The organism is Moryella indoligenes (assembly GCF_030812885.1).
Classification (GTDB): Bacteria; Bacillota; Clostridia; order Lachnospirales; family Lachnospiraceae; genus Moryella; species Moryella indoligenes.
In genome coordinates, this window is sequence record NZ_JAUSTO010000011.1 from 1 (window position 1) to 57,671 (window position 57,671).

A 57,671-nucleotide genomic window follows, 5' to 3' on the forward strand; every position below is an offset into this window, starting at 1 on the left:
TCAGCTGACTGTCACTAATCGGTCGAGGGTTTAACCAAAAGGTCGAGTAGGTAGAGGTAGGAAACGGAAGATGTAAGGTAGCCTGCAATAGCAGGGATTAGATTTCGGATGAATTGAGATAAATGTTCTGTGTGTGGTTTTCAGGGTGTGAATGCGATAGTGGCGTAGTTGGTAACGCGCGACCTTGCCAAGGTCGAGACCGCGGGTTCGAGCCCCGTCTATCGCTCTCATGTAAAACCTCGGAGATACGTTGTTTCTTCAGTAAACAAGCGGTCTCCGGGGTTTTTAGTTTCCGAAAAACGGAACGCGGAAACCGGAAAAAGGTACACGGAAACGGTACATTTGTCACACGTGTGACTTTGGTGTCTGTGTGATCTTTTCAAAGTGTCCGTTGATAACATCGGTCTGCTTTCTCTTTTCAATTCCGATCACATCCCGGTAATGATTATTCTGTTGATAGAAAACTTGTGAACAGTAAAGAATATCATGATAAGTTTGAAAATTTAACAAGTCACAAGTCAACAAATGAATCTGTATATCAGGAAGCAATGAAGATGTTGGAACACAGAGATGGAACAGATTTAGAAGATATTGTGATTTTGGATGCAAGAACAGGAAATGTAATTGTTAAAAATACATTGTCTGTTAGGTCAGGTCAAACTGGTTTGACACATGAACAATATGAAATCTATCAACAAGCAAGTGGAAAGAAAGTTTTACTTCACAACCATCCAAATGGTGGAAGGTTATCATTTACAGATTTGAAGACACCATTTGTGAATGATGAAATTGAAGCATCAATTGCTGTTGGTCATAATGGAATAGTTCATATTGTGTCAAATTCTAACAGAAAAATTGATACTGAAAAATTATATGAATCACTATATAATGAGTATAAGGAAATCTATGCTAATTCTGAATTGTCAAGAATTTATGCATTAGATGATTTATATGATTTGAAAATATTTGATTATGAAAGTAGGTGATGTTTTATGGCTGAAAAACTTTATATACAAACTGATGATAGGGTGAAGATTGGTGATAAGCCAATGAAACACACTGATTCAAAAGGACAGGAATTGCATGACAGACATGTAAAAAACAGAAAAGAGTTATTGAAACAATATAAAAAATAAAAGCATCCTGAAAAGGGTGCTTTTTTCATGCGGTGAAACATCAGACCTATTGGAAAATCTATGAAGAAGAAAATGTGCAGAGGTGACACAGAAGTAGCTCAATGATGGCGATTATTGCTTTTACTAATGAGCTATGACACCATAGGAAGACTACATATGCATACTTATATATATCTTCCTTAACATACCTATCGCTTTTTAAATTGTATCCGGATATCATTCCCTACGCAGTCAAGCATTCCGTATGCGCCGATGATGAGGGGCATGGAGGGCGGGAGGTGTCCGAGATCCGCGTCCATGATGATCGGCAGCTTATATGTGCCGAGGATATTGGTGACAGCGTTGTACTGGTTCAGTCCCATCAGCTCCTCTCCAAAGTGAAGCGGACGTCCGATGAGAAAGCCGCGCGCGTTTCGGAACCAGCCGCAGTGCGCAAGCTTCCAGAGCGCGCGCTGGATATCAAAGGGGTTCAGGTCACAGGCCTCCAGAAACCAGAGTATGCCGTCGGCACTATAGCGCTCTGTGAAGGCCGGAACCCGGTCATATTCAGTGCCCGCCAGCACGGAGAGTACGTCCAGACAGCCGCCGAGAAGCCGTCCCTCCATGTGAATGCGAGAGGCATTTTCCGGGAGCTTTTTTAATATTGTCTCTTTTGTGGTATGATAGGGGGCATAAGGGTGTTCCTCGTCCTTTCCGCCCTCCAGCTGCCAGTGTCCATAGCTCTCTATGCAGTCCGTGAGGCCGGAGAGCAGCGCCAGAGAGTCATGTACGACGGGGTGCCAGGGCTCCATGCCGAAGACAGGGGCGCAGGGACCATAGATTGCAGCGGTGTCACAGAGTGTCGGCAGCAGAAAGCTGAGATTTGTGTTATCGGAGAAGCCCATGAACCATTTGGGCACTTTCTCCCGAAGGGCGTCAAAATTGACATAATCCAGTATGGTGCACATCAGCTCACCGCCGCCGCAGGAGATAATGGCGTCGAGATCGGGGCGGGAGAAGAAATCATTGACCTCTTCGCCGCAGGCGTCCGCTGTGTTGCTGATGCCGACGCCCTCGGAGAGGAGCGCATTCGGACCGGTGACCGTGCGATAGCCGCGCGAGCGGAGCACATCGAGTCCGCGAAGAAAAGCGGAGTGATAGGGCTCAATGGCACAGCCAAAGGACGGAGCGATGAAGCCGAGGCATCCGTGTTCAGGGAGTGAATGGGGGTAGCGCATAGCAGGGCCTCCTGACATTTTGTGAGAAGCGAGTGCGGCAGAAGCGGTGCCGCTCGGTAATAAGCTGTGTTATATTGTAGCACATAGCGGGGGTGGGGGTTTAGCTTGGAAAAGAAAAAAACAGAATCAGGACAAATTGAGATTGCGGGACTGCCATTGAAGCTGTATCTTCCGATCCTGGTGCTCACTCTGCTTGGAATGTATACAGACGCTGTTCCGGGTGGTATGGTGGGAGGCGTTCTGGTCCTGATGGTGCTTGGCGAGGGGCTCAACACGCTGGGAAGAACAGTGCCGGGAATTCGTACCTATCTGGGCGGTTCTGTGATCTGCATTCTGGGAGGAGCAGTTATCGCATCCGCAGGACTGGTGCCCGCCGGAACCTCTTTGCTGCTGGATGAGTTTGTGAATGAAGGGGGCTTTCTGGTCTTCTATATCGCTGCGCTGATCACAGGAAGCCTTTTCAACATTGACCGCGATCTGCTCTTAAGGGCGACGCTGAAGCTGCTGCCGACAGCCGTGCTCTCGATTGCGGCGGGCACACTGGTGGTCGGATTGTTTGGTCTTTTGATGGGGCAGAGCTTTCTGGAGGCAGTGCTCTACATCGGAATTCCAATGACAAGCGGAGGTATGACGGCAGGGGCAGTGCCGCTCTCGTCAATGTACGCAGAGGCGCTTCACAAAGATGCCGGAGAGATACTCACAAGAATCGCGCCGGCAACGGTGCTTGGGAATATTGTGTCCATCATTTATGCTGCGCTTGCAAACCGTCTGGGAAAATGCAGACCGGAGCTGAGCGGTGATGGCAGATTGGTGAATGACGGGATTCCCGTGCCGGAGCGTCCGCCGATGCAGCCGGGCTTTGCAAATCTCTGCACAGGGCTGGTGCTGGCGCTCGCCTTCTACCAGCTGGGGGCGATCTGCAATCACTTTGTGCCGCTGCTTCCGACCTATGCCTGGATGATCGCGCTGGTGGTGCTGGTGAAGGGGAGCAGATTGCTCTCAGAGGAGATGGAGGACGCTGCGCGGGAGTGGGGGCAGTTCGCAATTCACAGCTGGACTGCGGCTGCGCTCACGGGGATCGGTATGACCTTGATTGATCTCGCTACCATACTGAGGGGACTCACACCGCTCTATCTGATGGCTGTGATCTGCAGTGTGACAGCAATTACCTTTACTGCGGCGTGGATCGGGCGGCGCTTTATGGGCTTTTATCCGCTGGAATCTGCGATTGCGGCGGGGATGTGCACGACCAATATGGGGGGATCGGGAAATGTTGCCGTGCTTAGCAGTGCAGAGCGGATGGAGCTTCTGCCCTTTGCACAGATTGTGACGCGCTCCTGCGGGGCGTTGATGCTGACGCTCGGAGGCATGCTGGTACAGTTGATAAGCGGAAGCCCTTAGGGAGCTGCCGGGGAGAGGCATATGCGTGAGAAGAGAGCGAAGACCATACTGTCGACGCAGAATGGGATGAATATTTACCGGGGCGGTACACAGGGGATACTCTCCTGCGATACGAGAAGCCTCGGAGACAGGCGCGGTGCAGCCGCGGGAGAGACAGAGGTCAAGATAAATGCGCCGGAGCTTCTGGAGCTTGCGCTGCGGAGAAAGCGCCGTAAGTGCATGATTGTGACGGGAGCTATGGGAGATCCCTATCAGAGCTGTGAGCGGGATTATAAACTGATGAGGGACTGCCTTTCGATGATTGACCGCTATGGCTTTGGGATTGTGATACAGACGAAGTCAGAGCTGATTCTGCGTGATCTTGATTTTCTTCAGAGCATCAACCGCAAGACGCGCTGCATTGTGCAGATGCCGCTGACGGCTGCGGACGATGCGCTCTCAAAGAAGCTTGAGCCGGGGGCCTGCACAAGCAGGGAGCGGGGAGAAGTGCTGAAGGAGCTGAACCGGGCGGGAATACAGACAGTTGCCTGGATTGCACCGGTGCTTCCGCTGGTAAATGATAGCCGGGAAAATTTGGAGTCTCTGCTGGAGCTCTGTGTGGAGGCCCGGGTATATGGAGTGCTCACCTATGGCTTTGGCATGACGATACGCCCCGGCGACCGGGAGTATTTTTATGAGCAGCTGGAGGCCCTCGTGCCGGGGCTTGCGGCACGTTACCGGGAACGCTATGGAGAGAGCTGCGATTTTACTTCAGACAGGGCCGGGGAGCTGGAGCAGTGCCTGCACGGTATCTGTACAGATTATCATATTGAGGACAGCCCGGAGCGGCTCTTCACCTGGCTCCACGCCTTTTTGGATCGCAGTGCCGGCGAGCAGCTGAGCCTGTTCGATGTTTTTTCATGAGACAGCTCTCCTGACAGGAGCTGCTTCTGTCAGAGGAGCTGCTTCTGTAACACTAGGCGGAACATGTCGGCGGCTCACAGTTGCCAGCCACCGGAGAGGGTGATGATCTGTCCCGTGAGGTAGGAGGAGCTCTCCGCAAGAGTGAGGGCGAGCTCGGCGACCTCCTCCGGGGTGCCAAAGCGCCCTGCCGGAATTTCCTCCTCCAGCGCCGCGCGGTCTTCGGAGGAGAGCCACTGATTCATCTCTGTGTCGATTACGCCGGGAGCGATGGCGTTGACCTGAATATTGGAGGGGGCGAGCTCCTTGGCGAGAGCCTTTGTGAAGCTGTTTACGCCTCCCTTTGCCGCGGAGTAGGAGACTTCGCAGGAGGCGCCGGCATGCCCCCAGACTGAGGAGAGATTGATTATTTTTCCCTGTCCGGCAGAGAGCATCATGGGAATTGCGAGGCGCGAGAGATAGAAGACGGAGCTTAAGTCGCTCTGTATCATTCTGTCCCACTCCTCGACGCTCATATCCTGGAGCAGGCCGAGATGAGAGATGCCGGCGTTGCAGACCAGTACGTCGAGCCGGGCAAAGCTTTGAGTAATTTCATGAAAGAGTGCTGCACAGTTCTCCGCCCGTCCGAGATCTCCGGTATAGCAGAGGCAGCGCGCGCCGTGTGCGGCGGCGTCTCTGGCAGTCTGCTCCAGCTGTGCGCTGTTTTTTTCACAGCTGAGAGCGAGATCATAGCCCTTCTCTGCGAATTTTAATGCAATGGCGCGACCGATTCCGCGGGAAGCGCCGGTGATGCAGGCGGTTTTTTTCATGTGCTGCTCCTGTTCTGCGTTCGTACGGGCAGTTGCTCCGCCCGTGAGAAAGACAAGTGATTTTCGCTGTGCGGCTACTCCCGAACCGATGAGAGGAGTCCGCAGTAGTTATTCTACCACAGCAGGGAAAATACAGCCACGGGCAGTGTGACTCGGTCATGGTTTGTGTTATATTGTGCTGGTAAACTGAATACAGATCAAGGGAAGACGCATCCCGGATCTCCGGGAAGCTCAGAAAGGAGGAGGACAGTTCGCTCTGTCCGATAAATAATGGATAAAATTCTTGATATGGTTGTGATAGGCTCAGGACCGGCAGGTCTCACTGCCGGAATCTACGGGGTGCGGGCAAAGCTGGATCTCGTTGTGATCGAGAAGGAAATGATGAGTGGCGGGCAGATCCTGAATACTTATGACGTGGATAATTTCCCCGGCTTTCTGGGAATCGGAGGCTTTGAGCTCGGACAGAAGTTTCGGGAGCATGCGGACGGTCTCGGTGTGAATTTTGTGACGGACAATGTCCGGGAGATCCGGGTGGATGCGGACGGAATCAAGACTGTGGTCTGTGCGGAGGGAAGCTATCGCGCGAGAACAGTTGTGATCGCAAGCGGTGCGCACCACAGTCTTCTGGGAGCGCCGGGCGAGAAGGAATTCACCGGTATGGGAGTCTCCTACTGTGCAACCTGTGACGGAGCGCTCTACCGCAACCGTGTGACTGCGGTCGTGGGCGGCGGCGATGTGGCGCTCGGCGACGCGCTGGTGCTGTCCCGGCTCTGCGAGAAGGTCTATCTGATACACCGAAGGGATGCCTTCCGCGGTGCAAGGAGTCTTCAGGAGAAGGTGCTCGCGACGGAGAATATCATTCCAGTGATGGACAGCGTGGTGACCGAGGTTCTCGGAACAGACAGAGTGGACCGGATTCAGGTCAAAAATGTGAAGAGCGGAGAGCTTCAGGAGCTTCCGGTGAGTGCTCTCTTTGTCGCGGTCGGTATTGTGCCGGAGTCAGATGCCTTCGCATTGGTCGAGCGGGATGCGCGCGGCTATATCCGGGCGGGCGAGGACTGCTGTACCAGCATTCCGGGCATTTATGCCGCGGGTGATGTGCGCGGCAAGCAGCTGCGCCAGGTGATCACTGCGGCAGCGGACGGCGCGAACGCAGTGGAGAGCGCAGTGCGATATCTGAACGAAAACTGAGAAAATATAAATTATGTAAACTAAAATCAGTTCCACTATATCTTGTGGAGCTGATTTTTTTCGTTATGTAAACTATTTTGATCATTTTGGGAGAAAAAAGGCGAGATATAGTATCAGTACAGCGGGGACATACAAAATCTATTGAGATTTGTTAAAAATGCTGTATAATTAAATAGACATTATATTGATTACAGCTCCAGAAGCGCTGATCCCACACAAGTCTGCTTATATGGAGACAGGAATTCAGTGGGAAGCCTTGACACAGAAATTCGGGGGTTAGAATGTACAGACGCAGGAGAGAGAAGCGGAGAAAGCTGATTCAGAGCTTTACCTTGTGGCATCCCATGATTTTACTGTTCCTGATGTTTGTACTGGGCGCGTGCACACACAGCAAGGCAGAGCCAGTGCCGATGCCGACATCAGCCGCGATTGTAAGCGAAGCGGCGGAGAGTTCCTCTGTGCCGCAGGCTCCCAAAGCCGCTGCGCAGGACAGCCCTTCCATTCAGGAAGGTGTTGCAGAGCTGCCGCAGGAAAGCTTACAGGAGCTTCCCGAGGCGGAGGCGGCACAGGAGGCCTATCAGCAGGCGCTTGCAGAGAAAGAGACAACTGCTGCCAGGCTCACGGTCAATGAGGCGGGCAATTATACCTCGCGGGACGAGGTGGCGCTGTATCTGCACATCTATGACAAGCTGCCCTCCAATTACATCACAAAAAAGAAGGCGGAATCGCTGGGCTGGGACTCAAAGAAGGGAAATCTGGAGGAGATACTTCCGGGTATGAGTATAGGCGGAAGCACCTTCGGAAATTATGAGGGGCTGCTTCCCGCAAAGAGCGGGCGGAAGTACTATGAATGTGATATTGACTACGCGGGCGGCTACCGCAATGCGAAGCGGATTATTTACTCAAATGACGGACTGATTTTTTATACGGAGGATCATTACAAGAGCTTTGAGCAGCTGTACTGAGTGCCCGGGCTCACAGGGGAGACTGGAGTTGATGAAGAACACACAGTGGATGATCTATACGAAACGAGCCGACTTCAATGCACTGGCGGCTCGTTTTTCTGTCTCGCCAATACTTGCGAGAATTATGATAAACAGAGGAGTTCTTCCGGAGGAATTCGGTGACTATCTCGGGGGAAGCCTTGCAGAGCTTCCGGATGCGCGGCTGCTGCGGGATATTGACCGGGCTGCGGACATACTGCTTGAAAAGCGGGATGGGGGCAGGAGGGTCCGCATCATCGGGGACTATGATATTGACGGCGTCTGTTCGACCTACATTCTGTATACAGGACTGCGCGCGCTCGGCATGCGTGTGGACTACGATATCCCTGACCGCATCCGGGATGGTTACGGTCTGAATATAAAGCTGATCGAGCGGGCAGCAGAGGAGCAGGTCGACACGATACTGACCTGTGACAATGGCATCGCTGCGGTGGAGGAGATTGAGAGAGCGAAGGCCTGCGGTCTCACGGTGATTGTCACAGATCACCATGAGCCGGGGCATTATGCGGACGGCAGTGAGAAGCTGCCGCCTGCGGACGCGGTGGTGGATCCAAAGCGGGAGGGGAGCCGCTATCCCTTTCATGCGATCTGCGGAGCTGTGGTTGCGTGGAAGCTCATCGGTCTGCTCTTTGTGCGCTGTGGAACAGAGCTGCGGGAGTGGGAAGCTCTGCTTCCCTTTGCGGCTATCGCGACGGTCGGAGATGTGATGCCGCTGAAAAAGGAGAACCGCGTCATTGTGCGGGAGGGACTGCGCGCGGTGCCAGGCTGCGGGAATCCGGGTCTTCGGGCGCTGCTGGAGCTCTGCGGTCTGGATCAGCGTCGTCTCACAGCCTATCACATCGGCTATGTGATAGGCCCCTGTCTGAATGCGGGCGGAAGGCTGGAGAGCGCGAAGGTCGGTCTGCGGATGCTGCTTGAGAAGGACCCTTCAGAGGCGCATCGTCTTGCGGAGCACTTGAAGGAACTGAATGATGAGCGGAAGCAGGTGACGATGGACGGCCTTAGGGAGGCGGAGGCGCAGCTGGATGGCGGGAAAGAAGGAGTGCTGGTGGTCTACCTTCCGGACTGCCATGAGTCTGTCGCAGGGATTATCGCGGGGAAGCTTAAGGAGCGCTGCTACCGCCCGAGCATCGTGCTGACGAACTGCTCGGATCCGGAGCTCGTGAAGGGTTCCGGGCGTTCCATCGAGGGCTACCACATGTTTCAGGCTCTGGAGGCAGTGTCGGACTTGCTTGTGAAGTTCGGCGGGCATCCCATGGCGGCAGGACTCACGCTTCGCCGGGAGGATATCGGAGCGCTGCGGCAGAGACTGAATCAGAATGCAGCGCTCACGGAGGAGCAGCTCACGGAAAAGCTCTGGATAGACCTTGCGCTTCCGTTTTCCCACACGAGCGAGGCACTGGTGGAGGAGCTCGCGCGGCTGGAGCCTTTCGGGCAGGGGAATGAAAAGCCGGTCTTTGCACAGAAGAATGTGCGCATTCTGAGTTTGCGCGTCTTCGGAAAGAACCGGAATGTGATAAAGCTCCGGCTCTGCGGAGAGGAGGGGACGCAGCGGGATGCGCTGCTCTTTGCGGATGGAGACACATTTTTGCAGGAAAAGGGCGAGAGGGAGTGCTTTGATATCCTGTATTATCCGGAAATTGACAGCTATATGGGCAGAAATACGCTTCAGCTTGTGCTGAAGGGATGGAAATTCCGGAACTGAGCTGTTATATTGAGAGCCGGGGAGTTTTTCTATAGAAGGGCGTGCAGGGCACTCCCGGTGAGAGAAAGCTGAAAATGAGGAGGAGATTTTTATGAAGACAGTTGCGGATTATGTTCGCACGATCCCGGACTTTCCGGAGAGGGGAGTGATGTTTCGGGATATTACGACAATATTGCAGGATGCGGACGGTCTGCAGCTCGCGGTGGCCGGTCTGCGTGAGGAGCTGAAGGGGCTTGATTATGATGTGGTGGTCGGCCCGGAGTCGCGCGGATTCATATTTGGCGTTCCGGTGGCATATGCGGAGCACAAGGCCTTTGTGCCGATACGGAAGAAGGGCAAGCTTCCGGCGGAAACGATTTCCGAGGAGTATGCGCTGGAGTACGGCACAGCGACCATTGAAATCCACAGGGATGCCATACGCCCGGGCCAGAAGGTCGTGATTATAGACGACCTCATTGCGACAGGTGGAACGACAGAGGCGATGATACGATTGGTGGAGCGTCTCGGCGGAGAAGTGGTGAAGATACTCTTTGTGCTGGAGCTGAAGGGACTTGAGGGCAGAAAGAGGCTTCAGGGCTATCAGATTTCCTCTCTGGTGAGCTACGAGGGAAAGTGAGCGCTGCACGCCGGTCAGAGCCGGAACGATGCGGCCTGTAAACAGCCGGAGGCAGCGCAGACGGAAAAAAGAACAGCGGAGAGAGGGCGCAGCGGGCGTCTCAGGGATATACTGCGAACAGAGCTGAGAGCTCGCGGAACCGGAGAGCCTGTCGCGCTTTTTTGTTATAGGGGAGATTCAGAGAAATTGTCAGGAGAAAGAGGAACAGAATGAAGGGACTGATTCACTGCTATACAGGGGATGGAAAGGGAAAGACCAGTGCTGCGCTGGGACTCACGCTCCGCGCTGCGGGGAGTGGAAAGCGCGTGCTGTTCGCTCAATTCCTGAAGGATGGAAGCTCCTCAGAGCTCAGGGAGCTCTCACATCTTAAGATGGTTTCCTGTCTCTCCATGAAGGAGCACTTCGGTTTCTACTGGACGCTCACAGAGGAGGAGAAGCGCGCGGAGCAGGTGGCCGTGCGGAACTACTTCTCACTGCTCACGGAGAGGGCTGAAACGGAGCGCTTCGATATGCTGGTATTGGATGAATTTATGGCGGCCTATCGTCTGGAACTGTTGGACAGAGCGGAGGCGCTGCGCTGGATTCAGCATAAGCCTGAGACGCTGGAGCTCGTTCTGACCGGACGGGATGCCCCGGAAGAAATCCGCGCGCTGAGCGACTATGTGACCGAGTGCAGAAAAGAGAAGCATCCCTTTGACCGCGGGATTGCTGCGCGTCAGGGAATCGAGTACTGACGGTATGGGAGAGACGGAGAGTATGTCCCGGGTGCCGAGGCAGGAGGGAACGATGAAGGAAAAGCGCGGGAGCTCCCCGGAGCTCTTAAAGGCACTGCGTCCGTTTGCGGCGTGGGAGGACGGAAAGCTGCTCCGGGCGGGGTATACGACGGGGAGCTGTGCCGCGGCTGCTGCGAGGGCAGCGGTGGAGATGCTGGTCACGGGGAGGCGGGTGGAGCTGGTGTCTGTGAAGACGCCTGCAGGTGCAGAGCTGAGACTCGCAGTGGAGGAGATTCAGCTTCCCACAGCACAGCGGCGGGCTGCCTCCTGTGCGGTACAAAAGGATGCGGGCGATGATCCGGATGTGACGGACGGCATACTCATCTATGCGGAGGCGGAGGCGCTGGAGCTCGCGGAGGGAGAGGGAGAGAGCGAGCTTCTGCTTTTCGGCGGAAGGGGTGTGGGAACTGTGACCCGCCCGGGGCTAGACCAGCCAATCGGAGAGGCCGCCATCAACCGCGTCCCCAGAGAGATGATCGCGCACGGCGTGAGAGAGGCGCTCTCCTCCCACGGTATGCACGGGCGCATAGCTGTCACGATTTCTGCTCCGGGGGGAGAGCGTCTCGCGGAAAAAACCTTTAATCCGCGGCTTGGCATTCAGGGCGGGATCTCCATACTCGGAACGGAGGGAATCGTCCGTCCGATGAGCCGGAGCGCGCTGGTGGATACGATACGGACGGATGTTCGCATGCACGCAGAATGCGGGGGGACGGTGCTGGCGGTGCCGGGCAACTACGGCCTGCATTTTCTCGCGGAGCACTACGGCGTGGCGGAGGCAGATCCTGTTATTATGAGTAATTTTGTCGGAGAGACCATTGACGCGGCCTGTGAATTCGGTGTCCGTCGCCTGCTGCTGGCAGGGCATATCGGCAAGTTTGTGAAGCTGGCAGGGGGCATTATGAACACACACTCGCGGGAGGCAGACTGCCGGGCAGAGCTCATCGCGGCGCATGCGCTGCGATGCGGCTGCGATGCCGCGCTGGCCCGGGCTGTGCTGGATACGGCGGTGACACAGGAGGCGGTGAGTCTGTTAAAGGAAGCGGGGCTTCTTAGAGAGGTCTCTGCATCTCTGCTCCGGGCAATGGAGATGGCAGTCGCCCGAAGAGCAGGCGGAAGGACAGAGACTGCGCTGCTCTTCTACACGCTGGAGGATGGAGTGCTGGCGGAGAGCAAAAGCGCAGCTGAGATGATAGAGGAGAGTGTGAGGCGATGCGTGAGGTACTGATCTTTGGAGGAACCACAGAGGGAAGAGAGCTCGCGGAGTTCTGCGAGAGGCAGGGCATTCCCGCGGCGGTTTCCGTTGCGACAGAGTACGGCACAGAGCTGCTGGGCAGTCTTCACAGTGTGCGTGTGCTGGAAGGAAGGCGCACGGAGGAGGAGATGCGCGCACTGCTGAAGGAGAGAGCATGCGCGCTGGTGATCGATGCGACGCACCCCTATGCGACAGCTGTCACGGAGAGCATACAGGCGGCCTGTGCTGCGGAGGGAACGCGGCTGCTCCGCGTGCTGCGGCAGAGCGCGGGAGATGCAGAGACGGCTCTCTGCTTTGCCTCGGCTGAGGAAGCCGCGGAGTTTCTTCAGGGAACAGAGGGGAATATCCTGCTGACGACGGGGAGTAAGGAGCTCTCCGCCTTTTCGCTGCTCTCGCGGGAGCGGCTCTACGTGCGCGTGCTGCCGGGAGAGGAGTCTCTTCGGCTCTGCCGGGAGGCGGCGCTTCCGTCCGCACATATCGCCGCGATCCAGGGGCCATTTTCTGTTGAGATGAATGTGGCGCTCCTCGCGCACTTTCACTGCCGCTATCTCGTGACCAAGGAATCCGGGAACAGGGGGGGCTTTCTGGAAAAGCTCGCGGCCTGCCGCGCCGCGGGAGCACAGGCAGTTGTGATCGGACGACCGATGAAGGAGGAGGGCATCAGTACAGCACAGGCGGAGCAGCTGCTTCTGGGGCTGTACTGCACAGATGTGAGAGCTGCTTCAGAGGCGCAGGGCAGGGCCAAAAAAGAGCGTGAGCCGGCACAGAATCCTGCGTTCCGGGAGCAGGTGAAGAAGAGACAGAGCCGGACAGAGCAGGATGGGCTTTTTCAAAAGAGGGGTGAGCTGCCGGTGGGAAGGCAGGGACAGGCGGAATGGCCCGAAGTGCATCTCTGCGGCTTGGGGCCGGGAGGGGACTCTCTCATAACGGAGGAGCTCCGGGAGCTGCTGCCCTCTGCGAGCCTTCTCATAGGGGCGGAGCGTGTGCTGCTTAAGGGAGAGTGGTTCCGGGAGCAGAGCGGCCAGAGCCCCGCGAAGCGTCTCGCAAGCTGGCGCGCGGAGGAAATCGCCGAGGCCGTACTGCATGCGGAGGCCGGTGAGAAGATTGTGGTGCTTCTCAGCGGGGACAGTGGCTTCTACAGCGGAGCCGTGGGTGTCCTGGAGGCGCTCAGGCGGAGAGCTTTTCCGGAGGAGTCTGTTCAGGTACATCCGGGCATTTCCTCTCTCTCCTGCCTTGCGGCCAGAGCCCGCATTCCCTGGGAACAGGTACCCTGTCTCTCTCTGCACGGCAGAAGGCAGAACTGGCTTGCAGAGCTCAGAAGATGCGGCGCGGTATTTCTGACGCTCGGAGGTACAGAACAGCTCTCTGAGATCACAGCACTCCTCACGGAAAATGGGCTTTCCGACTGTGAGCTGCTGCTCGGCGAGGAGTTGTCGCTGCCGGATGAGCGCCTTGTCCGCTGCACTGCGGGGGAGTGGAAGGCGCACGCGGCGGAGGCAGAGAACAGCGAGCAGCAGGGGAGAAGGCGGCGACTCGCTGCCTTGCTTCTGCGCCTTCCGGAGGGCCCGGCGGAGCCGCTCTGGCCGGGAATTCCGGACAGCTGTTTTCTCAGGGAACGGGTGCCTCTGACCAAGGCCGCAGTGCGCGCGGCAGTGATGAGCATGCTCCGTCCTCGGCGCGACAGCCTGTGCTGGGATGTCGGCAGCGGCAGCGGTGGCGTGACAGCGGAGCTCTCCATGGCCGCACCGCTCGGAGAGATCTATGCGGTGGAGTGCAGGGAGGACGCCTTTTTGCTCACAGGAAGGAATATTCAGAAACTTGGGCTCTGGAATGTGCGCCAGTGCCGCGGGGAGGCCCCGGAGATACTCTCAGAGCTGCCCGCGCCGGATTATGTCTTTGTCGGCGGCAGCGGTGGCAGACTGCGGGAAATCCTTGAGCTGATCTATGAGAAGAATCCGTCTGCGGTGACTGCGGTGACAGCTGTCTCGCTGGAGACCGCAGCGGAGCTCTTTCATCTCTTAAGTTTCTTTGAGGGGCAGGGCTTTCAGACAGAGTGCAGACAGCTTGCGGCGGCATCCGCAGAGAAGCGGGGACAGTACTCCATGCTGCTTGCGCAGAATCCGGTCTATATCGCAGTGATACGGGGAAAGAGGAAAACAAAGTGAAAAAACTGATGGTAGCGGGCATGCGCTCGGGATGCGGAAAGACTACAGTGACCCTGGGGCTTACCGCACTGCTTAAGGATATGGGGTTTTCGCTTCAGCTCTACAAGACCGGGCCGGACTACATTGACCCCATGTTTCACAGCGTGCTGAGCGGGAGACCCTGCATCAACCTGGATCCGTGGTTTCTGGACAGTGCAGGGCTTAAGAAGGCCTTTTTCGGAAACGCCTCCGGGGCGGATTTTCTTCTCGTGGAGGCGGCGATGGGACTCACGGACGGGATCAGTGGGGAAGGGGAGCGCGGCAGTGCGCTTCAAGTCGCGGAGGCCCTCTCACTCCCGGTTCTGCTTCTTGTAGACCGGGGGCAGGAGGCGGAGGCGCGGCTTTATCTTGATACGCTTCCTGCAGGCCGTGTGCGGGGCATATTGCTGAATGAAGGAGGCGCGGGCCATGCAGACCGCGCTGCCGCGGCAGATGCAGGCGGGAGAGAGTCAGAGCGCGCCGAGCTGCCGCGGGAGATCGCCGGAATACCGGTGCTCGGGCTGCTTCCGGAGATACCGGGAGCTGCGCTGAAGAGCCGGCATCTGGGACTCACTGTTCCGGAGGACGGGACAGAAATCGTCCGGAGGGCACTGCTCACGGGACGCGCGCTGCGAGGCTGTCTGGATTCCGCGGAGCTTTTGAAGCTCGCGGCGGGGGAGGAGAGCTATCGCATTGCGATTGCGCGGGATGAGGCCTTTTCTTTCTTTTATGAGGAGAATCTCCGGCTGCTGCGCGAGTGCGGCGCGGAGCCGGTGTTTTTCAGTCCGCTGCGGGACAGCTCGCTCCCCGCGGGTGTGTCCGGTCTCTGGCTTCCGGGGGGATATCCGGAGCTTTATGCAGAGGCGCTCTCCGCCAATGAAGCGATGCGGGGGGATATTCAGGACTCTGTGCGGGGAGGACTGCCTGTCGTTGCGGAGTGCGGCGGATTTATGTACCTCATGGAGGAGCTGGAGAGCGCAGGCGGAGCGTTCTGGCCCATGTGTGCCGTCCTGCCGGGCAGAGCCTTCCGCACGGAGAAGCTGCAGCGTTTTGGCTATATCGAGCTGGAGGCAAAGTGCGACACGCTGCTTCTTAAGAAGGGAGAGCGTCTTCGCTCGCATGAATTCCATTACTGGGATGCAGAGCAGCCGGGAACCTCTGTTCACGCTGAGAAGGCAAATGGCAGCCGCTCATGGGAGTGCGTGGTCGGATCCAGGTCGATGTTTGCGGGCTATCCGCATATTTATCTCGCGGCCTTTCCCGCAGCGGCGGAGCATCTCTCCGAGGCGTGCAGGGAGTTTTGCAGGCGGAGAGGCAGGGGGCGGTGATACTGATTATCGGCGGGAGCGCGAGCGGAAAGTCGGAGTGTGCGGAGCGCTGCGTCACGGCGTTGGGGGGAGCGCGGGTATATCTTGCGACTATGGAGGAAAGCGGTGGAGAGAGCCGCAGCAGGATAGAGAAACACCGCACGCAGCGCGCCGGACGGGGCTTCCGGACAGTGGAGTGCGCGCGGGGACTGGAAGCGGCGGAGATTGCACCGGAGGAGGTAGTGCTTCTGGAGTGTCTCTCGAATCTTGTGGCAAATGAGATGTTTCTTCCGGATGGAACTGTGCGGGAGGCAGCGGTCTGTGAGGCACTGCTGCTTCAGGAACTGCGGGCACTAAGGCGGCGCTGCCGTGCGCTCGTTGTCGTTGGAAATATACTCACAGAGGAGCCGGTGAGCCCTGAGCCGCTCACAGCGCAGTGGCTTCAGCTCTTTTCCGCCGTTCAGAATCAGCTTGCGGCGGAGGCGGAGGCGGTCTATCGCGTCACGGCAGGCATTCCGGAGCGGTTAAAATGAGAGCAGCAGGAGGTTCAGAGTGGATTTGATTCGTTCGCTTTCGATTGCATTTTCCATGTATTCCAGAGTGCCGGTTCCGCGTGTGCGCTGGGATGAGCACAGTGCGCGCTATGTGCTTTTTTTCTTTCCGCTGGTGGGGGCGGTGGAGGGCGTGCTGCTGCTTGGACTGTGGAGGCTGCTGACTGCGCTCGGCTGTCCGGCCCTGCTGCGCGCGGCTCTGCTGGTATGCTTTCCCTATCTCTACACGGGAGGCATCCATTTGGATGGCTTTCTGGATACGGTGGATGCACTCGGCTCGTGGCGGACGCGGGAGGAGCGGCTGCACATTCTGAAGGATGTTCACACGGGCTCCTTTGCAGTGCTCGCCTGTGTGCTGCTCTGCTTGCTCCAGCTTTCAGCCTGGTCGGCACTCGATTCCGGGCGTGCGGTGGGAGTGGTGGCGGTCTGCCTGCCGTTCAGCCGCTCCATCACTGTGCTCTCACTGCTTTTTCTGCCGAATGCGCGGGGAGAGGGCAGCGCCCATCGCTTCAGTTCCGGAGCCGCACGGCAGCTGACCGCTGTGGGAGCGGGAATTACAGCTGTTTTTTCCGCCGCCGCTGCCTTTTGGCTCATCGGGGCGGGAATAGCGGGGGGGCTGTTTCTGCTGCTGATATTTCTTTCTATAGCGTATGCCCTGCTCCGCGCGTGCAGTGCCTTCGGCGGCCTGACAGGGGATCTCGCGGGCTTCCTGCTCACGGTAACAGAGCTCAGTGCCCTGATTGTCACAGCGCTGTTTTCTCTTGAGTAGCGCTGCTTGCAAATCGGATATAAAAACTTTATAATATAAATTCATTATCTCTGTATACAAGCATTCAGAGCCCGCTGCGGAGAGAGTTTTCCCCGCACAGAGACAGAAAAATGGCGGGAAAGGAGGTCAGAGGATGGAAGAAATGCAGGAAATGCAGAAGAGTGAGCTCGCAGACAGCGGGAAGGAAGAGGCGGCGGTGCTCTGTCAGGAGACAGGGGAGCTCGACCGTCCGGCGGAATTCACCGATCCGGATGTGCTCTATGAGGAGCTGATCACCACCATACGCAGATACCATCCCTCTGACGACACCAGCCTGATTCACAGAGCCTATATGACCGCGAAGAATGCGCATATGGACCAGAAGAGAAAATCGGGTGAGCCGTACATTATCCACCCGCTCTGCGTTGCCATCATACTGGCAGGCCTGGAGCTCGACAAGGAAACCATTATGGCGGGACTTCTTCACGATGTCGTGGAGGACACCATACTCACGGGCGCACAGATCGGAAGAGTGTTCGGCGAGGATGTGGCGCTTCTTGTGGACGGTGTGACGAAGCTCACACAGATCACCTGGACCACAGACAAGCTGGATATCCAGGCTGAGAACCTGAGGAAAATGTTTCTCGCCATGGCGAAGGATATCCGCGTGATTCTGATCAAGCTTGCAGACCGCCTTCACAATATGCGCACACTGCAGCATATGCGGCCGGAGAAGCAGAAGGAAAAGGCGAGGGAGACGCTGGAGATCTATGCTCCGATTGCGGATCGACTCGGTATCAGCCGCATCAAGGTGGAGCTGGACGATCTCTCCTTAAAGTATCTGGAGCCGGAGGTGTACAGGGAGCTCAGCTGCAAGGTGAGAGAGCGGAGCGATTCCCACGAGAAATTTGTGGAGGGGATCGTGAAGGAGGTGCAGGGCATCATCGACGGGGCGGCGATCCCCGGGACGGTAAACGGCCGTCAGAAGCACTACTTCTCCATCTATCGGAAGATGGTGAACAAGCACAAGACCTTCGATCAGATCTACGACCTCTTTGCGGTGCGCATACTGGTGGAGTCCGTGAAGGACTGCTATGCGGCGCTCGGTGTGATTCATGAGCACTTCAAGCCGGTTCCCGGCCGCTTCAAGGATTACATCGCAATGCCGAAGCCGAATATGTACCAGTCTCTGCATACGACGCTGATCTACCACAACGGTCAGCCCTTTGAGATACAGATCCGTACCTATGAGATGCACCGCATCGCAGAGTTCGGTATCGCCGCACACTGGAAGTACAAGGAGGCGGGCAAGGGCGACGCCTCTGCGAGCGGCGCAGAAAATGAAAAGATGAACTGGCTCAGACAGATTCTTGAGTGGCAGCGGGAAATGCCGGACAACAAGGAGTTTCTGAACGATATCAAGAATGAGCTCAGCATCTTTTCGGACAGCGTCTACTGCTTTACGCCCTCGGGCGATGTAAAGACGCTCCCGAGCGGTTCCACACCGATTGATTTTGCCTACTCCATACATTCGGCGGTCGGAAACCGCATGGTCGGGGCCAAAGTCAACGGGAAGCTGGTCAATATTGATTATCAGATACAGAACGGCGATCGCATTGACATCCTGACCTCGCAGAATTCCAGAGGGCCGAGCCGCGACTGGCTGAAGATCATCAAGAGCACGCAGGCGAGAAATAAGATCAATCAGTGGTTTAAGAGTGAGCTGAAGGAAGAGAATATCATCCGCGGCAAGGAGCTCATTCTGAACTACTGCAAGAGCAAGGGTGTCGACTGGAGTGAGCTCAACAAGCCGGCGTATCAGGAGAAGATTCTGCGGCGCTATGCGTTCCGTGAGTGGGATTCCGTGATTGCCACCATCGGGCACGGCGGGCTGAAGGAGAGCCAGGTTGTGAACCGCATGCTGGAGGAGCGGAAGAAGGAGCTCGCGAAGAAGATCTCCGATGAGACTGTGCTGGCCAATGTCAGCGCGGGGGCCGGGGACGGCAGTCAGAAGATGGTGCCGGAGGTCGCAGTACGAAAATCCGGAAACGGGATTGTCGTGCGGGGGGTTCATGATCTGGCAGTGCGCTTCTCCATGTGCTGTGCACCGGTGCCGGGGGATGAAATTCTGGGCTATGTGACCCGCGGACGCGGCATCACGATCCACAGAACGGACTGTATCAACATCATCAATCTTCCCGAGTCCGAGCGCGTGCGTCTCATTCCGGCGGAGTGGCAGGCGCCGGAGGGCGAGGAGGCGAGGTACCGCACGGAGATCCGCATCATCGCGAGAAACCGAGTGGGGCTCTTTGTGGACATATCCAAGGTCTTTACCGAGCGTGGGCTCGATATCCTCTCGATTAATACGAGGACCAGCAAGCAGGGCGTCGCGACGATGAATCTTTCCTTTGAGATCGGCGGTGTCGAGGAGCTGCGCTCGCTCACGGAGAAGCTGCGTCAGGTCGGCGGCGTGATTGAGATCGAGAGAAGCACAGGCTGAGACAGGAGAGAGAGATGCAGATTGTCAGAAAAATACTGGGCCCGGTTCAGACCAATGTCTACTTTGTTTACGACAGCGGGACAAGGGAGGGCGTGATCATAGACCCTGCGGATCAGGCGGAGCGCATCGAAACCTGCGTGCGCGAGGAGGGTTTCACACCGCAGGCCATACTGCTGACCCACGGACATTTTGATCATGTGATGGCCGCGGAGGCTGTGCGGGAGCGCTATCATATTCCGATCTGGGCGCTGGAGCAGGAGGCTGAGACGCTTCTGGATCCAATGCTGAACGGAGATGCCCGCTTCTTAAGAAGGGGGCTTCGGATCAGGCCGGATCGCCTGCTGCACGACGGAGAGGAGCTCACGCTTCTGAACCGGCGCTGGCAGGTGCTGTGGACGCCCGGGCATACAGCGGGTTCCTGCTGTTATTATATTCCGGAGGAACGGGTTCTCTTCGCCGGAGACACGCTGTTTCAGGGCTCCTATGGGCGCTATGACTTACCGGGCGGAAATTACCGTGAGATTCAGCAATCGCTCACGGAGCGGCTGTTTCAGCTGCCGGATGATGTCGTCGTGTTTCCGGGACATATGGAGGAGACGACCATAGGCTTTGAGAAGAAATACAATCCGATTTTGGACGATTGATATGAGGAGTGCCGGGGAGGCTGTCTGCGTAGGACGGACTCCCGGTGCCCGGGAAGCAAAGGATCAGGAGATGATATCACTTATACTGAGGGACGTTCCTTTTGAGCAGGACGTCAGAGAGCTGTTCATGGCATTTTATCCGGGGGAGCGCTATACCCACGAGGCGGATGAAAATGCCATGATTTCTTTTACCGCGGAACACAGCGCAGAGGATGCGGCACGCTATGCGCTGACGCTTGCGGTGCGGGGAAAAGCGGAGAGCTGCTTCTCCTCCCCCTGCACTGCAGACCGAAGGCAGACAAAGGATGAGCTGAAGCGTGCACTCTATCGTCAGCTCTCAGAGGCGACAGGAAAGAAGCTGCCCTGGGGTACGCTCACCGGAATACGTCCCACCAAGCTCGCACTGACGGAGCTCAGAAAGGGCAAGAGCGAGGAGCAGGTGCGGCAGAAGCTTAAGGAGCAGTATTATCTGAGTGATGAGAGGAATTCGCTCTGTGTCCGTACAGCCTCGCACGAGCTGCAGGCGATGCGGGGACTGAATCTTGAGACCGGATGGAGTCTCTACATCGGCATCCCGTTCTGTCCGACGACCTGTCTCTACTGTTCCTTTACCTCCTATCCGATCGGGCGATGGAAAAAGCAGACAGAGGCTTATGTCGAGGCGCTCTGCAAGGAGCTTCAACAGGTGGCGGAGTGGATGCGCGGCAGACCGCTGGAAACCATCTATATGGGAGGCGGAACACCGACGAGCCTTGAGGCGCCGCAGCTTTGGAACATTTTATCCGTGGTCCGGGAGCGCTTTGATCTCTCCGCGCTGAAGGAGCTGACTGTCGAGGCGGGGCGTCCGGACAGCATCACGGAGGAGAAGTTTCGCACACTGAGGGAGTGTGGTGTGACCCGTATCAGCATCAACCCACAGACCATGAAGCAGGAGACGCTGGATCTCATTGGGAGACGGCACAGCGTGCAGCAGTTTGTGGACAGCTTTCATATGGCGCGTGCCCTGGGCTTCGATAATATCAATACAGATCTCATTGTCGGTCTTCCGAATGAGAGCGCGGATGATGTCCGGCGCACCATGGAGGGAATACAGGCGCTCGCTCCGGATGATGTGACGATTCACAGTCTCGCGCTGAAGCGCGCGGCGCGGCTCAACACCCGGAGGGAGGACTATGCCGGCGTGACCTACGGAAACGCCTCGGATATGGTCAGCCTCACTTCGGCGTACTGTGAGTGCATGGGTCTCAGTCCCTACTACCTCTATCGTCAGAAGAACATGGCGGGCAATCTGGAAAATGTCGGCTGGTGCCGTCCGGGCTGTGAGGGGCTCTATAATATCCTGATTATGGAGGAGCTGCACACCATTGTGGGCTGTGGCGCGGGCACCACGACCCGCGTGGTTTATCCCCATGAGGAGCGCTATGAGAGAGCGGAGAATGTTAAGGATCCGGGACTTTATATTGAGCGGCTGCCGGAGCTGCTTGAGAGAAAGCGCGCACTGCTCGCGCCCGCAGTGCCGGAAGAAATATCTGTTGCCCTGTGACATAAGCGCCTCCGACTTACAGCAAGCTGTAGTCGGATGTGCTTGCGTCACAGGGACTTATGCAATAAAATAGATGTCAAATTGCGCGGGGATATGTTTCCTGCGTCTGCCGTTACTGAAAATCTGCGCGGTAAAAGCGCACTGCATGACAGAGGAGAACACCATGGCTATGAAGAAAAAACCCGTCACCGGTATGAAGGATGTGCTTCCGGAGGAGATGCTGCTCCGGGATTATCTCATTGCTGCGATCAAGGATACCTACCGCGGCTTTGGTTTTACACCGATGGAGACGCCATGTGTGGAGCATATTGAGAATCTCACCAGCAAGCAGGGGGGAGATAATGAGAAGCTTATTTTCAAGATCCTGAAGCGCGGCGAGAAGCTGCGGATTACAGAGGCGGAGAGTGAGGAGGATCTCACTGACAGCGGCCTGCGCTACGATCTGACACTTCCGCTGACACGTTACTATGCAAACAACAGCGCTGTGCTGCCGCAGCCCTTCAAGGCACTGCAGGTCGGTTCCGTGTGGCGAGCAGACCGCCCGCAGAAGGGCAGATACCGTCAGTTTACACAGTGCGATATTGATGTGCTGGGGGATGCCTCCAATTTCTGTGAGATCGAGCTGATACTTGCGACAACCACTGCGCTGAAGCGCATCTGCCCGGATCAGGCATTTACAGTCCGTGTCAATGACCGCCGCATCCTGAGAGCTCTGGTGAGCTGGGCAGGCTTTCCGGAGGAGGCAGCAGATTCCGTACTCATTACCCTCGACAAGATGGACAAGATCGCAGAGGAGGGAGTGAGAGCGGAACTCATAGCCAATGGATATGCGGGAGAGTCCGCGGATCGCTATCTGACGCTCCTTCGCGAGCTTGGAACGGACGGAGCGGCAGTGCGCGCGCTGGGCGAGACGCTCGGAGATTTCCTCGAGGAAGGCGCGGCAGAGGGACTTGCGGAGATCATGGAGTCAGTGGCGGAAGTTTCCGGAGGCGGCTTCGGTCTGCAATTTGATCCGACTCTGGTGCGCGGCATGGGCTACTATACCGGAACGATCTTTGAGGTTTCCATGGAGGGCTTTGGCGGAAGCGTGGCAGGCGGCGGACGCTACGACAGGATGGTTGGAAAGTTTACCGGTACAGAGACACCGGCCTGTGGCTTTTCGATCGGCTTTGAGCGCATCATCACCATACTGATGGACAGCGGCTTCCGTATTCCGGATCAGAGAAGGAAAAAGGCCTTCCTGTATGAGAAGAATCTGTCTGCGGCACGTGTCACAGCGCTTCTGAAGGAGGCTGCGGCGGAGCGCGAGGCGGGAAGCGATGTGCTGGTCGTGCGCATGGCGAAGAATAAGAAGTTCCAGAAGGAGCAGCTCAGCGCACAGGGATATACGGACTTCAGCGAGTTCTATGCTGAGAAGTGATAGGGGGGAGAGAGAATAACCATGTCAGAATCAATGAAGGGTCTGAGACGTACCCATCGCTGCGCCGAGGTTGTCGGTGCCGTGGAGGGAACTGAAGTGACAGTGATGGGATGGGTGCAGAGAAGCCGCAACAAGGGCGGGCTTATCTTTACCGATCTGAGGGATCGCAGCGGAATACTCCAGCTGGTCTTTGAGGAGGCAAGCTGCGGTGCGGAGGTATTCGAGAAGGCGGGCAGCCTCCGGAGTGAGTTCTGTATCGCAGTGGTTGGAACGCTCATGAAGCGCTCCGCTCCAAATGCGCAGCTTCTCACCGGAGCATACGAGGTGCGCGCAGAGCAGCTCCGAATCCTTTCCGAGTCTGAGACTCCGCCTTTCCCGATCGAGGAGAATGCGAAGACGAGAGAGGAGCTGCGCTTAAAATACCGCTTCCTTGATCTGCGCCGTCCGGATATTCAGCGCAATATCATGACGCGCTCGCAGATTGCGACCATCACCCGCCGCTTTATGGCGGAGAATGGCTTTCTTGAGATTGAGACCCCGACGCTCATCAAGAGCACGCCCGAGGGAGCGAGAGATTATCTTGTGCCGAGCCGCGTGCATCCGGGAGAGATGTATGCGCTCCCGCAGTCTCCGCAGCTCTTAAAGCAGCTGCTGATGTGCTCCGGCTATGATCGCTATGTGCAGCTCGCGCGCTGCTATCGCGATGAGGATCTGAGAGCGGACCGGCAGCCGGAGTTCACGCAGATCGACATGGAGCTCTCCTTTGCGGATGTGGATGAGGTGATGGATGTCAATGAGCGCCTCTTAAAGACACTCTTCAAGGAGGTGCTGGATGTTGATGTTGCACTGCCGATTCAGCGCATGACCTGGCAGGAGGCCATGGACAACTACGGTTCCGACAAGCCGGATCTCCGTTTCGGCATGAAGCTTCACGATGTCACGGAGCTGGTGAGAGACTGTGGCTTTTCTGTCTTCACCGGCGCCATCGCAAGTGGCGGAACCGTGCGCGGCATCAATGCAGAGGGACAGGGGGCCATGCCGCGGAAGAAGATTGATGCGCTCGTGGAGTTTGCAAAGACCTACGGTGCGAAGGGCCTGGCGTATATCGCCATTCAGGAGGATGGAAGCTTCAAGTCCTCCTTTGCAAAGTTCATGAAGCCGGAGGAGATGGATGCTTTGACTGCAGCGCTGTCCGGAAAGCCGGGCGACCTGCTGCTTTTTGCCGCCGATCGGAATAAGGTTGTGTGGGATGTGCTGGGCGCGCTGCGTCTGGAGCTTGCGCGGCAGATGGATCTCCTCAGGAAGGACGATTTCCGCTTCCTCTGGGTCACGGAGTTCCCGCTGCTTGAGTGGTCGGAGGAGGAGAATCGCTTTAAGGCGATGCACCATCCCTTCACCATGCCGATGGAGGAGGACTGGGACAAGATCGATTCAGATCCGGGTGCAGTCCGCGCAAAGGCCTATGACATCGTGCTGAACGGCACGGAGATCGGCGGCGGCTCGGTGCGTATCCACCAGTCAGAGATACAGTCGAAGATGTTTGAGGTTCTGGGACTGTCTCAGGAGGTGGCGGAGCAGCGCTTTGGCTTCCTTCTGGAGGCATTCAGGTATGGTGTGCCGCCGCACGCAGGACTGGCCTATGGTCTGGATCGTCTTGCCATGCTCATGGTGGGAGCGGACACCATACGCGATGTGATTGCATTCCCGAAGGTGAAGGACGCATCGGATCTCATGATGAATGCACCGGATACGGTGGAGCAGAAGCAGCTGGATGAGCTCTCGATCTGCTACAGACAGGCGGAGTGAGCGGTGCCGGATTGTGATACTTCTGTGAAAAAGTAGAATTGCCCCACATGATTTGTTAAAATGACAGGGAAATGCAGAAGAGCTGCGTCTCCCTGTTCTTTTTGTTTGAAACGCCTGTGCGTATCAGCCGCAGAGAGCGCTCTGTACTCTTTGCTTTGAGAGAAGAGGGAGACTTTATGGTCGGAGGTATGAAATGGACAGCGCAAGAATACTGGTGGTAGATGATGAGCCGAGGATGCGGAAGCTTGTGCGGGACTTTCTGAGTGCGAAGGGATATACCGTGCTGGAGGCAGGTGATGGCGAGGAGGCGGTGGAGTTATTCATGGCAGACCGGAGCATCGACCTCATTCTTCTGGATGTCATGATGCCGAAGATGGATGGCTGGGAGGTGCTGAAGGAGGTGCGGCGCTACTCTCGGCTTCCGATTATCATGCTGACGGCGCGCTCGGAGGAGCGGGATGAGCTGCAGGGCTTTCAGCTCGGCGTGGATGAGTATATCTCGAAGCCCTTCAGCCCGAAGATACTGGTGGCACGCGTCGAGGCGATCCTTCGCAGGACGCAGGGAGACGGGACGGAGAGCGGCTTAAGCTGCGCCGGCATCACGATCGATAAGGCGGCACATGAGGTGAAGATTGACGGGAGGCCGATTGAGCTGAGCTACAAGGAATTTGAGCTGCTGAGCTATTTTATGGAGAACAGGGGCATTGCCCTCTCAAGAGAGAAGATACTGAACAATGTATGGAATTATGATTACTTTGGGGATGCGAGAACCATCGACACGCATGTGAAAAAGCTGCGGGCCAAGATGGGGGAGAAGGGCAGCCTCATAAAGACCATCTGGGGCATGGGCTACAAGTTCGAGCCGGAGGATGGCGGCAAGGGGGAGAAGGCGTAAGCAATGAGACATTCCATATGGGTGCGCTTCACCTGCCTGATCTTCTCAGTGCTGGCGGTGCTGGTCGGAATTGCCTTTATTCTGAACACCTGGGGGCTTGAGGGCTTTTACCGGGCACAGAAGGTGAAGGATATCGAGCGGGCATACGCGAGCATTAATACGGAAGTCATGCGGAACGGCAACAGGAGCACACGCATTTCGCAGATTCTGAACGCATATTCCGATATCTATAATATTACGATCGCGGTGATGGATTCCGCGGATTCCAGTCTGCTGCAATCCACCGAGCGGGGCAGAAGCTATCTGTTCCGCCGCGCGCAGAAGTACCTGTTCAACGGAAGCTTCCGCACACAGACCGCCGTGCTGGCGCAGACGGAGAACTACACGATCATCAGCGCCTATGACGATGAGAGCGATGCGGTCAATATCGACTGCTTTGCGTACTGTGGCGACAACCAGACCATGCTGCTCATGACGACGCCGGTCTCCAATCTGAAGGAGAGTGTGATTCTGGCCAATCGCTTCCTGGGTTACATCGGGCTGCTCATACTTCTGGTGGGTGCTCTGATGGTCTTCTTTATGACGCGGCAGATCACGCGGCCCATCCAGCGCCTTGCGGCGCTCTCGAAGAAGATGGGCGGACTGGATTTCAGCGAGCGCTACTGCGGGAAGAGCAGGGATGAGATCGGCGTGCTCGGCAGCAATATGAATGCAATGGCAGAGAAGCTTGAGGAGACCATACGAAAGCTGAAGGAGGCCAATGCAGAGCTGCAGGAGGATATCCGCCGCAAGGAGGAAATCGATGAGATGCGGAAGGCCTTTATTGCCAATGTCTCGCACGAGCTGAAGACGCCGATTGCGCTGATTCAGGGCTATGCGGAGGGCCTGGACGACGGAGTCTGCGAGGATCCGGAGAACAGAAGATATTATCTGAATGTCATCATTGATGAGGCGGGCAAGATGAACAGTCTTGTGAAGCAGCTGCTCACGCTCTCCAAGCTGGAATCCGGTGCCCCGGAGCTCTCCAGAGAGAATTTCGATCTGACGGAGCTGGTGCGCGGCGTGCTTCACGCCACAAAAATGATGGCGGAGAATCAGGGCGCTTCGGTCAGGGCTTCTTTTGTCAATGCCGTCTCAGGGGAGCAGGAGCTGCGCGTCCCGGTGCTGGTAAATGCGGATGAATTTAAGATCGAGGAGGTGCTGACAAATTATATAAGCAATGCGCTGCACCACGTAAATGAGGGCGGAAGCATAGCTGTCTCTGTGGAGCCCCGCGGGGAGCGTATCCGCCTGGCTGTATACAACACAGGCAGCAGCATCCCGGAGGAGGATCTCCCCCACCTCTGGGATAAGTTCTACAAGGTTGATAAGGCGCATTCCCGCACATATGGAGGAAGCGGGATCGGGCTCTCCATTGTAAAGGCGATCATGGAGGCGCACGGGATGCCCTATGGTGTTGAAAACTGTCCGGGAGGTGTGCGCTTCTTTGTTGAGCTGGAGGCTGTGAAGTCAGAGGCCGGCAATCACAATCCGCAGCATTGAGCCTGCGGAATTTGGTCATTATTACCCTCGTTTTCCCCTTTCCTCTGTGCTATACTGAGACCTGCCGCATACCACATATATAGTTCCACAAAAACAAACAATCACTACATATGGTAGAAACAGAGAAAAATAGCCTGGAAGTTTGTAGAAAAATGCCTATTTCTATTTTATGACAACTGCGGTATGATGAGGAAGCACAAAATATAAGGCCTCTGCAGGGAGGTATACACTATATTTAGTATCTAGAGCAGGTCGGCTTCGCTGAAGGGAGCTCCTTTGGCGCAGGACAGGGGGAGAGCAATGGAGACAAGCGTAAAAACCAATGTCATCAAGAGAAACGGTCAGGAAGTAAGCTTTGATGTGATGAAGATTGTCAATGCGATTGATGCCGCCAATAAGGAGGTGGATCGCATTCATCAGCTGAATGTCTATCAGATTCAGGCCATCGCAGACAAGATTGCGGGTGAGGTGGCAAGAACTACGCACGCGGTCAATGTCGAGGACATTCAGGAGATGGTCGAGACGGGCATCATGGAGATGCGCGGCTTTGAGGTCGCGCAGAAGTATATCCGCTATCGCTACAGGCGGAACCTCGCCAGAAAGGCGAATACGACAGATGAGGGAATACTCTCGCTGATTGATCAGGCAAATGAGGAGGTCAAGCAGGAGAATTCCAACAAGAATCCGGTCATCAATTCCACGCAGCGCGACTACATGGCGGGCGAGGTATCCAAGGACCTCACAAAGCGAATTCTGCTGCCGCAGGAGATCGTCTCCGCGCATGAGCAGGGCATCATCCACTTTCACGATTCCGACTACTATGCGCAGCGGGAGCACAACTGCGATCTCATCAATCTGGAGGATATGCTGCAGAACGGAACGGTCATCAGTGAGACTCTGATTGAGCGTCCGCACAGCTTTTTCACTGCCTGCAATGTCACCACGCAGATTGTGGCGCAGGTCGCTTCCAATCAGTACGGCGGTCAGTCCTTCACACTCTCGCATCTCGCGCCCTTTGTGGACGTGAGCCGTCAGAAGATCCGCAAGGCAGTGCTGGAGGAGCGGGAGCTCTGCGGGGAGTCCACGGATGATGCGATTATCTCGAAGATTGTGGAGCGCCGTCTCGCAGAGGAAATCCGCAGCGGAATTCAGACAATTCAGTATCAGCTCATCACGCTTATGACCTGCAACGGGCAGGCGCCCTTTGTCACAATGTTCATGTATCTTGACGAGGTGCCGGAGGGAAGAACCAGAGATGACCTTGCCGCCATCATCCGTGAGGTTCTGTTACAGAGAATGCGCGGCGTGAAGAATGAAAAGGGAGTCTGGATCACCCCGGCTTTCCCGAAGCTCATCTATGTACTGGATGAGGATAATATCACAGAGGACGCACCCTACTGGAGTCTCACGGAGCTCGCCGCGGAGTGCACCGCAAGGCGCTTGGTTCCGGACTATATCTCCGCGAAGAAGATGAAGGAATATAAAAACGGCGATGTGTATCCCTGCATGGGCTGCCGCTCCTTCCTCACCCCGGACGACAGGGGCCTCGGTGAGAACGGAGCGCACAAGTATTACGGGCGCTTCAATCAGGGTGTTGTCACCATCAACCTCGTGGACGTCGCCTGCTCCTCCTACGGAGATATGGACAAGTTCTGGAAGATACTGGACGAGCGCCTGGAGCTCTGCCACAGAGCCCTGCGCTGCCGCCATGAGCGCCTCATGGGAACTGTCTCCGATGTCGCTCCCATACTCTGGCAGCACGGCGCGCTGGCGCGCCTCAAGAAGGGTGAGACCATCGACAGGCTGCTTTTTGACAACTACTCGACGATCTCTCTCGGCTATGCGGGACTCTATGAGATGTGCATGCGCATGACCGGAAAGAGTCACACGGATCCGGAGGCGAAGCCCTTCGCGCTGGCGGTCATGAAGCGGCTGAACGACAAGTGTGCGGAGTGGAGAGCTGCGGAGCGCATCAGCTATTCTCTCTACGGGACGCCGATGGAGTCCACCACCTACAAGTTTGCAAAGTGCCTGCAGAAGCGCTTCGGCATCATCAAGAATGTCACGGATAAGAATTACATCACAAACAGCTATCACGTCCACGTCACAGAGAAGATCGACGCCTTCAAGAAGCTGAACTTTGAGGCGGAGTTCCAGAAGCTCTCTCCGGGCGGCGCGATCAGCTATGTCGAGGTTCCGAATATGCAGAACAATATTCCGGCTGTCCTCTCTGTGATGCGCTATATCTACGACAACATCATGTACGCTGAGCTGAACACAAAGAGCGATTACTGCCAGGTCTGCGGCTACGACGGGGAGATTAAGATCCGTGAGAACGAGAACGGCAAGCTGATCTGGGAGTGCCCGAACTGCGGAAACCACGATCAGGAGAAGATGTTTGTCGCGAGACGCACCTGCGGCTACATTGGGACGCAGTTCTGGAATCAGGGCAGAACGCAGGAGATCCGGGACAGAGTGCTTCATGTGTCCAGCCCGAAGCTCTCGGTCGGCTGCAAGAGTACCGCGGAATAAGAGCCTGCCCGGAGCTCTGTTTTGGATTCGGAAGGCAGAGGGAAGAGGAGGCCGCGAGAGCGGTCTCTTCTTTAATCCTATAGAAAACCTTTCCGGGATTTCTTACAGGGTTCCCAGGAAGGCAGTGAACTTTCTGCTCTGTGAGAGAATAAGGAAAAGAGGAGCAGAATATGAATTATGGTCAGGTGTTTTACGCAGATATGGCAAATGGCATCGGCTGCCGCATCTCTCTGTTTGTGAGTGGCTGCACGCATCACTGCGCGGAGTGCTTCAATCAGGAAACCTGGGACTTTCAGTATGGGCTGCCCTTTGATCGGGTGGCGGAGGATGATATCATTGAGAACCTGAAGCCCTCCTATATTGACGGGCTCTCTCTGCTCGGCGGGGAGCCCATGGAGCTCTCCAATCAGGCGGTGCTGCGGCCCTTTCTGGAGCGGGTGAAGCGGGAGAGTCCGCACTCCACGGTCTGGATCTACTCCGGCTACACCTGGGAAGAGCTGAATGACGAAACAAATCGCCGCTGTCACAGCTCGGACACGGCGGCGATACTTGAGATGACAGATATACTTGTGGATGGAGAGTTCGACAGGACAAAAAAGGATCTGAGCCTACGCTTCCGCGGCAGCAGCAACCAGCGCGTCATCGACGTACAGGAGAGTCTGAAGCAGGGGAAGCCGGTGCTCTCCGGATACGGAGAAAAGAAAAGACCCGGGGAGTGACTCCGCTCAGTTGCTGTTGATAAGATACAGACCGACCATGCAGACCAGAATACCCATGATTTTTTTCGGAGTGATTGCCTCGTGGTAGAAGAGGACGCCGATCAGAACCAGCACAACCGCGAGTATGGAGGCATACACCAGCTCGCCGGAGCTCACATTCCAGCCGACCTTGTACATATAGATGGTTCCGGCCTCCAGTCCGACCAGAGAGACGCCGAGTGCCAGGCTGGTCCAGTTCAGCGCGTGGTATTCGTGCAGGAGATCACCGCCGCGGTTCAGGCCAAAGTAGAGCAGCAGAGAGGCAGTCGCACTCACGAGATAGGTCACAATGAGCGCCGCAAGCGGATTGATATTTTCCGGTGTAGACTTGGAACAGACATGGTAGACGATATTGGAGAGAACAATCAGTGCAATCGGACCGTAGTATGTGAGCATAAGGCCTCCGCGATAGAATTAAGAAAAACAACTGCCGGGCAGCTTTGCTGTCTGCCCTGATAAGACGTGTGCAGTAAGGATGCTTATCCGGCGATTATAACACAGTGCAGATTTGCCGGTCAAATTTCAGAAATAATTTTACAATGCGCGGGATTGTGCTATACTGTGATAGAATTAACAAAGCCACTGAGACTCAGAGCCTGGAATCAGGTAAATACCGCGTGCAGACAGAGCTGCTCACGGAGAAGTTCAGCAAAGAAAGCAATGGAGGATAAGCATGAAGCATCTGGAAATCGAAAAGGTCATAGGTCGTGAAATTATTGATTCCCGCGGAAATCCCACGGTTGAGGCAGAGGTCATTCTGACGGACGGCACGGTCGGAAGAGGCGCGGCGCCGAGCGGAGCTTCCACCGGCGAGTTTGAGGCGATTGAGCTGAGAGACGGCGACAAGACAAAGTTCGGAGGAAAGGGCGTCGCTTCGGCTGTCCAGAATATTAATACCGTGATCAGTGATGCGATCAGGGGGATGGATCCGCAGAATGTCTATGCGGTTGATGCTGCCATGCTGAAGGCAGACGGCACGGACAACAAGTCGAAGCTGGGCGCAAACGCGATTCTCGCTGTATCCATCGCGAGTGCAAAGGCAGCGGCAGAGGCGCTTGGCACCCCGCTGTACCGCTTCCTCGGCGGAGCGAATGCGAATCGTCTTCCGGTTCCGATGATGAATATCTTAAACGGCGGCGCTCATGCGACCAACTCTGTTGACACGCAGGAGTTTATGATCATGCCGGTCGGCGCTCCTTCCTTCCGCGAGGGGCTGCGCTGGTGCACCGAGGTATTCCATGCGCTTCAGAAGATTCTGAAGGACGAGGGCAATACCACGGCTGTCGGTGATGAGGGTGGCTTTGCACCGAACTTAAAGGACGACGAGGACACCATCGAGCACATTCTCGCGGCGATCCGCAACGCAGGCTATAAGCCGGGCGAGGATTTTGTGCTTGCCATGGATGCGGCATCCAGTGAGTGGAAGAGCGAGAAGGGCATCGGCTTCTATCATCAGCCGAAGTCCGGCAGAGACTTCAGCTCCGACGAGCTCATTGCACACTGGAAGAAGCTGATTGAGAAGTACCCGATCTGGTCCATCGAGGATGGTCTCGATGAGGAGGACTGGGAAGGCTGGAAGAAGATGACTGCGGAGCTCGGCGACAAGGTGCAGCTCGTCGGAGACGATCTCTTTGTCACCAATACGAAGCGTCTCGCGAAGGGCATTGAGCTCGGCTGCGGAAACTCCATCCTCATCAAGCTGAACCAGATCGGCTCTGTCTCCGAGACGCTTGAGGCGATCAAGATGGCGCACAAGGCGGGCTATACCGCGATCTCCTCTCACCGCTCCGGTGAGACGGAGGACACCACAATTGCCGATCTCGCAGTTGCACTGAACACCTGCCAGATCAAGACTGGCGCGCCGAGCCGCAGCGAGAGAGTTGCGAAGTACAATCAGCTGCTCCGGATCGAGGAGGAGCTGGGCACAGCTGCGGTATATCCGGGCAAGGGTGCGTTCAACAGATAAGAGGCGGCACACAGCAGAGCTTTGACAGGAAATGAAACAGACAGAGGCAGGAACTTCACACAGGAGCTCCTGCCTTTATTTGTCATACAGGAAAACCCCCTTTTTATAAATGGAACTTGCGTTTTCCGACAGATGTGTTAATATTTGATTAGGCAGAGCTAACTCAAATCCCTTGGTTAGCTTTTTCTAATGAAAGTAAGCAAAAGAAAATAAAGAGGGGAGTAAGGTATGAAGTTAAGAAATGTTTTATCTAAGCTGCTGTGCGGCTGCCTCGCGACGTCCATGCTGAGCACGTCCGTGGTCGCGCCCGTCTTTGCAGCGGGAACGGGGGCAGGGAATCGGACTGTCTCATCAGAGGAAGCACAGGCAGAAATGCCGGATTTTGATGCGGCAGTCTCTGGTGCGGCACTGATTCCGGACGGAGAAGACGAGGCGGCAGAGGAGTCTTTTGAGATTGCCAGTGCTGCAAATGCAGAGAGCAGGCAGAGGCGAGAGAGAGGCGGCGCATTGGCTGCGGAGTCTATTAGGGGCGATGGTGATGTGACAGAGGAGGCTGCAGAGCAGGTGACGGTCAGCTTCTCTGTGAAGGGGAACGGATATCTGAAGTACAGGACAGCGGAGGGCGGCGAGGAGCAGGAATTTCGTCCGACGACTGAAAATGCAGAGCTGGAGATTAGTATTCCTTCGGGACTCAAGCTGAACAGAGCTCCGGTCAAAACTGCTACAGACGATAGCGAAAACTACTTGCTGCTCTATTGGGAGCTGTGGAGCGATACGGAGAATGAGTGGCAGAAGCTTTCAAAGCTCAAGCAGTATCCCAACACGCTGGAGCTAGTGAGCGGTATGAGACTCAGAGCTGTATTTTCTTCCATGGCGGATCAGGGATATCTCTATATCAAGCCGATTGAGAAGAAGGATGATACAGAGCTCACAGAGGAGATGCTTTTTGCAGCCGTCTCCAGCGAAAGCAAACGACAGGATATCAGGAGCTTTCGTTTTGATCAGAAGCTGGTGAAGAAAGGTCTTTTAGCGGACGGAGAGGTAGAAAAGACAGTTTCCCTTCCGGTCACGGTTGTCTATAAAGATTTTTCTACCGATGGAAAGACGGTCAAGATCCATATCACCCCCGGAGAGAAGCAGGCGGAGCCGGAGCTGCCGAAGCCGGAGCCGGGACAGGATGCGGAGGAGCTGCTGGGCTTTGAGAGCGCATTCGCCATGAGACAGACCGGAGAGGACAAAATCCTGCCGAATTTCACACTTCGCTGGCTGACACCGAAGAAGGTGGATTACTATCGCGTCACAGTCGATCGGACGGTTGAGGAGAAGTTCATTCCGACAGAGAAGGGCAGAAATTTTGAGGGTCAGAACACGATCTTTAATACCCTCTTCGACAGTGATTTCAATTTTGAGCTGAAGGACAGCGAGCAGCGCTTTCCGGTGCGCGTTGAGGCTTATCTGGGAACAGAGTGCATCGCAAAAATAGAGAAGGAACTGGTGGCGCCGGAGAAGGCCAAAATCGAGTCGATTACCGTGAATGGGGATCCCATTGAACGTGAGATGCAGTTTCATGCACCGCTGGAGGTTCAGCTGAAGCTCAATGCGGAGCTCATGAAGAAGTCGGCAGAGAACCACATCACCCTCGAGCACGGCGAAAATAAGATTCGTACAGAGCTGGAGTTCGGAGAGAAGAGCGTTACTCTGCGGCCCATAGAGGCGCTGCGGCAGGGGGAGCGATACACGCTGAAGATTGGCAGCTGGCTCCGGACCGAGGACCAGCGCTCCTTCCTCGAAAAAGAAGAGAGCTACATCCTTGAAGTAAAGAAGGAGGCGAATGCCGAGCCGCTTAAGCTGGCACAGCTTCTGGTGAATAATGACCCGGGGAAGGATCTTCTGAAAACACCGGACTATAAGCTGCAGACCGGGGACACGGGGCTCAGTCTCTACTTCAACCAGCCGGTATCCTTTGAGCATCTGGAAGAAGGAGACGTCAGCTTCCAGGGCAAGGGCATATGGCTCAGCAAGAAGGGAGCGGGTATCAATGACACAACCCGGCTCATGGGAGGAGAGCTTTTCCTCCGGGAGCTAGATGGAAAGCAGGTATCCTGTGTGAGCTTTCAGATGGCAGGCAAGGCGGCACATGTGGAATCGCAGGTGGAGCCGCTGGATGCAAACAGCTGCTACATTCTGCACATTGATGAGAAGATCGTCTCTGCGGCAGGTCAGCCGATCGAGGGCGGATTTACGAAGGAAATCTGCACCGGAGCGGTGGCGGCAAAGAGCTACACGATGGAAATCGGCAATGCAGAATTCATAGAACCCGCATCAAAAGAGCTGAAGCAGCAGATCCCCGCCGGAGCCAGAGTGCGGATCCGGGCAGCAAAGAAGGAAGGTCAGGAATTTATAGCCTGGTATCTGAGTGCTCTTCTGCAAGAGGAAGCGCCGGAGACTTATCGGGAGCTTCTTCGTCAGCAGAGCAATCCGGAGCTCAGCTTTACCATGCCGAAGACCGACCTGTATCTGTCACCGGATTACCGGAAGCCGCAGGGAGGCGGGCAGGAGACAGAGCAGAAGGAGCAGACAGAGCTGGAGAAGTTTTTGCAGGAGAAGAATGTGATCCCGGGCGCGGAGGTTCTTGAGCGAAGGGCCGCGGCTGAGGGGCTGAAGGTTCTGCTGTTGAAGAAGCGCTATCTGCTGCTTCAGAAGGCGGAGACTGTGTGCGGTCTCTCCGTCAATGCAGAGGGGATGCTCTTTGGCGTTGCGACCGTGGCAGACTGGAAGGCAGGAGAACTGAAAAGAGAGATCAGAATTCCGGTACAGCTGAAGCAGACGGAGGCCGCACTTGAGCTCAGCGATGATCTGCTGAACGGAGGAGAGGGAGATTCAGCAGTGCCGCTTCAGCTCTATGTCCCGGTGACGATACTCCGCGATGAGAACCGGAACGGCAGAGCAGATCTCTCGGAGCAGGGAGGCAAGACGAATGCGGAGCGTATTGCAGAAATCAAGGAACAGATTCAATTCCGGCAGCTCACGCTGAAGGAGAATCAGCCGGTTCCGGAGCATGAGGAGGAAGTGCTCAGCGTGCTGAAGCTTCCGCGGAATGTGGAGCTCATCGCGGCACCCGAGACCTGCGGGCTGTCTCTCTCTGCGGACGGAAACATCAGCGGTGTACCGGATGTAGTGGACTGGAATGCGGGAGAGCGCATTCGCGTGATCACGATTCCCGTTGAGCTGGAGATCATTTCAGAGAATGAGGCAGAAGCAGGACTTCCGTTCCGCTATCCTGTCACTGTTGTCATAGAGCGAGGCGAGCTGAACCGGGCAAATGTACTGATTTCCGAGGATGTGGCGAACAGGCTGGCGGTTTATGGCATCGTTATGGACGGGCAGGCAATTTTCCAACCGGAGTCCGCAGCCTGGTACGATGCAGTCTATAAGGGAAATGCAAAGGTTCAGCGACTGGTCGGAAAGGAGTGGCAGGAGCTGCCAAAATCAGAGTACAGCTTTAATCCGGCGGCAAAGACCATTACCTTTGCGGGAAGGCTGCTGAAGACCGGCGATCTGCTTCGCATTGCCGTTCAGAATTATGAGGATATCTGGATGAAGCTTGTGAATCCTGAGGATCACAGGGACAGTGAAGGTAATATTCCGCCGGTTGCACTTTATCTTCTCGATGAGAATCCACTGACAGGGCAGCAGGGAGAGAAGCCCGCGCCGAAGCCGGAGAAGAAGGAACCTGAGAAGAAGCCCGCGCCGAAGCCGGAGAAGAAGCCGGACGGTGGAAGCGCCGGAAGCTCCGGAAGCTCCGGCGGTACACACAGCAGGCACAGAAGAGGCTCAGGCGGTGGTGGCGGCGGACATGCGGCGACTGCGAACCGGAGTACTGCGGGCAGTCAGCAGAGAGCACTTCCGGATACCAGCGGGAGCTGGGTGAAAAATCCGGAGGGCGGCTGGAAGTTTACCGATCCGCTCGGTCAGGTCTACCGCAACTGGTGGATCGTATCCGGCAACCGCTGGTATTACGCCGGGAATGACGGAAATCTTCTGTATGGCTGGCAGTTTATTGGCGGGCACTGGTACTATTTCTCAAAGTATCTTCTGAACGGAAATCCGCAGGGAGCTCTGCTCACCAGCACAGTCACACCGGACGGCTATCTGGTGGATGAAAACGGGAGATGGAACTGAGAGACAGTGGTATCGTAGAATCGGCAAAATAGATAGAACTGATATAACAGAAGGACACAGAAAATGCCCATCAGCTGAGTTTCAATAGCTGATGGGCATTTCTTAGTTCTTTCCCCATCTCGCTGTCGCTCGATGGGTTTTGTCGTCAAGCCCCTCCTGCGCAAGCGCGGGGAGGTTTTCCTCTTTATTTTACCATCTCGCTGCCGCTCGATGGGTTTTCTCGTCAAAACTCCATTTGCGCAAGCGCATGGAGTCTTTCCTCGTTATTTTACCATATTCTCATAAGATGCTGCATCAGGAGGCCTACGACCGTGATTCCTGCCCAGCAGCATGCACCGAGAGAGAGAGGCTTGCCACCGGTCCTGATGAGTTTGATCAAGTTGCTGTTCAGACCGATTGCGGCCATTGCCATGACGATAAAGAACTTGCTCAGGGTTTTCAGGGGGGCGAATACGCTGGAGGGAATCCCGGCACCAAGCGCAAGCGTTGTGATGAGAGAGGCCGCGACAAAATAGAGTATGAACATGGGGAAGACCTGCCTCAGACTGACGGAAGTATTGCCCTTTTCAGAGCCTGCTCTGCGGGCACGGATGAAAGCGAGTCCCAGCGTAATGGGGATGATCGCCAGCGTGCGGGTCAGCTTTACGGTCACTGCCTTGTCGAGCGTTGCGGTGCCGAGCCCCCACATGCTGTCCCAGGTGGAGGCGGCAGCTGTGACAGAGGAGGTGTCATTGACCGCAGTGCCTGCAAAGATTCCGAAGGCCTCTCCGCTTGTCGTATCAAAGCCGATCACATTTCCCAGTATGGGAAAGAGAATTGCAGCGAGGACGTTGAAAAAGAAGATGACCGAGATCGCCTGCGCCACCTCATCATCGTCCGCATCAATGACAGGTGCGGTCGCCGCAATCGCAGAGCCGCCGCAGATGGAGGAGCCGACGCCGACCAGAGTGGAGATATTTCCCGGTATGTGCATGACCCGGTGCAGGACATAGGCGATAATCAGCGAGGTGGAGATGGTGCAGAGGATGATGGGCAGAGACTGCGCGCCGGTTTTCAGTATGACATGGAGATCGAGGCCGAAGCCGAGCAGTACGACTGCAGTCTGCAGGATGATCTTTGAGCTGAATTTGATGCCGGGAGCAGCACTGCCCTTGTTGTTCCAGAACATTGTTATGATCATACCTGCCAGAATTGCGATGACAGCGCCGCCGATGACAGGGAATTTCTTTCCGAGCAGCCATGACGGAAGCGCAATGATAAAGCATACCAGAATGCCGGGGATATGTTTCTGCAGCCAGTTCATGAATGTTTCCTCCTAAGTGAAAAACTTTTTCGAGACTCATTATAAAAGAATAGGAAAGTAAAGAAAAATTATATATAATGATATATTAATAAGAAATCATTATGGATTAGCAAACTTGGGAAGGAGGAGACAGAGCTGGATTTCAGAATCGAGACCTTTTTAGCTGCGTGTGAGCATATGAATTTTTCCAGGGCGGCAGAAGCGCTTTGCATCACGCAGCCCGCAGTGTCCCAGCACATTCAGTATCTGGAGCGGGAGTATGGCGTGAAGCTCTTTCGAAAGGAAGGAAAGCGGATCTATCTCACCGGAGAAGGGCGTATCCTTCGTGAGACGATGGCAGTGATCAAAAATGATGAGCAGATCATGCGGGAGCGAATGCGGGAGTGCGGGAGCGGAAAGAGGGAGCTCTCCTTCGGTGTAACCATGACGATAGGAGAGTATACGCTCTTGGCTCCGCTCGCAGCGTATCTGAAGGCCCATCCGGAGCGCAATGTGCGTGTTCGTTACGGAAATACCGCAAAGCTTGAGGAGGAGCTTCGAGAAGGAAGCATTGACTTTGCGCTGGTGGAGGGGTATTTTCGTAAGGAGGCATATGATTCCTTACGTTTTGATACGGAGCAATTTATTCCGGTCTGTGCCGCGGCGCATTCGTTTTTGAGAGAGCCTCATTCGCTCAGAGATCTTGTCGGTGAGCGCCTCATACTCCGGGAGCCGGGCTCCGGAACCAGAAATATCCTTGAGCGCAGTCTTGCGGTGAAGGGGCTCAGCGTGCAGGACTTTCAGCGCAGAACGGAGATTGAAAACATGCACGTAATCATCGGACTTCTGGAGAGGGACTGTGGGATTTCTTTTCTGTACCGGGTTGCTGTGCGGGATCAGCTGCTTCGCGGGACGCTCAGGGAACTGTTGCTTGAGGACTTTAAGCTGGAGCATGATTTTGCCTTTATATGGCCGAGAGGGAGTGCCTTTCGGGAGGATTACCATGCCATCAGTGAGGAACTGAGAGGATACAGAGAATTATGAACATACAGATATTCGGAACAAGGAAGAGTTTTGATACGAAAAAGGCGGAGCGCTATTTTAAGGAGCGCGGCATCCGTTTTCAGATGGTGGATCTGAAGGAGAAGGGACTCAGCCGCGGCGAGCTGCAGAGTGTGCTGCGCGCGGTTGGCGGGCTGGAGGCGCTGCTGGATCCAAAGACGAAGGCACAGGAGCAGCTGACCCTGATCCGCTACCTGTCGCCGGAGGACAGGGAGGAGAAGGCACTGGAGCATCCGGAGGTATTCCGCACGCCCATCGTGCGAAACGGGCAGAGGGCCACAGTCGGCTACTGCCCGGAGGTCTGGAAGGAGTGGGAATGAAGCAGAGCGCTCCTCTCAGAGCGCTGTGGGAGGCTTTTCCGCACACGCTTCCGATTTTTGCGGGTTTCTGGTTTCTCGGACTCGCCTATGGGGTTTACATGCATGTCTCCGGCTTCTCCTTCTGGTATCCCATGCTGATGAGCATGACGATCTTCGGAGCTGACCGTTTTCTGCTTCCATCAATGTGTCTGATACTTCTTTTACTTACATTGTTTCGGAAACCATTGTCAGAGCGGGGAGGGAAAACCCACACCTCCTTTTATTGCCTATCTCGGGAGGGCCTTGCCCTCAGCTGTTTTTGCCATGCTCGTGGTCTACTGTCTGAGGGGCGTCAGTCTCTTTTTCGGCACGCATGCAGTCCCGGAACTGATCGCCATTATAATAACAGCGGCGCTCCACCGCTGGAAGCATCAGATGCTTCTCTCAATCGCAGGTGGAACCGCTGCGTATATGCTGCTTGTGCAGCTGATATTTTAATTTGGACACATCATTTCAGAAGGGCAATCAGCGCACGGAGCTCTGTCTCCGTGGTGGCCCAGCTGGTCACAAAGCGGATGATGCTCCTGTTCTCATCTACGGGCTCCCAGGGACTGAAATTAACCGTCTCCCGGAGCCTTTCTTTTCTGTCATGATCCACGACGGCAAAGCTCTGGTTTGTGACGGAATCGAAGCGGAGCTCATAGCCGTACTCCAGAAGGGCGTGCCGCAGCCGGATGGCAGCATCGACCGCAAAGCTGCCGAGCGTCAGGTAGAGAGAGTCTGTAAAGAGCGCGTCAAACTGTACACCGAGGAGACGTCCCTTTGCGAGCAGGGCGCCGTGCTGCTTTATCATGGTAAAGAAGTGTGGGATGAGCCCGGGAGTGGGGATCACGACTGCCTCGCCAAAGAGGGCTCCGCACTTGGTGCCGCCGATATAGAAGATATCGCAGAGCTCTGCGAGCGCAGGGAGAGAGACATCATTTTCCGGGCTTGCCAGTGCGTAGGCAAGGCGGGCGCCATCCGCGTAGAGCCAGAGTCCATACTTCCGACAGATCTCATGCAGCGCGCGCAGCTCAGAGAGGGAGTAGAGCGTGCCGAGCTCGCTTGGCTGAGAGATGTAGACCATGGCCGGCATCACTGTGTGCTCACGCGTCTCATCCTGCCGGTAGCTCAGGACAGCGCGCTCCACATCCCGGGCGCAGAGCTTTCCGTTGCGGGAAGGGAGTGGAAGGACCTTATGACCGCCGTATTCGATGGCGCCCGCCTCGTGCACGGCAATGTGTCCGCTCTCCGGCGCAAGTACGCCCTGATAGGGGCGGAGCAGAGAATCGATGACTGCTGCATTGGTCTGTGTTCCGCCGACGAGAAAGTGAATCTCCGCCTCCGGGCAGGCGCAGGCGGCGCGTATCTTTTCTCTCGCCGCAGCGCAGAACTGATCCTCACCGTAGCCCGCAGCAGGGATCAGATTGCTCTCTGTGAGAGCGCGGAGCACCGCAGGATGCGCCCCCATCATGTAGTCGGAGGCAAAGGGAAGTCTTGTTTCGAATGCTGCCATATCATACACCTTCTTTCCTGACACTGGTGATCGCAGGGCCGAGCAGAGGCTCTGCGACATATTTTGTGAAAAAGCTGATGAAGGGAGAGAGTCCCAGCGCACACATCAGCGTGCCGATGCCGAGCAGTCCGCCGAGCAGAAGCGTCAGCAGCGCGCCGACGCAGTCTGTGAAGGCGCGGCACCAGAAGTAGGAGCGCCCGCTCCTCCGGCTGAGGATGATCGACAGGGAATCATAGGGGGCGATGCCCATATCCGCGGTCTGATAGATGGCGCAGGAGAGCGTGAGTATCAGTATCCCGAGCACCATGACAAGCAGCTTTGACGCAAAGTGCTCCGGAGCCAGATGAAGGTAGCGTCCCAGATGATCGCAGGCAGATGCGACCGTTCCGACCATGACCCAGTTGATGAAGGTACCGATGCCGATCAGCGAGCGGCCGAAAATGTATTCCAGAAGAAAATAGGCGCTGTTGACGAAGAGATTCAGAACGGCAAAATCGACGCCGAGCTTCGCCGCCGCAGCGATCACAAAGGCAGTGTTGGGATCATTTCCCATGAGAGAGAGCTTGAAGAGACCGATACCGACCCCCAGAAAGAAGACGCCGATCAGCATGAATACGAAGCGGCGTACATTGGATTGATTGATATGAGTGGGCATGACACCTCCGGCAGCCAGGGGCTGAGAGCAGTTTTGGTAATAGAAGAACAGCAACAGATTCACCTTAGTATAAGAAAAGGATATCCACTCTGCAAGTAAAAAAGAAAAGTTTTATGAAAGTTATTGACATATGTCAGTAAATGCCGCATGATAGCTGCAGAGCTTTCACGCGGAAACAGATTGGAGGTTGTGATGGCAAGACCCCGGAAATGCAGAAAGATATGCTGTTACCCTGACTACTGGAGCTTTGGCCCTGTGGGTGAGGGGGGGCAGCTGCCGCCTGTGGTGATGAGCCTTGATGAGTATGAGGTGCTCCGTCTTCTGGATTACTGCGGGCTGACGCAGGAGGAGTGTGCGCGCGCCATGGAGGTCGCCCGGACCACGGTGACCGGAGTGTATGATTCCGCGAGAAAGAAAATGGTTACCATGCTGGTGGAGGGCAGAGCGCTCCGGATTTCCGGAGGCAATATCAGTCTGAAGCTCTGCGAAAAATTAAGACCGGCGGAGCTGCCAGAGAAGGGAAGCGATGCTATGAGAATTGCGGTTTGCTATGAGAACGGGGAGATATTTCAGCACTTTGGGAGAACGGAGCAGTTTAAGCTCTATGATATTGAGAACGGAGCGGTGCAGTCTGCACGCGTGGTCGGCACAGAGGGCGCGGGCCATGGGGCACTCGCGGGCTTTCTGAAGGCGGTAGAGGCGGATGCTCTGATCTGCGGGGGGATCGGCGGCGGTGCCCGCATGGCTCTCTCCGAGGCGGGGATTCAGCTCTATCCGGGTGTCAGCGGGGACGCGGATGCGGCAGCAGCGGCGCTTGCAAAGGGCGAGCTGAAGTTCGACCCGGCCACGGAGTGTTTTCACCACGGGGAGCATCACGGCGAGGGTCACAGCTGTGGTCACCACGGTGAGGGACATGGCTGCGGACATCACGAGGGGTGAGAGCAGCCGGAGAGGCTGAGAGCTTTTTGTGCGATAAGAGCAATACACGGGAAGCGGCGAACAGTATAAGCAGACAATCAGGCAAATAAAATAAGAAGAGAAGAGGAACAGAAGGAGGCGAGATGCCGTCAAAAAATACGCGAGAGTAGATCAGCGAAGCTGTGTGTCCTGCGGGAGCTGTGAAAAGCTCTGTCCGCGGGATGCAATTCGGGTGTGGAAGGGATGTTATGCAAAGGTGGAGGCGGAGAGCCGCGTCGGCTGTGGCATCTGCGTGCGGGCCTGTCCCGCGGACTGCATTGAGACCGTGCCGCGGAGCTTCGCCTATACGGATGGCAGCGTCCCGGCGTGGGTGGCACAGTTCAGCTTCGGCTTCTATGGTCTTATGCTGACTTCCGCCCTCATCGGTATCATTGTGATGGCGCTCTATAAACCGAGAAGCTGGTGCACCTTCTGTCCCATGGGTACGATGACCCAGGGCATATGCAAACTGAAGGCAGAGCATTGACAGGACGCGGATCATGCAGTCCGCTGCGCCCGGTTTTCACACTATGCGGGAGCCGGGCACTTTGCTGTTATGCGCAGCCGACGCGGCGCTTTTTCCTTTGGCTGCAGGCGTAGTCACAGGCGCTCAGCCGAGCCAGTTCCAGTTCTCCTCGCGGGGGAGCACCAGCGCCAGCATGACGACCTGCTCCCCTTTTTCGAGTGATATTTCCTCCGCCTCACTGTGAGGCGGGAGGAGCGCATCGCTGTCCAGCTCGGAGAGTATATAGCTGATGCCTTCATTTCTCGCGTCATCGAGGGCATCCTCCATATCCTTTCCCTCACCATAGCAGCCGTCGAGATCGCAAAACTCCGCGCGGTAAGTGTGCGCAAGCTTTTTCAGTATCACAGGATAATATAGTGTCATCTTGTCACCTCACAATAGATTTGCTTCAATTTTTATCAGCAATCTGGTATAAATTTCAGGAGAGGCGGCGCGGAGCGTCGTCTGTGGAAAATTATAGCCGATAAGGAGTTTTTTTGCATGAGTATTCTCACTGTTGAGCATCTGTCACACGGCTTCGGAGACCGCGCAATCTTTGAGGACGTCTCCTTTCGTCTGCTGCGGGGAGAGCATATCGGCCTCGTGGGGGCAAATGGCGAGGGAAAGTCCAGCTTTATGAATATCATTACGGGGAGGCTCACGCCGGATGAGGGAAGAGTTGAGTGGGCCAGGAATGTACACGTGAGCTATCTCGACCAGCACGCGGTGCTGGAGCGCGGCATGACGATAGGTTCTGTGCTCCGCACAGCCTTTGATCCGCTGCTTATTCTGGAGCAGAGGATGAATGAGCTCTGCGACCGCATGACAACTGCGGGAGAGGAGGAGATGGAGGGGCTCATGGAGGAGCTCGGCACTGTGCAGGATATGCTCACGGCACACGACTTCTATCTCATTGATGCGAAAGTTGAGGAGGTCGCACGGGCACTGGGTCTTATGGAGCTGGGATTAAATAAGGATGTGACAGAGCTCTCGGGAGGGCAGCGCACCCGGGTTTTGCTGGGGAAACTGCTGCTTGAAAAACCGGATATTCTGCTTCTTGACGAGCCGACGAACTATCTGGATGAGGAGCACATCAGCTGGCTCCGGCGCTACCTAGAGGAGTATGAGAATGCGTTTATACTGATCTCGCATGACATTCCCTTTTTAAACAGCGTGATCAATGTCATCTACCATGTGGAGGGCTGTCAGCTGACCCGCTACGCAGGGGATTATCATAAATTTGAGGAGGTCTATGCGGTAAAGAAGGCGCAGCTTCAGGCGGCCTACGACAGACAGCAGCAGGAGATCGCGGAATTAAAGGATTTCGTCGCGCGGAACAAGGCGCGGGTTGCCACCAGAAATATGGCGATGTCCCGTCAGAAGAAGCTCGACAATATGGAGAGGATAGAGCTGGCTGCGGAAAAGCCGAAGCCGGAGTTTCATTTTCAGATGGCGCGCACGCCGGGAAAGTATCTCTTTACGACTGAGGAGCTCGTGATTGGTTACGACGAGCCGCTCTCCTCCCCGCTGAATCTTAAGATGGAGCGCGGCGCGAGAATCACCATGACGGGTGCCAACGGCATCGGAAAAACGACGCTCTTAAAGAGTCTGCTCGGACTCATACCGGAGTACGCGGGGAGAGTCGAGCGCGGAGATTACCTGGAGATCGGTTACTTTGAGCAGGAGGTCACTCCGGATCCGCAGCACAGCTGTCTTGAGGCACTGTGGCAGGAGTTTCCGGGATTCACGCAGTATGAGGCGCGGGCAGCGCTCGCAAAGTGCGGTCTCACGACAAAGCATATCGAGAGCCGTGTGAAGGTGCTCTCCGGAGGTGAACAGGCAAAGCTCCGGCTCTGTGTGCTCATGAACCGTGAGGCCAATCTTCTCGTGCTGGACGAGCCGACCAATCATCTCGATGTGGATGCCAAGGAGGAGCTGAAGCGGGCACTGAAGGAGTACCCGGGCAGCATACTCATGGTCTGTCACGAGCCGGAGTTCTATCAGGATATCGCGACGGAGGTATGGGACTGCACGAGGTGGACAACAAAGCTGGTGTGAGTTCCGCGCAGGAGCGGAAGCGGAGGATGAGGGCAACTGTCGAAGCTGTGCGGGGAACTGGGAAAATCACAAAAAGTAAAAAAAGAGCTTGAATCCTCCCATGCCCTGTGCTATACTGCACAGGCATTCGCGGGAATGCTGGAATTGGCAGACAGGCTAGACTAAGGATCTAGTGGCCACAAGCCGTGTGGGTTCAAGTCCCATTTCCCGCACTGCACAGGGAAAGCTTTCATTACGGAGGCTTTCCTTTTTTATCATATGGAAAAAAAATCGGCTTCCCCATAGGAGAAAGCCCCTCGGCACCTGTGTATTTGATGGAAAAATTTTCATTTTGTTTGAGGATCCTGTTTAAGGATCAGGATTAAGGAGAAATATGAGTAAAAAGAGATTGTTTCAGCTGATTGACGCCGCGGCGCTCGGGAGCATCGAGGCGGCTGCAGAGCTCGGTGAAGGCTACTTAAAGGGCAGCTTTGACGGGAAAAAGAATTATGAGAAGGCCTTTAAGTGGAGCTGTTACGCCGCCAAGCGCGGCAGTGAGAGAGCGGCAGAGGTGATTACAGAGCTGAAGCAGCTGGGCTACGGAAGCTGAGCGCACGCTCTCCGGAGCGGAGAGCGCGGCGCATTGTCCCTTAGGCTCGTGCTTCCTGCGCCCACTCCGGGCGCACATCCCTGCCCATGGCGGTGAGCATCGCGCGGTCCTGCGCGATGGTGGAGCCGCTGGTGGTCAGCATATTTCCGGTGATCGTGGCGCTGGCGCCGGAGCAGAAGGTTTCACGCCCGTTCTCCTTCAGGGAGCGCCGTCCTCCCGCGAGTCGTATCTGTGCCTCCGGATTGATGAAGCGGAACAGGGCGATGCTCCGCAGCACCTCCTCGTCGCTGAGCGGCGGCTGATTTTCAAGCGGTGTTCCCTTCACCGGCATCAGAATATTGATCGGAATGGACTTGATCTGAAGCTCCGAGAGAGTGAGCGCCATGTCGATGCGATCCTCCCAGTCCTCCCCCATACCGATGATGCCGCCTGAGCACACTGTGAGCCCTGCGGCCTGTGCCCGACGTATGGCAGAGAGCTTCTGCTCAAAGCTGTGCGTTGTGCAGATCTGCGGAAAGAAGCGGTGGGAGCTCTCGATATTGTCGTGGTAGCGGCTCACCCCGGCCTCGCGCAGCCGCCGGAACTGCTCGTCTGTGAGAAAACCCATGGAGGCGCAGAGCTTCAGCTGACATTCTCTGCCGAGGCACTCATAGGTCTTGATGGCGCGGTCAAACTCTGCGCCGCTCAGTGCCCGCCCGGAGGTCACGATGGAGAAGCGGTTTACCCCCTCCCGCTCATGGGAGTGCGCCGCCGCGACAATGAGCTCGGAGGGGAGAAAATCATACTCCTCGCAGCCGGTTTTGCTGTGCGCCGACTGTGCGCAGTACTTGCAGTCCTCGCTGCAGCGCCCGCATTTTCCGCTGATAATCGTGCATAAATCTACTTTGTCCCCGCAGAAATGCGCCCGCAGGCGGTCTGCTCCCCGACACAGTGCATTCAGCTCGCATTGGAGCAGTGTCGGGAGCGCCGGATCACCGCGCTTCAGCCTGCGTCCCCCAATGATTTCTTCTGTGAGCTTCCCAATACCCGGCTCTGCCGCCTGCTGCATCCTGGCCTCTGCTTCCATAGTTGCCTCCCGTTTCGGGCCTCGATGCAGAAGCGCACCAGAGCGCCTGCACAGCCCGCTTAATGATTGATTTAAGCAGAGTATAGTCACTGCTTTGCAAGTTTGTCAACTGCAATAGAATATTTTGGTTGACAATTGAGGACGCACAGCGTATGCTCTTCAGGGACGAGCGGGATACAGCTGCTGTGAATACGCTGCACACTGCAGGTGGAGGCGGCTCTCTGCTCATACAAATCTGTTTTCGGGGGAGAGAAGGAATGAAAAGCTTAAGTACCAGAAACATGACACTGATCGGGGTTATGACTGCAGTGATGTGTATTTTCGGCCCCATGGCCCCACAGCTCGGACCTGTGCCTTTTTCACTTACGGTGCTCACGGTGTATCTCGCAGTCTATGTGCTCGGAATGAAGCTTGGCACCATCGCGTATCTTGTCTATCTGCTGATCGGCTTTGTCGGCGTGCCCGTGCTCTCAGGCTACTCCGGCGGCCCGGGCAAGGTGCTCGGACCAACCGGGGGTTATCTGATCGGCTTCATCTTTATGGCGCTGGTCAGCGGCTGGTTTATAGATCGCTATTATAAGAACATTGCCCTGCAGTTTGTCGGTATGGCGCTGGGGCTCACGATCTGTTATGCGCTCGGTACTCTTTGGCTTGCGTACACAACAGGAATGGGTCTTGCAAAGGCCTTTGCAGCGGGCGTGGTTCCCTTTGTCGCGCTCGATATGGTGAAGATCGTCCTTGCCATTCTTGTTGGGCGCCCGGTGAGAAGCCGTCTGTCCCGCGCGGTGACGGCCTGAAGGGAGAAGAGACAGACAAGAGAATAGGTTTTCTGTGCGGTTTCGGAGATGATGCGCTCCGAAGCCGTTTTTATCATGAGGGAAGTTCCTTCGAAGCTTCCATTATGATAAAGCCCGGCGGAGAATGTGCAGCGCGCACAAGGGAGGACTGTATACATAACTGTGAGTACGCAAAGTCCGGCAAGTTCCCCTTGCAGACTCTGTGATGAAATCGTTCTGCGGCTTTTTTGGGGCCCGGATCTCCAGGCAGTACAGAGTGACGCCAGCTGCCTGACGGAATAGGAATAAAAGCGGATCTGTGGTAGAATACATACACCACACGCCCGGAGGCGGGCTGCACGATAGGGAGGAATTCATGAAGGGCAAGGGTAAGAAAAAAACAAAGCTTGGAGAACTGCTTCGCCAGCTCAGCTGGAAAAACTTTCTCGGACTGCTCGCGGCAGGCTGTGTCAATGCATTTGGAGTCACCATATTTCTGCAACCGGTGGAGCTCTACGACAGCGGCATTTCCGGCACTTCCATGCTGCTTGCGCAGATCACGCCGCCATTTTTCACACTCTCAGTGTTTCTTGTGCTGCTGAATATTCCCCTCTTTCTCTTTGGCTGGAAGAAGCAGGGCACAGCGTTTACAATTTATTCTATCTTTGTGGTGAGCATCTATTCTATCGGGGCATGGATGATCACCGATGTGCTTCCGGTGGATGTGAGCCTGGCCTCGCCGCTTGCCGGGCGGGATCTGCTGCTCTGCGCACTCTTCGGCGGGATGATCTCCGGCACGGGCAGCGGGCTTGCGATCCGCTTTGGCGGAGCGATGGACGGCATGGATGTCGTCGCTTCTATCTTCGCAAAGGATCTGGGGCTCACAGTCGGAACCTTCACCATGATATACAATGTGATACTCTACGTGATTATAGGCTGTGTGCTGCAGAGCTGGATACTGCCGCTCTACTCCATCGTGACCTATATGGCGGGCATGCAGACTGTGGATTTCATCACGGAGGGCATAGACCGCTCGAAGAGCGCCATGATTATCACTGAGCGGGGGGATGCGGTCAGTGCGGAGCTCACCCGGGTGTTTGAGCGGGGGGCCACACTTCTGGAGGCGCGCGGCGCATACTCCGATACGAAGCGCACAGTGATCTACTTTGTTGTGAACCGTTTTCAGATCGGAAAGCTGAGAAGTCTCGTGAGGGGCATAGATCCGAATGCCTACATCACGGTTACAGAAGTCGCGGATGTGTTCCGCGGAGGGAAGAGAAAGGCCGCCTGATAAAAAACTTGACACCCTGTCACCTCAATGCTATATTCTGTTACATAACATATATAACAAGCGCCTAAGGGCTCAGCCCTGAGGCAGCAGTGTATCAGTCGCGGATGAAACCGCGGAGAACCGAGGTGAAACATATGGCAGTGGTACCGGTATATAACGTGCTTGCAGCGCCGGAGTCGAATGTGCCGCTTGTGACAGAGTATTATCAGCATATGGTCGGACGGGTTCCGGTGAGCGGAGAGCGCGTCACGATGATTTTTCTGAAGGAGGAGCAGGAGCGGGAGTCCTTCACGAATGAGAGTTTCTTTCCCATAGGGCTCACGGGAACCATCACGGAGGTCAGCGACAAGGGCTATATCGTGATTCAGACCGGCGGCAGGATAGAGCTGCGTGAGGTGACGGTGTATCAGGATCGCCGCATTGATCTGGATATTGAGCGCCGGGCAGATATTGACGATCTGGATGCGGATGAGGCCGAGCGGCGGGTTAAGGAGGTCAAGAAGGCGATCATCCGCTTCTCGGAGAACTCGCAGTGGGGAACCATGGTGCGCAGCATGGTGTCGCACTGGGCCTCTATGGGAGATATCGCCGGGGTGATGTCCCGCTGGATGGTCAATTCCGCGAGAGAGCGCTATGCGGTGTTGGCGGAGGACAGCAAAGCAAAGCGTGATGCGCTCATAGAGTCGATGATCTATGAGAATCTGGAGCTCGGACGCGTGAACGGTGAGGCGCAGTCCGCGCAGGAGGAGAATTATCAGAAGCTGTATCGCGAATCGGCAATTAAGCGTCAGATTGAGTATCTCCAGAAGGAACTCGACGCGCTGCATCCGGATAAGATCTCCGATATCAGAAGGTTCGAGCTGAAGATACAGGATTCCGGCATGAACGACGAGGCGAGGGCGGAGGCGGAGAAGGTGCTGAACCGGCTGAAGCAGGAGGGGCAGCAGAGTGCGGAGAGCGGCATGCTATACGACTATCTGGACTATGTGACGGGTCTCTCCTGGAAAAAGGAGAAGGCGGAGTGCATAGATCTCTCCGAGGCGGAGCAGATCCTTGAGGAGGATCACTTCGGGCTCCGCAAGGTGAAGAAGCGCATCCTTCAGCAGATCGCGGTGATGAGTCTCAGGGGGCAGCAGTCGGGCTCTATCCTGCTCTTTGTAGGGGCTCCGGGAACAGGAAAGACCAGCATAGGCCAGAGCATTGCCGGCGCGCTGAAGCGGAAATATGTGCGCGTGAGTCTCGGCGGCGTGCGGGACGAGGCAGATATCCGCGGGCACAGGCGAACCTATATCGGCGCCATGGCGGGCCGTATTATCGACGGAATACGGAGAAGCGGCGTCTCCAATCCAGTGATGGTGCTGGATGAGGTGGATAAGCTCTCTTCCTCCTACAACGGAGATCCGGCGAGCGCGCTGCTGGAGGTGCTGGATCCGGAGCAGAATCACAGCTTTACGGATCACTACCTGAACGCGCCCTACGATCTCTCAGACGTACTCTTTGTCTGTACGGCGAACACACTGGACACCATACCTGCGCCGCTTCTGAACCGCATGGAGATCATTGAATTTCAGGGCTATACCAGGACGGAGAAGTTTCAGATCGCGCGGCGGCATCTTCTGCCGAAGGCAATGACGAGTGTGGGAATAGGAGAGCAGCAGTTCTCCGTGACGGACGGGGCGCTGTATTGCATCATTGATGACTACACGAGGGAGTCCGGCGTGCGCGGGCTGAAGAAGTGTGCGGACAGGCTGCTTCGGAGTGCAGCGGTGGAGCTTGTGCAGCGGCGCGCTGAGCGGACAGAGATCAATGAAGAGAATCTGCGGAGCTACATGGACACGCACCCGATGAAGCACGGAAGGGTGAGAGAGAACTACACGCCCGGAGTTGTGACAGGGCTCGCGTGGACCTCCGTCGGCGGTGAGATTCTCTACATCGAGACTCTGTTTACCAGGGGCAGCGGGAAGCTTCTCATTACCGGTCAGCTGGGAGATGTGATGCGCGAGTCCGCACAGATCGCAGTGAGCAAGGTAAAGGGGCTCTTCCCGGAGAAGGCGAAGCTCTTTGAGGAAAATGATCTGCACATCCATGTGCCGGACGGGGCGACGCCGAAGGACGGGCCTTCTGCAGGCATCACGCTGACCACGGCGCTCGCCTCACTGGTGACGGGCTGTGTAATCCCCTCTGATATTGCGATGACCGGTGAGGTCTCGCTTCAGTCCGGGGTGAAGCCGATCGGAGGATTGCCGGAGAAGCTCATGGCGGCCCAGCGAGCGGGTGTCAGAACGGTATATATCCCTGCGGATAATGCTGACGATCTCGATGAGGTCGCAGAGGAGGTGAAGGCCGCGCTGGAGATAGTCCCGGTGAAGGAGGTCCCGCAGCTTCTCGCGGCGCTCGATATTCCGATGGAGGAGTCTGCAAAGTCAGAATAAAAGTCAAAGAAGAAGCTGTGAAGGAAAATTTGTTTCCTCACAGCTTCTTCTTATCTCTATGCTGTATACCACAGGCCCATATGCTGTCTTGCTATTTATGAATGCTGCGGGAGGCAGCGACCTGTGCTTCCTTACTGTGCGTCTGTATAGGCCGCGGCGCTCTGTCCGGCGATTCTGCCGAAGACTGTGAAGTCTGCGACTGCATTGCCGCCGAGGCGGTTTGCGCCGTGGACACCGCCGGTGACCTCGCCTGCCGCGAAGAGTCCCGGAATGGGTGTGCCGCTCTCATTTAAAACAGCGGCCTCGGTGTTGATCTTCAGTCCGCCCATGGTGTGATGAATGCCGGGCATGACCTTGATCGCGTAGTAGGGCGCTGTGCTCAGCGGGCTGGCGAAGCTCGTCCGGTTGAAATCCGGATCGCTCTTGTTTGCAACTGCCTCATTCCAGCGGTTCATGCTCTCCTCGAGGGCAGCCGGATCGAGCTCAAGTGCCGCGGCGAGCGCCGGATAGTCTGCGCCCTCGACCGCGAAGCCGTGCTTTATGTAGCCCTGAATGACATTGGAGGCATCTGCCATGGCCTGATCGACGATGAGCCACGCATAGCCGCCGGGTTGTGCGATCTCCGCAGCGGAGACCACATCGCGGGTTCCTACCTCGTCGATGAAGCGCTTTCCCTCCGCATTGAGGAGGATGGCGCCGTCGCCGCGCAGCCCCTCTGTGATGAGGGAGGCGGTATTTGCTTCGACGGTCGGGTGTATCTGGATCTGGTCGAGATCTACCGTCGCCGCGCCGAGCTCTTCTGCCATGGTGAGTCCCTGCCCCAGCGCGCCGGGCGCGTTTGTGCTCATGAAGCCCGCAAGCTCCGGGCGGTATTTTGTCACCATCTCAAAGTTCGCGCCGAAGCCTCCGGTCGCGAGCACCACGGCCTTTGCATTGACCGTGACCTTCTCGCCGGAGCTTCCCACTGCCTCGATGCCGACTGCATGTCCATCAGCATCAGTCAGGATCTTTTTTGCGGTGGTCTCAAGCAGGATATCCACACCGAGCTTCTCAAGATTTTCGTGGAGAATCGGGACGACATAGGAACCGACGGAGATCGTTTTGCCCTCTGCATTGACCGGGCGGTGGATACGCTTCACGGAGGCGCCGCCGAAGCTGGAGACGCTTGGCATGGGCGCTCCGATCTGCTCGAGCCAGCGTATTGCATCCGCGCTGTTTTCGACGAGCGTTGCGACGAGAGCAGGGTCGTTCTTTCCCTTGCCGCCGATCATGGTGTCGAGCGCAAAGAGCTCCTCAGAGTCGAAGTAGCCCTCCGGGCTGGCCTGATAGGCGTCCCATTGCTCCTGTACCTTTGCGGCGAGGGCAGTGATCGTCTCATTGTCTGCATATTTTTCCGCGGCAGCGGTGAGCGTCTTTTCAACACCTGCACTCTCGCCGAATTCGTTTTCATCCTGATATTTCGTCTTCGCCGCGTTGATGCCGCCTGTGGAGCGGATGGAGTTGCCGCCGACCATGGCGAGGCTCTCGAGAATCACCGCCTTTTTGCCGGCATTGGCCGCCTCAATTGCTGCGCTCATGCCTGCGCCACCCGCGCCGACGATGACGATATCACAGTCGATGCTCCAATCTTTTGCCGGGGCTTTTGTGGCTGCGGCTGCGAGCGTGAAGGGGGTCGGGTCTATCCCGCCTGCGCTGAGAGCCTCGCGCACACCATCAAGCAGCGCGTCGCTCGTCTGGGTCGCACCGGAGACCGCATCCACCTGAAGGCTCTGGCTCTCCAGTATCTTCTTCGGAAGCTCGGCGATCGCGATGGTGCCGATGCCGTCGGTCTCTGTGTGTTCGGTGATATTTATGGAATAGATTTGATCCGCGGTCGCCTGTACCTCCAGGCTGATGGGGCCGTTGCGTCCCGGAACCGTGGCGCTGCCGCTCTTCACATCAGCGGGAAGCGCTTCCTGACTCACATCAGCCGCACTCACCGAGCTGGCGGGTGCAGGCACCGTCTTCATGAGATAGATCGGCAGCAGGATGCCGATCAGGATCAACAGGTAAGGCAGAAAACTGCTCTTGTGTTTCATAAAATTTCCTCCCCTTTGAGTAAACGTGATACTATGAACATGTTTCATTTGCCTGCTCATAATAACACAGGAACAGAAAATATAAAATGGATATGATGTCTTGGGAAAGTATATTTAAGAGAACAGAAGCTTCCTTTCTTTTGAGAGGACGGCTGCGCTGGCTTGACGCGCTTCGCGGACTCACGCTGTGCAGCATGATATGCTATCACGGGATGTGGGACGCTGTGTACCTTCGTGGTCTTGCAGCTCCGTGGTATGCAGCGCTGCCGGGCTATCTCTGGCAGCAGAGCATATGCTGGAGCTTCATCCTTTTATCGGGCTTCAGCTTCCGGCTTGGGCGGCATCCCCTCCGGCGTGGACTGGAGGTCAGTATCGCGGGGGCGCTGGTTATGGCAGTGACCGGTCTGATTATGCCGGAGGAGCGCATACTCTTCGGTGTGCTGAGTCTCCTTGGGGCCTGCATGCTGCTCCTGATAGTGCCGGATCGCCTGATCTCTAAGTGTCTTAAAAACAGAGTGTGCGCCTGTCGCGCCGGCGGAGCGGTGCTTTTTTTCAGCCTGCTTTGTTTTTTTCTGAGCCGGGATGTGAATTCCGGATATCTGGGCTTTGAGGGGCTGCGTCTCTTTGTACTTCCTTCGCCGCTCTATCGGAATCTGTTCACGGCATGGCTTGGCTTCCCGCCCCGGGGTTTTTATTCGACGGATTATTTTTCTCTTCTTCCCTGGTGCTTTCTGTATCTCGCCGGCTACGGCCTGCGCCTTCTGTGGGAGACACGCGGGGAGAAGCGCGAGGCAGCGGGGCAGAGGTGCAGTGCTGTGACGCGGGACATACCGGGTGTTCCGCTGCACTTTCTTGAATTTCTCGGTCGACACAGTCTGTGGATCTATCTTCTGCATCAGCCGCTGCTCATGCTGGGTTTTCAGCTTGTGTGCGGTTGAGGAAAGGTGCACAGCTGCCGGGCGGTCTGGGGGCCTAGGAGCCTAGGAGCCTAGGAGCATGTGGATCGTGATCAGGAGCTGCTAGATAGAGAGATGCAGGAGTGCAAGCAGCAGAAGATGTGCGGGGTAGAAGAAATAGAAGAACCAGCGGTTTAAGAAGCGGGCAGACCTTGTCTCGCGGCGAAGGGGAGCATCACCCGCGTGATGTTCTTTCATGTAGAAGTAGCTGCACAGAGCTGCCAGCAGGGGACCGGCGAGCGCAGCGGCCGTGCTTAAGAGGGCATAAAGGGCAGAGTGCATCCAGATGAGGTTTTCAAGCAGGGTGTCCGCGCCGATCAGGAGGCAGCACAGGAGCCAGCTTTTCATGCGCGGTTCGATGCCTTCTCCTCTGCTCTGCCGGAAGAGGAGTACAAAGAGCGGTGCGAGTATGCCCCAGTCGCAGTATTTTGTCAGAAGGACGAGCAGCAGTGTGCCGGAGAGCTTCAGCGGGACAGGGATGTGCGGCGCGTCGAGCAGTGCGAGCATCAGGAGACAGAGCAGGAGCGTGAAGAGTATGTTCAGAGGGCTGGCGATGATAGCTCCGGGCGTCCGCCTGCTGAAAAACGCGAGGAGATAGGGGGGCTCGGAGAGCAGCGCAAAGATAAGAAGGCGCGCACCGTAGCGTCTCCGGGAGCGGGTATGATAAAAGCCTTCGACCAGAAAGAAGCACATGGTCACCGCGGTGAAGTAGCCGATGCCGGTGAGAAGTGCATAGAGCGGAGCTCCGGGTACAAGAAAGATTGCTGCGACATGATTTAATACCATGAGCAGCACGGCAATGAGCTTGATGAGCGTTCTGCTTCGTTCTGCGGAGAGCTTTTGTCCGGTTCTGTCTGGCATCGGGGCATCCTTTCGGGCTGTGCTGCGGAGCGGCGCTTTGTGATCTGAGAAGCGGTACGCACAGGCAGCGTTCTGATCGCTTTCAGTGTAAGAGGCAGAGAGAATTTTTGCAAGCGGAGAGTCCGCTGTGTTAAAATAAGGTGGAAACAGAGCGCCGGATCCCGGGGGAATGGGAGCTCAGGACGCTCTGCAACGGAGGTGCATATCATGAAGGCAATGGTTATATACTGTTCTCACACGGGTATCACGGAGCGGATCGCGCGGCGGATCGCGGCGGATTTTGCCTGCCCGATACTGAAGGTCGAGCCGGATGTTGTCTACGGGAGCTTTCTCTCCGCCTGCAGACGTGTGGTGTCAGACCGGCTGAAGAAGCAGCTTCCGGGCGCGGTGACAGAGACGCCGCAGCTTGAAGGTTTCGATACGATCTTTATCGGCTATCCGATCTGGGCAGGAGACATGCCGGATTTCATGCAGTCCTTCCTGCGGCGCTGTGCGCTCTCCGGGAAGCGCATCATACCCTTTGCGACTTTCCGCATGACAGATATTGCAGCGTCTCTGGATACCCTGGCGGCACTCTGTCCGGGAGCGGAGATACTGGATCCCTTTAATTACGGCATCATGCACCGCGAGCGCTATGCGGACTGGCTGGAGATGGTTCGTGCGGACTGTGCGGAGCGGGATATGGAGGCGCGCTGGGACGCGGAGACAGAGTGAAGATCTCGGTTCTGACCATATGTCCGGAGCTTTTTCAGAGCTTTCTCGCCGCTCATGTGGTGCAGAGAGCGCTGTCTCGGGGGCTGGCGGAGCTGGAGATCGTCGATATCCGCAGCTACGCGGGCGGGAGCTTTCGCCACATTGATGACAGTCCCTATGGCGGCGGAAGGGGACTGGTGCTTCGCTGCAAGCCTGTGCTGGATGCGCTCGCGGCGGTGTGCGGAGACAGAAGAGAGCGCTGTCTGGTCACAGCGCTCACACCGGCGGGAGGCGTCTACAGCCAGAAAACCGCACGCCGCTACGCAGTGGAGGAGCATCTGGTGCTGATCTGCGGACACTATGAGGGGATGGACGAGCGCATCCTCTCACGAGTTGATGAGACTGTCTCGGTCGGGGATTATGTTCTGACCGGAGGAGAGCTTCCGGCCATGGTGGTCATGGACTCGGTATTGCGTCTTCTGAAGGGAAATCTGAAGGAGGGGAGCGCGGAGGAGGAGTCCTTTGAAAACGGACTTCTGGAGTATCCGCAGTACACGCAGCCGTCAGATTTTCAGGGGGACAGGGTTCCTGCAGTGCTGCTCTCCGGTCATCACGAAAATATACAGCGCTGGCGCAAAAAGGAATCGCTTCGCATCACGCTGGAGCGCCGCCCGGATCTGCTGCGTGCGCGGGAGCTCAGCGAGGAGGAGCAGGCGCTGCTTGGAGAGCTCCGGAGGGAGAGAGAAAGAAGATAAAAAAATTGAATCTCTTATTGACATCTCCGGTTGTACAGTTTATCATGAGCTACAATATTTTAAACCGCAGATGAAGAGGAGTACTCTTTCCGGCAAAGTCACAGAGAGCCGCCGATGGTGAGAAGGCAGCACGGAGCAGAGAGAGGAATGGGCTTCGGAGGGCGCGCCCGAATCATAGTAGGGAGCGACGGAGACTGTACCGTTAAAAGCAGACACATATGATGGTATGTGACAGAGAGACCCCGTCAGGGGTAAGATGAGTGGTACCGCGGATAGCATTCGCCTCATAAGCTTTGGCTTATGGGGCTTTTTGTTTACATAAAACAGTACAGCGCTTTACCAAAACGTACAGGAGGTATTACAATGAGAAAGAGATTACTGGCGGCAGCAGCAATGACACTTGCAGCGATGGCGTTTACCGCCTGTGGCGGTGCTTCCGGAGCAACGGGAGGCAGCACGGCGGGGAGCAGTGCTGCGGCAGAGGGGGCGACGGTTTATAAGGTCGGCATCATCCAGTTTATGGAGCACCCGTCTCTGAATCAGATTGAGAAGAATCTTGAGAAGCAGCTGGATGCAGTCTCTACAGAGGCAGTAGTTTATGATTACAAGCCCTATACCTTTAATGGGCAGGGAGATGCGACGACGCTCAATCAGATTGCGGCGCAGCTCATCGACGACAAGGTAGATGTGATCGTCCCCATTGCGACACCGGCGGCACAGATTGTGCAGTCTGCAACGGAGGGAAAGGATATTCCGGTCGTATTTTCCGCGGTCTCTGATCCGGTCTCCGCGAAGCTGGTTGCTTCCATGGAGAAGCCCGGTGCCAATATCACCGGAACCTCAGATTATCTGGATACGGACGCGATCATGGAGCTGATTCTTGCGGCGAATCCGGAGACAGACTATGTGGGGCTACTCTATTCCAAGAGCGAGGACTCCTCGCTGGTGCCGATTGCGGATGCAAAGCGCTTTCTGGATGCGAAGGGCATACGCTATATCGAGAAGACCGGCACTACTACAGATGAGGTCTCTGCGGCGGTCGATGCGCTCATTGCGGAGCAGGTCGATGCGGTATTTACGCCCACTGACAATACCATCCAGAATGCGGAGCTTGCATTCTATGATAAGCTGGCTGAGGCGAAGATTCCTCACTATGCAGGAGCGGATTCCTTTGCGCTGAACGGCGCATTCTGCGGTTATGGTGTTGACTATGCACAGCT

The 57,671-nt window shown here is 56.1% G+C and carries 47 protein-coding genes, 2 tRNA genes, 3 pseudogenes and 1 other annotated feature (1 of these 53 running past the window's edge); of the genes and pseudogenes, 42 read left to right on the forward strand and 10 right to left on the reverse strand.

The features are described 5' to 3' along the window. The first annotated feature begins 153 nt into the window (after positions 1-153). The 3 genes from J2S20_RS08595 (at position 154) to J2S20_RS08605 (ending at position 1,136) form a co-directional block, all read left to right on the forward strand. Positions 154-226 (forward strand) — tRNA-Gly (locus J2S20_RS08595). Positions 227-467: 241 nt separating this feature from the next. Beyond that, positions 468-986, forward strand: a complete 519-nt coding sequence (locus J2S20_RS08600; protein WP_307255025.1) for a hypothetical protein — start codon at positions 468-470, stop codon at positions 984-986. 6 nt (positions 987-992) lie between these two features. After that, the gene (locus J2S20_RS08605) at positions 993-1,136 is read left to right on the forward strand and encodes a hypothetical protein (protein ID WP_170254054.1); all 144 of its coding nucleotides are present in this window, start codon (positions 993-995) and stop codon (positions 1,134-1,136) included. A 188-nt stretch (positions 1,137-1,324) separates the two neighbouring features. Here the strand turns inward: J2S20_RS08605 and J2S20_RS08610 are convergent, their stop codons facing one another. Beyond that, complete coding sequence (locus J2S20_RS08610) at positions 1,325-2,353, reverse strand: S66 family peptidase (RefSeq protein ID WP_307255028.1); 1,029 nt, start codon at positions 2,351-2,353, stop codon at positions 1,325-1,327. A gap of 105 nt (positions 2,354-2,458) precedes the next feature. Between J2S20_RS08610 and J2S20_RS08615 the strand changes: the two genes are divergently transcribed. Together J2S20_RS08615 and J2S20_RS08620 are read left to right on the forward strand one after the other, a co-directional pair. Further along, positions 2,459-3,754 (forward strand): 2-hydroxycarboxylate transporter family protein, encoded by a 1,296-nt coding sequence (locus J2S20_RS08615; RefSeq protein ID WP_307255029.1) that lies wholly within the window; start codon positions 2,459-2,461, stop codon positions 3,752-3,754. 21 nt (positions 3,755-3,775) lie between these two features. After that, a complete protein-coding gene (locus J2S20_RS08620; RefSeq protein ID WP_307255030.1) occupies positions 3,776-4,657 on the forward strand; it encodes an SPL family radical SAM protein in 882 nt (293 codons plus the stop codon). Positions 4,658-4,731: 74 nt separating this feature from the next. Here J2S20_RS08620 and ymfI read toward each other — a convergent pair whose 3' ends face one another. Further along, complete coding sequence (ymfI, locus tag J2S20_RS08625) at positions 4,732-5,463, reverse strand: elongation factor P 5-aminopentanone reductase (protein WP_307255031.1); 732 nt, start codon at positions 5,461-5,463, stop codon at positions 4,732-4,734. Positions 5,464-5,733: 270 nt separating this feature from the next. On the opposite strand from ymfI, the gene J2S20_RS08630 reads away from it, so the two are divergent. The 19 genes from J2S20_RS08630 to nrdG all read left to right on the forward strand — a co-directional run bounded on the left by J2S20_RS08630 (position 5,734) and on the right by nrdG (position 30,394). After that, entirely contained in the window at positions 5,734-6,654 is a 921-nt protein-coding gene (locus J2S20_RS08630) for an NAD(P)/FAD-dependent oxidoreductase (protein ID WP_307255032.1), read from the forward strand. A gap of 281 nt (positions 6,655-6,935) precedes the next feature. Beyond that, a complete protein-coding gene (locus J2S20_RS08635; protein WP_307255033.1) occupies positions 6,936-7,619 on the forward strand; it encodes a ribonuclease domain-containing protein in 684 nt (227 codons plus the stop codon). A 31-nt stretch (positions 7,620-7,650) separates the two neighbouring features. Next, the gene (gene recJ, locus J2S20_RS08640) at positions 7,651-9,363 is read left to right on the forward strand and encodes a single-stranded-DNA-specific exonuclease RecJ (protein ID WP_307255034.1); all 1,713 of its coding nucleotides are present in this window, start codon (positions 7,651-7,653) and stop codon (positions 9,361-9,363) included. Positions 9,364-9,454: 91 nt separating this feature from the next. Next, on the forward strand, positions 9,455-9,979 hold the full coding sequence (locus J2S20_RS08645) for an adenine phosphoribosyltransferase (protein ID WP_307255035.1): 525 nt from the start codon (positions 9,455-9,457) through the stop codon (positions 9,977-9,979). 209 nt (positions 9,980-10,188) lie between these two features. After that, a complete protein-coding gene (locus tag J2S20_RS08650) occupies positions 10,189-10,713 on the forward strand; it encodes a cob(I)yrinic acid a,c-diamide adenosyltransferase (protein WP_106612778.1) in 525 nt (174 codons plus the stop codon). A gap of 52 nt (positions 10,714-10,765) precedes the next feature. Next, positions 10,766-11,977: a cobalt-precorrin-5B (C(1))-methyltransferase CbiD gene (gene cbiD, locus J2S20_RS08655; RefSeq protein WP_307255036.1), complete on the forward strand. Its 1,212-nt coding sequence runs from the start codon at positions 10,766-10,768 to the stop codon at positions 11,975-11,977. Then, positions 11,962-14,169 carry a precorrin-6A reductase gene (cobK, locus tag J2S20_RS08660; protein ID WP_307255037.1) on the forward strand — a complete coding sequence of 736 codons (2,208 nt, stop codon included), beginning with the start codon at positions 11,962-11,964 and terminating at the stop codon, positions 14,167-14,169. The genes cbiD and cobK overlap by 16 nt, the downstream gene beginning before the upstream one ends. Continuing rightward, positions 14,166-15,515: a cobyrinate a,c-diamide synthase gene (locus J2S20_RS08665; RefSeq protein ID WP_307255038.1), complete on the forward strand. Its 1,350-nt coding sequence runs from the start codon at positions 14,166-14,168 to the stop codon at positions 15,513-15,515. Before cobK ends, J2S20_RS08665 begins: the two co-directional genes overlap by 4 nt. Beyond that, complete coding sequence (locus tag J2S20_RS08670) at positions 15,476-16,027, forward strand: bifunctional adenosylcobinamide kinase/adenosylcobinamide-phosphate guanylyltransferase (RefSeq protein ID WP_307255039.1); 552 nt, start codon at positions 15,476-15,478, stop codon at positions 16,025-16,027. The genes J2S20_RS08665 and J2S20_RS08670 overlap by 40 nt, the downstream gene beginning before the upstream one ends. A gap of 19 nt (positions 16,028-16,046) precedes the next feature. Continuing rightward, positions 16,047-16,814 carry an adenosylcobinamide-GDP ribazoletransferase gene (locus J2S20_RS08675; RefSeq protein WP_106612782.1) on the forward strand — a complete coding sequence of 256 codons (768 nt, stop codon included), beginning with the start codon at positions 16,047-16,049 and terminating at the stop codon, positions 16,812-16,814. A gap of 142 nt (positions 16,815-16,956) precedes the next feature. Continuing rightward, positions 16,957-19,293: a RelA/SpoT family protein gene (locus tag J2S20_RS08680; protein ID WP_416389005.1), complete on the forward strand. Its 2,337-nt coding sequence runs from the start codon at positions 16,957-16,959 to the stop codon at positions 19,291-19,293. Between the two features lie 14 nt (positions 19,294-19,307). After that, positions 19,308-19,937, forward strand: coding sequence for an MBL fold metallo-hydrolase (locus J2S20_RS08685; protein WP_106612784.1), 630 nt, complete (start codon positions 19,308-19,310; stop codon positions 19,935-19,937). 70 nt (positions 19,938-20,007) lie between these two features. Next, positions 20,008-21,480, forward strand: coding sequence for a coproporphyrinogen dehydrogenase HemZ (gene hemZ / locus J2S20_RS08690; protein WP_106612830.1), 1,473 nt, complete (start codon positions 20,008-20,010; stop codon positions 21,478-21,480). 163 nt (positions 21,481-21,643) lie between these two features. After that, the gene (hisS, locus tag J2S20_RS08695; protein ID WP_106612785.1) at positions 21,644-22,900 is read left to right on the forward strand and encodes a histidine--tRNA ligase; all 1,257 of its coding nucleotides are present in this window, start codon (positions 21,644-21,646) and stop codon (positions 22,898-22,900) included. A gap of 21 nt (positions 22,901-22,921) precedes the next feature. Then, complete coding sequence (aspS, locus tag J2S20_RS08700; RefSeq protein ID WP_106612786.1) at positions 22,922-24,706, forward strand: aspartate--tRNA ligase; 1,785 nt, start codon at positions 22,922-22,924, stop codon at positions 24,704-24,706. 193 nt (positions 24,707-24,899) lie between these two features. Beyond that, positions 24,900-25,601: a response regulator transcription factor gene (locus tag J2S20_RS08705; RefSeq protein ID WP_307255041.1), complete on the forward strand. Its 702-nt coding sequence runs from the start codon at positions 24,900-24,902 to the stop codon at positions 25,599-25,601. Between the two features lie 3 nt (positions 25,602-25,604). Next, the gene (locus J2S20_RS08710; protein WP_307255042.1) at positions 25,605-27,143 is read left to right on the forward strand and encodes a sensor histidine kinase; all 1,539 of its coding nucleotides are present in this window, start codon (positions 25,605-25,607) and stop codon (positions 27,141-27,143) included. Positions 27,144-27,443: 300 nt separating this feature from the next. Further along, positions 27,444-29,675 carry an anaerobic ribonucleoside-triphosphate reductase gene (gene nrdD, locus J2S20_RS08715; RefSeq protein ID WP_106612789.1) on the forward strand — a complete coding sequence of 744 codons (2,232 nt, stop codon included), beginning with the start codon at positions 27,444-27,446 and terminating at the stop codon, positions 29,673-29,675. A gap of 170 nt (positions 29,676-29,845) precedes the next feature. Beyond that, positions 29,846-30,394, forward strand: coding sequence for an anaerobic ribonucleoside-triphosphate reductase activating protein (nrdG, locus tag J2S20_RS08720; RefSeq protein WP_307255044.1), 549 nt, complete (start codon positions 29,846-29,848; stop codon positions 30,392-30,394). Positions 30,395-30,400: 6 nt separating this feature from the next. On the opposite strand, the gene J2S20_RS08725 is transcribed toward nrdG, so the two are convergent. Beyond that, positions 30,401-30,829, reverse strand: coding sequence for an EamA family transporter (locus tag J2S20_RS08725; RefSeq protein ID WP_106612791.1), 429 nt, complete (start codon positions 30,827-30,829; stop codon positions 30,401-30,403). Between the two features lie 277 nt (positions 30,830-31,106). Between J2S20_RS08725 and eno the strand changes: the two genes are divergently transcribed. Next, positions 31,107-32,399, forward strand: coding sequence for a phosphopyruvate hydratase (gene eno, locus J2S20_RS08730; protein ID WP_307255046.1), 1,293 nt, complete (start codon positions 31,107-31,109; stop codon positions 32,397-32,399). 228 nt (positions 32,400-32,627) lie between these two features. Continuing rightward, positions 32,628-36,581, forward strand: a complete 3,954-nt coding sequence (locus tag J2S20_RS08735; RefSeq protein WP_307255047.1) for an N-acetylmuramoyl-L-alanine amidase family protein — start codon at positions 32,628-32,630, stop codon at positions 36,579-36,581. 268 nt (positions 36,582-36,849) lie between these two features. On the opposite strand, the gene J2S20_RS08740 is transcribed toward J2S20_RS08735, so the two are convergent. After that, positions 36,850-37,884: a YeiH family protein gene (locus J2S20_RS08740; RefSeq protein ID WP_307255048.1), complete on the reverse strand. Its 1,035-nt coding sequence runs from the start codon at positions 37,882-37,884 to the stop codon at positions 36,850-36,852. A gap of 135 nt (positions 37,885-38,019) precedes the next feature. On the opposite strand from J2S20_RS08740, the gene J2S20_RS08745 reads away from it, so the two are divergent. From J2S20_RS08745 to J2S20_RS08760, 3 genes and pseudogenes are all read left to right on the forward strand, one after another. Continuing rightward, entirely contained in the window at positions 38,020-38,907 is an 888-nt protein-coding gene (locus J2S20_RS08745) for a LysR substrate-binding domain-containing protein (protein WP_307255077.1), read from the forward strand. Next, the gene (locus tag J2S20_RS08750) at positions 38,904-39,245 is read left to right on the forward strand and encodes an arsenate reductase family protein (protein ID WP_307255050.1); all 342 of its coding nucleotides are present in this window, start codon (positions 38,904-38,906) and stop codon (positions 39,243-39,245) included. The genes J2S20_RS08745 and J2S20_RS08750 overlap by 4 nt, the downstream gene beginning before the upstream one ends. A gap of 249 nt (positions 39,246-39,494) precedes the next feature. Continuing rightward, positions 39,495-39,722: pseudogene (locus J2S20_RS08760) on the forward strand (branched-chain amino acid transporter permease); the annotation flags it as partial. Between the two features lie 10 nt (positions 39,723-39,732). Here the strand turns inward: J2S20_RS08760 and J2S20_RS08765 are convergent. Together J2S20_RS08765 and J2S20_RS08770 are read right to left on the reverse strand one after the other, a co-directional pair. After that, positions 39,733-40,779, reverse strand: a complete 1,047-nt coding sequence (locus J2S20_RS08765) for a threonine aldolase family protein (protein ID WP_307255053.1) — start codon at positions 40,777-40,779, stop codon at positions 39,733-39,735. Position 40,780: 1 nt separating this feature from the next. Beyond that, positions 40,781-41,434 (reverse strand): YczE/YyaS/YitT family protein, encoded by a 654-nt coding sequence (locus J2S20_RS08770; RefSeq protein WP_106612800.1) that lies wholly within the window; start codon positions 41,432-41,434, stop codon positions 40,781-40,783. A 192-nt stretch (positions 41,435-41,626) separates the two neighbouring features. Between J2S20_RS08770 and J2S20_RS08775 the strand changes: the two genes are divergently transcribed. The 3 genes and pseudogenes from J2S20_RS08775 to J2S20_RS08785 all read left to right on the forward strand — a co-directional run. After that, positions 41,627-42,373, forward strand: coding sequence for a DUF134 domain-containing protein (locus J2S20_RS08775; protein ID WP_106612801.1), 747 nt, complete (start codon positions 41,627-41,629; stop codon positions 42,371-42,373). 148 nt (positions 42,374-42,521) lie between these two features. After that, positions 42,522-42,662 (forward strand): annotated as a pseudogene (locus J2S20_RS08780) (4Fe-4S binding protein); the annotation flags it as partial. Between the two features lie 33 nt (positions 42,663-42,695). Continuing rightward, positions 42,696-42,878 (forward strand): annotated as a pseudogene (locus J2S20_RS08785) (4Fe-4S binding protein); the annotation flags it as partial. Positions 42,879-43,001: 123 nt separating this feature from the next. On the opposite strand, the gene J2S20_RS08790 reads toward J2S20_RS08785, so the two are convergent. Further along, positions 43,002-43,280, reverse strand: coding sequence for a type II toxin-antitoxin system HicB family antitoxin (locus J2S20_RS08790; RefSeq protein WP_106612802.1), 279 nt, complete (start codon positions 43,278-43,280; stop codon positions 43,002-43,004). A gap of 117 nt (positions 43,281-43,397) precedes the next feature. On the opposite strand from J2S20_RS08790, the gene J2S20_RS08795 reads away from it, so the two are divergent. From J2S20_RS08795 to J2S20_RS08805, 3 genes are all read left to right on the forward strand, one after another. Beyond that, the gene (locus tag J2S20_RS08795; protein ID WP_106612803.1) at positions 43,398-44,954 is read left to right on the forward strand and encodes an ABC-F family ATP-binding cassette domain-containing protein; all 1,557 of its coding nucleotides are present in this window, start codon (positions 43,398-43,400) and stop codon (positions 44,952-44,954) included. 129 nt (positions 44,955-45,083) lie between these two features. Continuing rightward, positions 45,084-45,166, forward strand: a tRNA-Leu gene (locus J2S20_RS08800). Between the two features lie 161 nt (positions 45,167-45,327). Further along, the gene (locus J2S20_RS08805) at positions 45,328-45,543 is read left to right on the forward strand and encodes a hypothetical protein (protein WP_106612804.1); all 216 of its coding nucleotides are present in this window, start codon (positions 45,328-45,330) and stop codon (positions 45,541-45,543) included. 40 nt (positions 45,544-45,583) lie between these two features. On the opposite strand, the gene bioB is transcribed toward J2S20_RS08805, so the two are convergent. Further along, positions 45,584-46,609, reverse strand: a complete 1,026-nt coding sequence (bioB, locus tag J2S20_RS08810; RefSeq protein ID WP_211292267.1) for a biotin synthase BioB — start codon at positions 46,607-46,609, stop codon at positions 45,584-45,586. A gap of 257 nt (positions 46,610-46,866) precedes the next feature. Between bioB and J2S20_RS08815 the strand changes: the two genes are divergently transcribed. The 3 genes from J2S20_RS08815 (at position 46,867) to lon (ending at position 51,108) form a co-directional block, all read left to right on the forward strand. Beyond that, entirely contained in the window at positions 46,867-47,406 is a 540-nt protein-coding gene (locus J2S20_RS08815) for a biotin transporter BioY (RefSeq protein WP_307255055.1), read from the forward strand. Positions 47,407-47,704: 298 nt separating this feature from the next. Continuing rightward, positions 47,705-48,676, forward strand: coding sequence for a YitT family protein (locus J2S20_RS08820; RefSeq protein WP_242933993.1), 972 nt, complete (start codon positions 47,705-47,707; stop codon positions 48,674-48,676). 134 nt (positions 48,677-48,810) lie between these two features. Beyond that, on the forward strand, positions 48,811-51,108 hold the full coding sequence (lon, locus tag J2S20_RS08825; RefSeq protein ID WP_106612806.1) for an endopeptidase La: 2,298 nt from the start codon (positions 48,811-48,813) through the stop codon (positions 51,106-51,108). 131 nt (positions 51,109-51,239) lie between these two features. On the opposite strand, the gene J2S20_RS08830 is transcribed toward lon, so the two are convergent. Next, a complete protein-coding gene (locus J2S20_RS08830; protein WP_106612807.1) occupies positions 51,240-53,186 on the reverse strand; it encodes a flavocytochrome c in 1,947 nt (648 codons plus the stop codon). 140 nt (positions 53,187-53,326) lie between these two features. Here J2S20_RS08830 and J2S20_RS08835 point away from each other — a divergent pair, with 140 nt between their 5' ends. Further along, a complete protein-coding gene (locus J2S20_RS08835; protein WP_211292268.1) occupies positions 53,327-54,124 on the forward strand; it encodes a heparan-alpha-glucosaminide N-acetyltransferase domain-containing protein in 798 nt (265 codons plus the stop codon). Positions 54,125-54,205: 81 nt separating this feature from the next. Here the strand turns inward: J2S20_RS08835 and J2S20_RS08840 are convergent, their stop codons facing one another. Beyond that, positions 54,206-55,003 carry a TraX family protein gene (locus J2S20_RS08840; RefSeq protein ID WP_307255057.1) on the reverse strand — a complete coding sequence of 266 codons (798 nt, stop codon included), beginning with the start codon at positions 55,001-55,003 and terminating at the stop codon, positions 54,206-54,208. A gap of 207 nt (positions 55,004-55,210) precedes the next feature. Here J2S20_RS08840 and J2S20_RS08845 point away from each other — a divergent pair, with 207 nt between their 5' ends. The 3 genes from J2S20_RS08845 to J2S20_RS08855 form a co-directional block, all read left to right on the forward strand. Then, positions 55,211-55,717 carry a flavodoxin family protein gene (locus J2S20_RS08845; RefSeq protein WP_106612809.1) on the forward strand — a complete coding sequence of 169 codons (507 nt, stop codon included), beginning with the start codon at positions 55,211-55,213 and terminating at the stop codon, positions 55,715-55,717. Continuing rightward, positions 55,714-56,451, forward strand: coding sequence for a tRNA (guanosine(37)-N1)-methyltransferase TrmD (trmD, locus tag J2S20_RS08850; protein ID WP_307255059.1), 738 nt, complete (start codon positions 55,714-55,716; stop codon positions 56,449-56,451). Before J2S20_RS08845 ends, trmD begins: the two co-directional genes overlap by 4 nt. Positions 56,452-56,509: 58 nt before the next feature. Continuing rightward, positions 56,510-56,741 (forward strand) — a binding site (T-box leader). A gap of 73 nt (positions 56,742-56,814) precedes the next feature. Further along, on the forward strand, positions 56,815-57,671 hold the 5' portion of the coding sequence (locus J2S20_RS08855) for an ABC transporter substrate-binding protein (protein WP_106612811.1). Its footprint extends 214 nt past the window's final position; the window shows 857 of its 1,071 coding nt (coding positions 1-857); the start codon lies at positions 56,815-56,817; the stop codon falls past the right edge of the window.

What these genes read in the sequence shown, in the direction of transcription:
- J2S20_RS08605 (WP_170254054.1), top strand. Translation starts at nt 993, where the DNA reads ATGGCTGAAAAACTTTATATACAAACTGATGATAGGGTGAAGATTGGT.
- J2S20_RS08610 (WP_307255028.1), bottom strand. Translation starts at nt 2,353, where the DNA reads ATGCGCTACCCCCATTCACTCCCTGAACACGGATGCCTCGGCTTCATC.
- J2S20_RS08620 (WP_307255030.1), top strand. Translation starts at nt 3,776, where the DNA reads ATGCGTGAGAAGAGAGCGAAGACCATACTGTCGACGCAGAATGGGATG.
- ymfI (WP_307255031.1), bottom strand. Translation starts at nt 5,463, where the DNA reads ATGAAAAAAACCGCCTGCATCACCGGCGCTTCCCGCGGAATCGGTCGC.
- J2S20_RS08630 (WP_307255032.1), top strand. Translation starts at nt 5,734, where the DNA reads ATGGATAAAATTCTTGATATGGTTGTGATAGGCTCAGGACCGGCAGGT.
- J2S20_RS08635 (WP_307255033.1), top strand. Translation starts at nt 6,936, where the DNA reads ATGTACAGACGCAGGAGAGAGAAGCGGAGAAAGCTGATTCAGAGCTTT.
- recJ (WP_307255034.1), top strand. Translation starts at nt 7,651, where the DNA reads ATGAAGAACACACAGTGGATGATCTATACGAAACGAGCCGACTTCAAT.
- J2S20_RS08645 (WP_307255035.1), top strand. Translation starts at nt 9,455, where the DNA reads ATGAAGACAGTTGCGGATTATGTTCGCACGATCCCGGACTTTCCGGAG.
- J2S20_RS08650 (WP_106612778.1), top strand. Translation starts at nt 10,189, where the DNA reads ATGAAGGGACTGATTCACTGCTATACAGGGGATGGAAAGGGAAAGACC.
- cbiD (WP_307255036.1), top strand. Translation starts at nt 10,766, where the DNA reads ATGAAGGAAAAGCGCGGGAGCTCCCCGGAGCTCTTAAAGGCACTGCGT.
- cobK (WP_307255037.1), top strand. Translation starts at nt 11,962, where the DNA reads ATGCGTGAGGTACTGATCTTTGGAGGAACCACAGAGGGAAGAGAGCTC.
- J2S20_RS08680 (WP_416389005.1), top strand. Translation starts at nt 16,957, where the DNA reads ATGCAGGAAATGCAGAAGAGTGAGCTCGCAGACAGCGGGAAGGAAGAG.
- J2S20_RS08685 (WP_106612784.1), top strand. Translation starts at nt 19,308, where the DNA reads ATGCAGATTGTCAGAAAAATACTGGGCCCGGTTCAGACCAATGTCTAC.
- hemZ (WP_106612830.1), top strand. Translation starts at nt 20,008, where the DNA reads ATGATATCACTTATACTGAGGGACGTTCCTTTTGAGCAGGACGTCAGA.
- hisS (WP_106612785.1), top strand. Translation starts at nt 21,644, where the DNA reads ATGGCTATGAAGAAAAAACCCGTCACCGGTATGAAGGATGTGCTTCCG.
- aspS (WP_106612786.1), top strand. Translation starts at nt 22,922, where the DNA reads ATGTCAGAATCAATGAAGGGTCTGAGACGTACCCATCGCTGCGCCGAG.
- J2S20_RS08705 (WP_307255041.1), top strand. Translation starts at nt 24,900, where the DNA reads ATGGACAGCGCAAGAATACTGGTGGTAGATGATGAGCCGAGGATGCGG.
- J2S20_RS08710 (WP_307255042.1), top strand. Translation starts at nt 25,605, where the DNA reads ATGAGACATTCCATATGGGTGCGCTTCACCTGCCTGATCTTCTCAGTG.
- nrdD (WP_106612789.1), top strand. Translation starts at nt 27,444, where the DNA reads ATGGAGACAAGCGTAAAAACCAATGTCATCAAGAGAAACGGTCAGGAA.
- nrdG (WP_307255044.1), top strand. Translation starts at nt 29,846, where the DNA reads ATGAATTATGGTCAGGTGTTTTACGCAGATATGGCAAATGGCATCGGC.
- J2S20_RS08725 (WP_106612791.1), bottom strand. Translation starts at nt 30,829, where the DNA reads ATGCTCACATACTACGGTCCGATTGCACTGATTGTTCTCTCCAATATC.
- eno (WP_307255046.1), top strand. Translation starts at nt 31,107, where the DNA reads ATGAAGCATCTGGAAATCGAAAAGGTCATAGGTCGTGAAATTATTGAT.
- J2S20_RS08735 (WP_307255047.1), top strand. Translation starts at nt 32,628, where the DNA reads ATGAAGTTAAGAAATGTTTTATCTAAGCTGCTGTGCGGCTGCCTCGCG.
- J2S20_RS08740 (WP_307255048.1), bottom strand. Translation starts at nt 37,884, where the DNA reads ATGAACTGGCTGCAGAAACATATCCCCGGCATTCTGGTATGCTTTATC.
- J2S20_RS08750 (WP_307255050.1), top strand. Translation starts at nt 38,904, where the DNA reads ATGAACATACAGATATTCGGAACAAGGAAGAGTTTTGATACGAAAAAG.
- J2S20_RS08765 (WP_307255053.1), bottom strand. Translation starts at nt 40,779, where the DNA reads ATGGCAGCATTCGAAACAAGACTTCCCTTTGCCTCCGACTACATGATG.
- J2S20_RS08770 (WP_106612800.1), bottom strand. Translation starts at nt 41,434, where the DNA reads ATGCCCACTCATATCAATCAATCCAATGTACGCCGCTTCGTATTCATG.
- J2S20_RS08775 (WP_106612801.1), top strand. Translation starts at nt 41,627, where the DNA reads ATGGCAAGACCCCGGAAATGCAGAAAGATATGCTGTTACCCTGACTAC.
- J2S20_RS08790 (WP_106612802.1), bottom strand. Translation starts at nt 43,280, where the DNA reads ATGACACTATATTATCCTGTGATACTGAAAAAGCTTGCGCACACTTAC.
- J2S20_RS08795 (WP_106612803.1), top strand. Translation starts at nt 43,398, where the DNA reads ATGAGTATTCTCACTGTTGAGCATCTGTCACACGGCTTCGGAGACCGC.
- J2S20_RS08805 (WP_106612804.1), top strand. Translation starts at nt 45,328, where the DNA reads ATGAGTAAAAAGAGATTGTTTCAGCTGATTGACGCCGCGGCGCTCGGG.
- bioB (WP_211292267.1), bottom strand. Translation starts at nt 46,609, where the DNA reads ATGGAAGCAGAGGCCAGGATGCAGCAGGCGGCAGAGCCGGGTATTGGG.
- J2S20_RS08815 (WP_307255055.1), top strand. Translation starts at nt 46,867, where the DNA reads ATGAAAAGCTTAAGTACCAGAAACATGACACTGATCGGGGTTATGACT.
- lon (WP_106612806.1), top strand. Translation starts at nt 48,811, where the DNA reads ATGGCAGTGGTACCGGTATATAACGTGCTTGCAGCGCCGGAGTCGAAT.
- J2S20_RS08830 (WP_106612807.1), bottom strand. Translation starts at nt 53,186, where the DNA reads ATGAAACACAAGAGCAGTTTTCTGCCTTACCTGTTGATCCTGATCGGC.
- J2S20_RS08840 (WP_307255057.1), bottom strand. Translation starts at nt 55,003, where the DNA reads ATGCCAGACAGAACCGGACAAAAGCTCTCCGCAGAACGAAGCAGAACG.
- J2S20_RS08845 (WP_106612809.1), top strand. Translation starts at nt 55,211, where the DNA reads ATGAAGGCAATGGTTATATACTGTTCTCACACGGGTATCACGGAGCGG.